Below are 57,671 nucleotides of genomic sequence, written 5' to 3'. Positions count from 1 at the left end.
ATCGCCCGCTTCCACGGGATCGCGGCGGATGCCTCGCAACTGCGGCACGGCGCCGGGCTGAAATCCGGGCGCTTCACCGAGGACGACCTGCTGCTGGCGGCCCGCGCGATCGGCCTCAAGGCACGCCGGGTGCGGGTACAGGCACAGCGGCTCGCCCGCACGCCGTTCCCGGCACTCGTCAGCGATGCCAACGGCGAGCATTTCATCCTCGCCGGCTGTGATGGCGCGAAGGCGCTCGTGCTGTTTCCGGGCGCCGCGTCGCCCACCACCTGCCCGGTGGACGAGGTCATCACGCGCTCCAGCGGCGTGATGTTCCTGTTCGCGTCGCGTGCGTCGCTGGCCGGCGAGCTCGCCCGTTTCGATTTCTCGTGGTTCATTCCCGCGATCGTGAAGTATCGGCGCCTGCTGCTCGAGGTGCTGCTCGTCTCGGCCGTCCTTCAGCTGTTCGGCCTCGTCTCCCCGCTGATGTTCCAGGTGGTGATGGACAAGGTGCTGGTCAATCGCGCGTTCAGCACGCTGAACGTGGTCTGCGTCGCGCTGCTGGCCAGCTCGCTGTTCGAAGTTCTGCTGTCCGGGCTGCGCAACCATGTGTTCGCGCACACCACGAACCGGATCGACGTCGAGTTGGGGGCGCGTCTGTTCCGCCACCTGCTGACGCTGCCGCTCGCCTACTTCGCGGCGAGGCGCGTCGGCGATTCAGTCGCGCGGGTGCGCGAGCTGGAAAACATCCGCAACTTCCTGACCGGGCAGGCGCTGACCGCCGTGCTCGATCTGTTCTTCTCGATCGTCTTCATCGCCGTCATGTGTTTCTACAGCGTCAGGCTCACACTGATCGTGGTGGTGTCGTTGCCGCTGTATGCCTTCGTGTCGGCCGTGCTCAACCCGATACTGCGCCAGCGCCTGAACGAGAAGTTCGCGCGCGGTGCGGACAATCAGGCGTTCCTCGTCGAGGCCGTCTCGGGCATGGAGACGGTCAAATCCATGGCGGTGGAGCCGCAGTTCACGAAGCGCTGGGACAATCAGCTCTCCGCCTACGTATCGGCGGGATTCCGCGTTAGCGTGCTCGGCAACGTCGGCCAGCAGTTGATCCAGCTGGTGGGAAAGCTCGTGACCGTCAGCACGCTCTATTTCGGCGCGCGCCTCGTGATCGACGGACAGTTGTCGGTGGGGCAACTGATCGCGTTCAACATGATGTCGCAGCGCGTGGCGGCGCCGGTGCTGCGGCTCGCCCAGATCTGGCAGGACTTCCAGCAGATCGGTATTTCGATGGGCCGGCTCGGCGACATCCTGAATGCGCGCACGGAGCTGCCCGCGAGCCGCCAGGCGCTGCCGGCGGTGCGCGGCGACATCAGCTTCCAGAATGTGCGCTTCCGCTACAAGCCGGACGGCCCCGTCATTCTTGACGGCGTATCGCTCGAGATCCGGGCCGGGGAGATGGTGGGCGTCGTCGGCCGTTCCGGTTCCGGCAAGAGCACGCTGACCAAGCTGCTGCAGCGCCTGTACCTCCCTGAGCACGGCCGGGTCATGATCGACGGCATCGACCTCGCGCTGGCCGACCCGGCCTGGCTGCGCCGGCAGATCGGTGTGGTCCTGCAGGAGAACATGCTCTTCAATCGGTCGATCCGCGAGAACATCGCGCTGACGGATCCGGGCCTGCCGCTCGAGGCCGTCATCAGCGCGGCGACACTCGCGGGCGCGCACGAATTCATTTCGGATCTGCCCGAGGGTTATGACTCGCTCGTCGGCGAGCATGGCTCGAACCTGTCGGGCGGCCAGCGGCAGCGGATCGCGATCGCCCGGGCGCTCGTGACCAATCCGCGCATCCTGATCTTCGACGAGGCCACGAGCGCGCTGGACTTCGAGACCGAACGCATCATCCAGAAAAACATGCGCGCGATATGCCAGGGACGCACCGTCATCGTCATCGCGCATCGGCTCACGGCGGTCAGGCAGGCGGATCACATCATCGCCATGGACCGGGGGCAGATCGTCGAGCGGGGCAAACATGATGCGCTGCTCGATTCCGGCGGCTATTACGCGCGCCTGATCGAACTGCAAAACACCTGACGGGCCCATCACCATGGCATCCACCAGATTTCTCCGCGTGCGGGCGCTCGCCGATCTGATGCTGCGCTACGCGTCGGTGCTGCGCGCCGCGTGGGCAGTCCGGCGCGAACTGGACATACCGCCCCGGGTCGCCCACGAGCTCGCGTTCCTGCCGTCGCATCTCGAACTCGTCGAGACACCCGTGCATCCCGCCCCGCACTGGGCCATGCGCATCATCGTGCTGATCGCGGCCGTGACGCTGGCAATCGTGTTGATCGGGCAGCTCGACATCGTCGCGACCGCCAAGGGCAAGCTGCAGCCCGACGTGCGCGTGAAGATCGTGCAGCCCGCGATCACCGGCGTCGTGCGCCGGATCGCGGTCCGGGACGGCGATGCCGTTCACGCGGGGCAGTTACTCGTCGAGCTCGATCCATCGCAGGCGGCGGCCGATTCGGACAAGGCGCGCTCGTCGAAGGTCAATGCCGCGCTGACCATCGCACGTTCGCGCGCGTTGCTGGCGGCGCAGGCCAGCGGCAGCGCGCCGCGCGTGGCCGTCACGGACGGCGCGAGCGCGGACGAGCAACGGCAGGCGCAGTCGTTTGCCGACGGGCAGTTCCGCGAGTACGAGGACAAGGTGTCGAGCGCGCGCTCGGAGCTCGCCAAGCGCGAGGCCGAAGGAGAGACGACGCGCCAGGAGATCGAGAAGCTGAAATCCACCGCGCCGCTGGCACGGCAGCAGGCGGACGATTTCGGCGCGCTGGTGAAGGACCGTTATGTGGCGCGGCAGGATTACCTGGCCAAGGAGCAGGCCGCGCGCGAGCAGGAGCATGAGCTTGCCGCGCAACAGAGTCATGCCCGCGAGCTGGCGGCCGGCGTGGCCGAGCAGAAGGCCGATATCGAGGCCACGATTTCCGCGTTTCGCCGCGAGCAGCTCGACGCGCTCGACAAGGCGAGCGCGCAGCTCTCGCAGAATCAGGACGACGAGACCAAGGCCGTGACGCGCCAGAAGCTGATGAGCCTCTATGCGCCGGTGTCCGGCACGGTCCAGCAGTTGTCGGTGCATACGGTGGGCGGCGTGGTTACCACTGCGCAGGCACTCATGGAGATCGTGCCGAATGACGCGCTCGAGGCCGAGGTCAGTATCGAAAACAAGGATATCGGCTTCGTGCGCGCCGGGCAGACCGCCATCGTCAAGGTGGAGGCGTTTCCGTATACGCGCTTCGGCTATCTGACCGGCACGGTCGAATCGGTGTCCAACGATGCGGCGCAGGACAAGAAGCTGGGCCTCGTGTTCGTTTCGCGCATCCGCCTGCCGTCGGACACGATGCTGATCAACGGGAGCCGAGTGCGGCTCACGCCCGGCATGGAAGTGACCGCGGAAATCCGGACCGGCAAGCGCAGCGTCGCGCGATATTTCCTCGATCCGCTCGTGCAAACCTCGCAGGAGAGCCTGCGTGAGCGGTGAGCGATGGGCTTCCGGCATTCTGTGTGCGGCAGTTCTGGCCGTATCGGCACCCGCGCGCGCATTCGATCCGTTGCGGGCGGAGACGAGCATTCCGGCTGGGCCAGCGAGTCCGGTGATCAGCAACCCGGCGCTATGCGTGTTCGAGTCCGTCGGCCAGCCGCTGCGTCTGGACGAGGCCGTGGAGCGCGCTCTCTGCACGAGCCCGAAGACGCGCCAGGCGTGGATCGACGTCAAACTCCGCGCCGCGCAGGTCGGGCAGGGGCGCGCCGCGTTCCTGCCGACCGTCTCAGCCCAATGGCAGGCCGTGCATGACGATTCGGTCACGGATATCACCGGGCACCCGGACCTGAGTTCCGCAAACCGATCGAGCATTCGTTCAGAGAACATATCGCTGAGCTGGGTGCTCTACGACTTCGGCGGCAGGTCGGCAGCGCTGCGCAATGCCAGCGAGCTGCTGAACGCCGCGCAGGCCAGCCAGGAAGCGCAGTTGCAGAAAAACCTCTCGGACGTGGCTCACGACTATTACGGCGCGCAGGCGGCGCAAGGCGCGCTCGAGGCGGCGGACGAGGTGGTCGGCACTGCGCGCGACAGCCTGGCCGCCGCGACGGCGCGCGCGGAGCGCGGCATCGTGCCGGGCAGCGACGAACTGCAAGCGCGAACGGCGTATGCGCAGGCCGTCTTCAATCGGACGAAGGCGCAAGGCGAGTGGGAGACGGCGATCGGCACACTGGCCTCCGACATGAATCTGGCGCCGGATCAGCCGATCTCCCTGCCCAGCGTGGCCGAGAATGTCGGCCCCGTAGACGAATTCCGTGATTCGGTGGCGGCACTGATGGACGAAGCGAGACGAACTCACCCGAGCGTCAGGGCGGCTCAGGCCGAGCTTGATGCGGCGCTGGCCAAGACGCGCCAAATCCGTGCGCAGGGGCTGCCCACGCTGAGCCTGACCGCGAAGTACAGCACGAATAATCAGCCCGCCACGCTGGGGCTCGGGATTCCGCAATTCCCTGCGACCGGACACGACTGGTTCATCGGCTTCCAGATCAGCATCCCCATTTTCGAAGGCTTTTCACGCGTATATCAGGTGCGCGAGGCCGAGGCGCAATCGGAAATGCAGCAGGCGGTGCTCGACGAGGCCAGACGGCAGGTGGCCATCGACGTCTGGAACGCCTACTACGCGCTCGATGCTGCCACCCGCAATGTCAACAACAGCGCGACGCTGCTCGATGCTGCCGCGCTTTCGTATACTGCGGCCGAACGCCGTTATGCCAAGAGCGTGGGCGGCATTCTCGAGCTGCTGAGCGCCCAGTCCGATCTCGCCAATGCACGCAAGCAGCGCATTCAGGCCATCACGGACTGGCGCAATGCACGGCTTCAGCTTGCTGCCAAGCTGGGGCATCTCGGTATGTGGCAGTTGAGTGAGCAATGAACGCCCAACCGGGGCAATCGCCAAGTCCACAGCATCCGTCATGAAAATCCTTTTCATCCATCAGAACGCGCCCGGACAGTATCTGCATCTCGCCAGGCATCTCGCTGCCATCGAAGGAAACGAGGTGGTGTTCATCACGCAGCGCCAGGATCTGGTCATGGCGGGCGTGCGAGTCATGGCCTATCGCCCGAAGCGCGATGTGACGCGGGAGATACACCACTACATCGGCGATGTGGAGGCGGCCATCCTCAACGGGCAGGAAGTGGCACGCCAGGCGCTCGAATTGCGTCAGGCCGGCTTCGAACCTGACCTGATGCTCGGGCACAACGGGTGGGGCGAAATCTGGTATCTAAAGGACGTTTTTCCGCACGCGCCGCTGATCGGCTACTTCGAGTTCTATTATCGTTTTCGCGGCGCGGACATCGGTTTCGATCGAAGCGAGCCAGAGGTATTCGATACGGCGCCGCGCATCCGGACGAAGAACATCGGCAACCTGCTCGGACTCGAGGCTGTCGACTGGGGGCAGACCCCCACCCAGTGGCAGCGCTCGCTCTATCCCGCGCTCTATCAGCCGATCATCAGCGTCGCGCACGAGGGCGTCGACACGCCGCGCGTGATACCCGATGCCGCGGCGCGCTTTGCGATACCGGATAGCAATTGCGTGGTTGGCGCGGGAGACGAGGTCGTCACCTATGTGGCGCGCAATCTCGAACCGCACCGCGGATTCCAGACCTTCATGCGCGCGTTGCCGCCGATCCTAGCCGAGCGGCCGCGCGCGCGCGTCATCGTGGTGGGCGGCGACGGCGTAAGCTACGGCGCGCGCCTGCCCGACGGCCAGACCCATCGGCAGGCCATGCTCGACGAGCTCGGTGCGTCGCTCGATCTGTCGCGTGTCCATTTCCTCGGACGCGTACCCTATTCGGCGTTTCTGCGGATCCTCCAGGTATCATGCGTCCACGTCTACCTGACCTACCCGTTCGTGCTCTCGTGGTCGATGCTTGAGGCGATGAGCGCAGGTTGCCTCGTCGTCGGGTCGCGGACGCCGCCGGTGCAGGAAGTCATCTCCGACGGGGAGAATGGATGGCTCGTCGATTTCTTTTCGCCCGATGCCGTGGCCGCGCGCGTGCTCGATGCGCTTCGCGATCCGAGCCGGCATACGGGGCTGCGCGCGGCGGCCCGACGCACCGTCGTCGAGAAGTACGATCTGCATCGGGTGTGCCTGCCTGCGCAGCTCGGCCTCATCGAACATGTTCTGCGCCGACGCTGATCCGTACGAGCCCTCAATATGAACCAATCTACCAGGCCGACTGATGCTGCGCACGAGATCTCGCGCGCGACGATGGCCGTGCGCGAGAACCCGGACTGGGAAACACTGCGCCGCCAGATCTATACGAGGGCCATTCATTTCACCGACGGGCTCCAGTTCGATTTCCGGGATCTGCTCAGCGACGCGCGCTATATCGAGATGGCCGGGCAACTCATGTGGCGCCTCGTCAAGCCGTTTGAGCCCACCGTGCTGATCGGCCCGGGCTTCGGTGCGGCGCCGCTGCTGTTTTCGACGGCGCTGGCGGCACTCCGCGACGGCCGCCGACTGCACACGTTGATGGTGCGCGACCAGCGCAAAGAGCATAACCGCAAGCGCTGGGTGGAGGGCGCGGCTGCGGCCCCCGGCAGCCGCGCGGTCATCATCGACGATTTCATGAAGCAGGGCTCCGCCGTCGCGCTGGTGGACGACGCGCTGGCCGCCGACGGACACGCGCTCGATATCCGTGGCGCGGCTCTCCTATTCGACATGTGGCAACCGCTCGGCTCCCGGCAACTCTCCTTGAGGCGCTTTCCCGTCGTCTCGCTGTTCAGGCGTCACGATATCGGGCTGTCGCGCGATTGCTTCGACGCTCGCCCACCACGTATGCAGGGATCGTTTCCGCCGTTCGTGACCACTCCACTCTGGCATCGTTTCGAGTTGAACGTGCAGCAGAGGCACGCTTGGAAGAGCAGCCCCGCAATCGCAGACGGCGCCGTTTTCGTGGCTGACGATTCGAGCCGAGTCTGGCGGCACAATGCGGCCGACGGCGCTATTCAGTGGTGCTACGAGAGCCTGACGCGACCTGCCAAGGGGATCGTGCAGCGCCTCCAGTTTGCCCAGCAGAGCGTCATATTCGGGTGCTACGACGGCACGATCACGCGTCTTGATGCGCGGGATGGCTCGATTATCTGGCGCTGGCGGCAGGATTCGAGTGTCCATGCCACGCCGGTGCTTGATCTCGAGCACGACCGCCTGTTCGTGAACACCGAGCAATGGAACGAGGGCAAGCCGTACGGGCACTTGCAAGCGCTCGACTGGAAGACAGGGCGGCAGATCTGGTCTTTCAGGCACAGCTACTGGCCTCCCGCAACGGTCGCCCACGATGCTGAGCTCGACCTAGTCATCGCACCGTGCAACGACGGCACCGTCCATTGCGTCGATGCCGGTGACGGGCAACTGCGCTGGACAGTGCGAAGTCGTGGACTCGTGCGCGGCCGGCCCGGCATCTGTTCGGGCCGCGTGATCTGGGCGACTGAGCGGGGTGAGCTTGAGTGCTTCGACATCCGCACGGGTGAGTCGCTCTGGACGCGGCGCTACGGACAACCACTAGCGAATCAGTTCCTACTGGTCCGCGCCGGGGTCGTGTATGTGCTCGACGGGACATGGCATCTGCTTGCCTTCGATACTGCCACCGGCGCGTTGCGCTGGCTTAGTAGGCTGCGCGCGCCTGGTTGCGGATGCCCCATCGAATATGGGAGTCATCTGGTCGTGCTGTCCTCTGAAGGACAGCTGGCGGTGTTCGATCCGGACCGTGAGATCAAGATCTGGGAAGGACAAATCGGCGGTCGCTATCGCCAGCCTCCGGCCGTCTCTGCTGGGTTGCTCGCGGCGGCCAGCAACGACGATGGTCTCAAGGTGTTTCAAATTTCACTGCATTACGAGGAGTCTCGATGAGCGCCTTTCAATCCGGCTGTGACGGCACGACTACGCCTATCTATACGATCGTGACTCAGGTCAAATCTACGCGCGTGATCTATTTCACCGATGATTCCGATTATGTTCCGTCCGCCGATGGCGACTGGTATTTCGCAAGTACCTATCGCGGGGACCTGCCACCAAGCATGACGCTGGGTAATTGCTGGTCGTGGCGATTCAATGGCAGCGACTTTGCTGAGGCACCTCCGGCCAGACATCCCAACAGGGCCGAGGCGATGATCGAGCATAATCGTCGTGCGCTGGAGCGTATCCTAAACGATAAAATCAATGAGCTACGACGCCCCTATGCGGCAAATTGCGAACTCGGTGACGAACTCCGCCAGATGAAAGCCGATGAGGCACGGGCGTTTTCAGAGGATCCGTCTTCGCGGGCGCATTTCGGTGTCCTTGAGGGAGTGGCGTTGTCGCGCGGGATCTCCATGGCGGAGGCTGCCGATCTGATATGCAAGCGGGCAGAGCAGACACGGCAGGCTTTGCTCGCAACTGAACGGATGCGCGAACGCTTCACGCTGCTGATCGCGCAGGCCAACTCCGAGGAAGCGCTACTGCGTTTGCGTGCGATCCTGATTCAGGAAATTCATCCTGAGTTGTCGCGCAAATTGAAATTCGCGCATCCCAATATCGAGCCACACCAACCCCAAAAATGCTTGACCGACCACCATCGAGTTCACGAAATCAGCCGCCTAAGGGCCCGGTTGCGGGAGCATATCAACGATGTTCGCAGCAAACTTGATGACGGCTATCTCCGACACGACGACATTTTGAGTTTGAAAATCAAGGGCGCCGCTTGGGTCTTGTCACCTGTAGGGGACGCGCCGGCAGGAGTAGGCCTGCTGAAGAACTTGGCGGACGCTCGAGGAATTACAATGGAGGCTGCAGCCAGCCGGATTTTACAAGAAATGGCAAATACAGCACAGATTCTTTCTCAGACTGAGCGATTGAAGGATCTCATAGAAGCTCAAATAGACCGGGTGCAAACGCTTGAGGACATAGAACAACTCGAAGGAAAATTGAAATCAAATATGCTCCGTGAGTTTGGTACTTTAACGGCGTAAAGTCCGTTCTCGAAAGAAACGACGGCGAAGAAATGAAGTGGCCGAGACGCTATTATCAATTTAGTTGTAGAAGTCGCGACCCGATCTGGCAGTTACCCGTTCCGACGGTGCGTGACTGTCAGATCAGATTCAGGTGGCTCACTTTCTCCTTCCACACCTCCTTGCCCGCGATGAGCGTTTGCAGAGGCGTGCGACCACAACACATCTTACCTTGATGCGTTCGCTCGCCGTTGTAGTACATCAGCCAAGTATCGAGATCGACCTGCAGCTCCGCCAGCGGCAGATAGGCGGATGACATTTTGGTTGAGACTACTCACGGGGTTACTCCTTGGCGCTTGCGCGCTGTTTTGATGAAGATTCGCACCTCTATCAAAACGGGTAATCCCACCTCTTGGCATGGCTGTAATGACCCAGCCAAACCTGCACAGGTTAAGCGGCTAAAGCAAACGCCTCGGCCGGGGTCTTCATCTTCAGCGACTGATGCGCTCGGCCGGGGTGGGTTAGTAAGCTGACCAGTCGGGCGATGGGCGCGGGCTCGCATGCTGTAGCGATTCGAAGCGCTGCCGGTGTACGCATTGCTCCTTCAGCGTCCTGATCACTCGCTCCACCATGCCGTTTTGTTGCGGGCAATGCGGCGTGATGAACTCCTGCTTCAGGCCGTAATCGCGCACCAGCTTCGTGTACTTTTGGCTCGTGAAACCAGGCCGTTGTCGCTCCTCAACAGGAATGGCGTCGATACTCGACCCAGCGTGCCGAACCGAGCAATCAACGCGTGCTCCAGCGCGCTGGCCGCGGTCGTCGCCTTTGCGCTTCGGGACAGGTGCCAGCCCAGCAACTCGCGCGTGTAGCAATCGATGACCAGGGCCAAGGTTGCCCAGCCGTCTCGCCCCGCCCAGATACGGCACATGTCGGTCGACCAGCGCGAGTTCGGTTTGAGCGCAACCGATGGCATCGATTGCACCCGTGGCCGAAAGCCAACTGGCCGCTTGCGCACTTGCCAGCCCATCAACTGGAACACGCGTTGCACCGTGTTCTTGTTGAAGCCCAGCAGGTGCGCCACTGTCCGATAGCCGAATGATGGCGACTCCTCGATCATGGCCTTGATCGGTTCCGAGAAACGCGCCTGCACGACGGGTTCTGCCTTGACTGGCCGGTAATACACGGTTCGGCGCGGCACATCGAACCACTTGCAGAGCTTGGAAATCGAAACGACAACGCCTTCTTCTTTCAGTCCCTGGTGGATCGTTTCGATCACTTCTCGTCCTCGCCCAGCAGGGACTGCAATTTTTTTCTGGCGCGCAACTCCAGCATGGCTTCGCCGTAGGCCTCCTGCAACTCCTTGATCTGCCGCTCGTACTGCTCCTTGACGTCCAGCGGATTGGCGCGAAGCGCGTTCTCCATGCCTCGCTTGCCGTCGTCCACCCAGTTCTCGACCTCGGAGGGCGACAGGTCATAGGTTCGGCTGGCTTCGGCAACCGTCGTCTTGCCCTGAATGATGTCCATCACCAGCGCGCTCTTGCGCTTGGCCGTCCATCGTTTGATGTCTTCGTCCATCTTCGTGCTCATCGTCTTTTCATCCATTATGACTTGAGCAGGTTTTCACTGGGTCGGTACAGAACGCGATGCGCGTAACGCTGAACAGCAAGCCGCTCGGCTGCATCGTGAGCCTTGATTCGGCGGAGAAGTACTGCCTGCCTGCCGGCCAGCAACCGGTCCAGTAGCTGCCGGCGTGGATTAAGGGGCAGTACGTCTTCGTCCAGGCCGATCCGGGCGTGGCAGTGCGGTTGTCCGACCGTCCAAACTTCGCGTACGACCGGGTAGCGACATTCAGCGGCACGGTCGATCACGACAAGCTGATGAAGGTGCGCGCCGACAACGGCGAGGATCTCGATTTCTCGCGACCGGTGTCGATGGAGGTGATTCAGCACTAAGGGCGTACTGAGTGTAGGGTAATAGCCGAGGCGGGATGTATTTTCGCCTCGACTATTTGCACTCGGGCGCAGTGCTTACTTCCGGCTGCTATGTGCTTGCAACTGGTACTTGGAAAACGAGCTCTCGGAGAGATTCTCGGGTGGCATAGCATCTTGTGAGTCAAGGAGGCTTACTCGATGCAAACCTCGATCATCAGCTACAACCTCAAGGAGCGCGGACGGCAGTTCCGCGGTAAAGAGCGGAGCTTCGACATCCGCTCAATCGTCGATGCGATCAACGGCCCTGCTTGTCAGGAGCGCGTGAAGAGCCGCGACATGACGGGCTACTACGGGCACTGGCCGCGCATCAAGTTCGGCATGAACCCAGCCGAAGGCGGTCTCGACGATGGGCGTCCGGCGCTTGTCGAGCCCGCCCTCGTGACCACGCTGCTGCGCGCGAGCCTGGACGGCACCATTGAGCACCAAGCCGAGTTCCTGAACAACGATCCCGGCCAAGTGGCCGCCAAGCTGTACGCCGGCCGCGTTGGTGGCTTCAGCTCGGCCATCGATCCGCTGCGGCCGGAGTTCTTCGGCTTCGACTACGTCCTCGAGCCGAACTACTCGACCAACCGCGGCTACACGCTGGATGACGTCAACGACATGACGCCCGACGACATCGAGGCGGCGATCTATGACGAGCAACTGCGCGGCGTGCTGCGCCTGCTGGATTCGGTCAACGCCGAGCGTGACCAGGCCAGCGAGGCAATCGAGCACCTGCGCGCCGAGAACGAGCAACTTCTGTCCATGCTGGCGGCAAAGGGCATCGACGGCGGTGCGGTGCTTGACGCTGCGGCCGTGAGGCCGATGGTGGTGGATGTCGAGCCGTTCGAGCGCCTGCGCCGCGACGCTGCCGAGTTCCGCGGCGCCGGCTCGCTGCCGGGGTTCGTCAAGCCGCAGGTGGCCGGGCCGGCGGATACCGTGCCGGCATACGGGCGCTTGCTCAGCAAGTTCTCGCGCTGATCGCCGCCATGCTTCAATCCGTCAAGGCCGCGTTTGGCGCGTTCATGGGGCGCTACTACGCGATTCTCGCACCGACCACGAAGCCACTTGAGCAGTATGTGACACGGGGCCTGGCCACGAGCATTCTCTGGGCGCCGTCCCGCATGATCGACATGGCCGAGGAAATGCTCGCGCTGCTGATGCGCAGCGATCTCACCGGCACCGTGACCCAACCGCCAGAACTGCCGGTGATCATCGTGGCGATGGCGAAGGACTACGCGCCGACGAACCGAGACTACACCCGCCAGGTGGCCGATCGAGAGTTGGTGACGATCCCCGGTGACGAGAAGGAGCGTGTCTTCGGCCTGCGCGCGGTAGCCGGCGACATCCGGGCCCAGATCGCGATCTTCGCGACGGACGAGCCTTCGGCGCATTCGTTGGCTGCGCAGTTCTCGCTGTTCCTCGACGCCGCACCCAATCGCCGATTCACGGCGCGCTATCACTTTGCCGGGCATGACGTCTATTGGCCGGTGCAGGTCGAACTGCCGGACGTCTCAGCCATGTCGATCCAGACCGAGGCAAAGAACCTGACGATTCTCGCGATCGACCTGAACCTCCACGCCGAGATTCCGCTGTTCGATGCGCCGGCTGCGGGCGAGCCGAACGACGGAAGGGGCGTGCCAGGAACAGACGATCCAGCCGGATACCCGTTGGTGCAGACCATTACCGTAGATAGCGCGGAGGGCAGCGCGCGGGGCGGTGAGGCTGAAATCCGCACCTACACGGAATCCACCGAAGACGAAGGCGGCCCGACGTGATCCAGATCCAAGCGACGTTCGCCGGCTACGGCGACAAGGCGTGCTCGCTGTTTTCGGCCTATGACGCAGACGCGCGGGTACTGGTCGTCGGTGCCGAAGCGGACTACCGCACCGAGCGCCGGGATCACTGCATCGTGCTGACCAACATTCCCGACCTGCCGCGCGATTCACTGTTTGTCGAGGAGGATCTGTCGGCCGCCATCGGTGCTTTCTACGCGTTGAAAGCCGGCGTTGCCGCCGACGGCAAGAGCTCACGACTGGTGTTCGCAAAGCGTGCAGCGCGCGCGAACCCGGAGCAGTCCATTGAGCAGGACGGTATCGAGGCGAGCGGGCCGCGGTATCGGATCTCGGCCGCGATCACCTGCGCCCAGGTGGCGGCACTCGCGACGTGCCAATACGCGCTGCGCTCGGAAACGGTCGAGCGCGCGGTCGAGCTCGCCGACCATTTCCGGCGGCTGGCGCTGGGCGGCATCGTCACCATCTGACGGAGGACCGATGCTCGACAAGGACACCCGGGCGGCGAAGTCTTTCTATCGCGAGGTGCGCAAGTTCGCCGAGACGGCGAAGGCTTGGGACACCGCAGCCATCTTCTATGAGACGCGACCGGACGAAGCTTTCGATCTGACGCTGGTGTCGCGGCGCGTCTACGGGCGGCGCGACGAGTTCCTGGCCGTCATGGCGGCTGCCGGACTCGACTCGGCGTTTCAGCCGCTACCGCAGAAGCGCATCGTGCTGCCGAATGAAGGGCGGCTGCTCGCCATCAAGCGGCGGACAGGCTTCGAGTCGATCGCTGACTATCGCGAGGACTATGCGCCCACGTGGGCGCAGGGATAGCCATGCCGACATCCAGGAATGGCACGCCATCTCGTTTGGTTTGACGCAGAGTGCGGCCAGGAGAACTTGATGTGAGGGCCGCGTATCCAAAGGTAGTTCGGCGGCAGTGGATAAATGGGTCTGGGCCGACAACAGCTACCCCAGACGACGCTGACGCATTGATTTTAGAGTTTGGAGCTATGAAGACGCAAATCGAGAGTGGGTCTGGCGATGGTCGGTAAGAAGCCTCCGGGCGGCTCAGGCGCGGGCGGGTGGTTACCGAAGCTGCGCGGTTCTGCCGCTGACTCCAAGGCCCGAGCCGCACGAGACGCCGCCGAGCGCCGGGCCGCCGGTCGGCATCCGAAGTCCGTCATCCTCAACGCCAAGGACGTCCAGGGCGACTACGACGCGCACCGGCTGCTGTTCACCACCATGGGTGGCGAGGTCCGGCCGCTCACGCACGATGACCTTGCGACCTTCCGGCACAACGTGCGCACGGCGCAGGCGAAGTACAAGGGCGGTATTCGCGCCCGGCAGGTGCTCGACCTGTCCTTGCCCGACGACCGATCGCGGGCGAACCAGCAAATTCGTTTCGCGGTGCCCGTGGCGGCCTATGGCGGCCGTGTGCGCTTCATGACGAACGCCGGGCCGGAATCCGATGTGCAGCACCACAACGTGACCGTTGAGTTCCTGTCCTATGCCTCGGCCGCGTCGGGGGCGCGCGGGGACGCGAAGAAGTCCGCTGCGTGGTTACGCCGCGAGCCGTTGAAGATCGAGTGCGACTGTGGAAGGTGGCGATTCTGGTTCCGTTATATCGCCACGATCGGGAAGTTCAACGCCGGCCGCGACGAGACAGGTTATCCGAAGATCCGCAACCCCAACCTGCACGGCGTGGCTTGCAAGCACATCCTGCGGGTGATGGCGGAGGTGGAGTCCGCGAGCTCGGTTCCAACCTTCCTGGCCCGTCTCATCGACAAGGCGCGCGCCCAAGACGAGAACCGCGTGCGTGTTCAGACATCCCAGAAAGAGGCCGAGCAACTGACGAGCAAGCCGGCCAGCCGCATCCGCGACGTGGAAACCACCATGCGTCAGCGACAGCGCGCTCGGGAGAAGGCGGCGCTCACGCGGGCGGCGAAGGCGAGCGGCGCGAGCCCGCCGAAGCGAGCGAGCCCGGCCACGCGGAAGATCCAGGCTGCCATGGCGGCGGGCAGAGTGAACCAACAGGATCTCGACGTCTTCCGTCGGTTCGGCATGACCGACACCGAAATCGCTCGCCGTATCGACAAAAGGGTGGAGTAACCGATGCTGACCAATGTGCCCGATGCAGTGAACCGGATGACGCGCAACGTCATCATGAACCACCCCAACACCTTCAACTGTCAGCTCTTCCGCAAGGTCATCACGCGCAAGGCGGATGAGACGGTGGGCGGCAATCCGACACTGGGCGGCTTGGGCGTGCTCGACACGATGGACGAGGAGGAGTTCGAGTACGAATTCGTTGGCAACGGTTACGCGCTGCTGGCCGAGCCGTTCACGCCGGCTCCCGTCGTGAGCCGACACGATGCCTCCCTGTCGACCGAAGACGAGTTCCGCTTCCTGATCCAGCCCGAGGGCGAGTCGGGCAGCGATGAATGGTTCGACGTTCGCAAGCACGACGTGATGTACCTGCTGCTCGGGATCGGGCCACAGCCGGCGCGGCTCGCGTTCGAGATCGTCGGCACGGAAACCACCTCCAACATCCCGCCGTACACGACCCGCTACGTCGCGAACCGCCGCGACGATCTGCACCTGCGCGAAGGCGAGTAGCGAAAGACGGAAAAACGCCCTCGGGACGCTGTCGTGCCCCTTCGAGAATACCTGTGAGTCGGCTGTTGCCGGCGCCCAGTGTTTGAACAGCCGAAAGGACACAAAACCATGACGATGCGCATCAAGCAGGATTACTTCAAGCGCGAGACGGCCGAAGTAGCCAAATTCATCGACAACCTGAAGGAGGGCGCCACCAAGGGCGGCGTCTTCGATTCCGCTGCCGCCAACGACTTCATGTCGGGTGCGCTGAACCAGAATGCCACCGCGGTTCCGGACAAGCTTCAAGCCGTTCTCGACGATTGTGCCGACGACGGTCAGCGCGAGCTCGTCACCAAGGCGATTCTCGATGGCGTACGAGTCTACGAAGAGCAGCACGGCACGTCCGTGCCCGCCGACGTGTCCGAACAGGCGCTGCACCTGGCTTATGCCACGACCGAGGCGGCCCGACGCAAGTATGGCTCGATTCTCGATTCCGCATCGTCGGTCCACCACGATCCGCTTTCGCTGCAACCGAATCGAGCCGTCGTTTCGATTCTGACGGCCTTCGCCGAAGCGGTCCCCTGGGCGCACTATTTGCCCGCCGACATCGGGTCGAACGAAGCCAAGCTGGCCATCGTGAGCCACAACGCGGGAAGCAGCTTTGGCGCTTACGCGCAGAACGACTTGCTTGATGGCACCCATTCAGGCGACTCCTATGTGTCGTCGGCGCGCATCCACACCACCACGCCTGGCGCAGACGGCACCGTCTCCGGAAAACTGAGCGTAGGCCAAACTACCAGCGACACATGCGACCAGAAAGCAGATGGTGTCCCGCTGCTGCGTGGCCGCACGCTGGTGTACGTCAACGGCATCCTCGCGGCAAAGGAGCCCATCGATAGCGCGGGCTCGGGTAATTCGCCAGTCAATGGCTCGATCACCCTGGCGGGTACCACTTTCGTGATCGGCGGCACCGTCAATACCGACACCGGTGTGTACGCCTTGACGACCACGCCCAAGATGCCCGATAGCATCCCCGTGTCGGTCGAAGGCTTCATCGATTTCGAGCGCAGCCCGAATCTGACGCCGACCATCATCACGTCGGTCAACATGTTCAGCCTGTATGCGAACCCGTGGCGTGTGCTGACCCGTCAATCGATCGACGGCCGCACCCAGATGGCAAACGAACTGAATCTCGACCCGTACAGCGAATCGGTCATCGCGATCCAGAACCAGTTTGCCAACGAGCGGCACTACAACGTGCTGGCTAAGGCCCGCCGTCTGGCAGGCAACAACCAGTCGGACTACAACTTCGACTGGAAGAACCGTTCGGCACAGCTCAAGCGCAACGACATCTGGCATGACTTCGGGCCTGCCCTGGCGAAGGCGTCGCAGCAAATGGCCGTCGACACGATGAACCACGGCATCACTCACCTGTACGTCGGGAAGGACATCGCATCGCAGTGGCTGACGCTGGCCAACGACATTTTCGAGCCGTCGGGCATCGCCGTGCGGCCCGGCATCTTTCGCGTGGGGCGGCTGTTCGGCCAGTACGAGGTGTATTACAGCCCGAAACAGGTGAAGGAAAGCCCCCAGGGCGGCGAAATCCTGTGCGTGGGACGCGCGACCGACGTGGCACGCAATCCGGTCGTGCTCGGTGATGCGGTGCCGCCGACCGTCAAGCCGCTGCTGGCCGGCGACGACCTCCGTGAGGGAGCTGGTTTCTATGCCCGCAACTTCACCTCCACCAACCCGCACGAGCCGTCTGCGCGTGGGTGCGCCATCATCAACGTCACCGATATGCGGTAATCCCAAGCCAGGAAAGGAGCCTTCATCATGACGCGCAGTATCGAAATCGGCGCTCCGTCCCTGACCGGGAAGGACGCCAACGACGCGGTGACCGAAGTGTTCGGTGATGCCGCATTCCCACTGAAAGTGCTCGCGCAGAACCTCATGCCGCGCGACGTCGTGTTTCCCGAAGTGCCGGGCCTGTTCTTGAAGCATGTGGCGAACACGGCGGAGAGCCGGGCCGTGGTGGAGATCGTCAACCTCGATCTGTTCCACCGTGTCACTTCGAGCATCGAGCAAATCGCCGAGCTCAACGGTTACCCGCATGCGCTGACCTTCACGGAGGTCGAAGGCGCAGCCTCGACTGATGCGAATACCGCGGCCAAGGGCAAGAAGGGCAAGGCGCCGACGGCGGACGCCGGCACGGACGACGCGCGGCCGGCGGCCGGTGAGAGCAAGTCCGGCGCCACTGCCAAGGAGTGACGACATGACCACCGCTTTCACGCGACAGCTCGGTGCGGAGTCAGGCGTGCAGCTCAACCCGCTGCGCGACGACTCCGAGATCCCGAGCACGGACAATTCGGACCAGATCTTCGGCATCGTGATGCGCGCCACGCGCGGGCGCATCGACAAGCCGTTCGTCGTGGACAAGGGCAACGTCTTCAAGCGACTGGGCAGCGGGGAGCAGGTGCGGCTGAACGCGCTGAACGAGGCCTGGGTGTGTGTCGTGGAGGCCCTGAACAAGGGCGCCTATCAGGCCGTCGTGCAACGCCTGGTGCCATCCACGGCGCGCATCAGCTACGCGATCGTGACGGTCGAGCGCACACCTGACGCCAAGTCGATGCCCACGGGAAAGTTCACCTACTCGGTCGACGAGGTCCTGCCGTCCGCGCGGTTCCTGTTCGCCGTCCGGCATCTCGAATGCTTCAACGACGGCATCGTGCTCGAGTTCCATGCCGAGGAGAAAACGATCGGCAGCAGTTTCCTGGCACCCAACGATCGCATCACGCTTCGTCTGCGCGATACGGCAGGCGGCCTACTGTACGAGTTCTCGGGATCGTTGAATCAGGATGCCAAGGACGACTATGGCAATTCTGCATATTTGCCGGACGTCGTGGCGTCGCAAACTGATGCCGTGGACGTGGCAGTCGGTGCTCAAGGTATCGATGCCCGGATCGCCGTGGATTCCGAGGCCTACGGCTACGGCCCGACCGGACAGCAGCAATGGGCTAGGTCGGGCGTGCTGCGGTGCTTCGACGAAGGCGGCACGTCGTACACCACGCAGGACTACATGGCGGCGCGCGAGAAGCTGCAATACACGCAGTTCGACTACGCCTACCTCTCGTCTGGCGCGACCGAAGCCCCGGCACTGCTCGCGCAGTTGGCGCAGCTGTCATTCGATACGAACCGTCAGCTGAAATTCGACGTGCCCGGCGATCTGTCGGTGGATGCCGCCCGGGCATTCGTTGATCAACTGAACATGGGCGCGAGCGAAACCGCGCACTTGCTGCACGCGTTCTGGGCGCCGCTGAAATCGGACGATCCGACCGGCGTGAACCCGAAAGGCTTTTTCGGCACCGCCACGCTGAATATCGCCTACGCCTGTCTGCGCAACGCCGCAAAGAACGCCAAGGGATTCGCGCGCAAGAACTACCCGATCGCCGGCCGGGAGTGGCCGATCCAGCGCACGGGCGTGGCGCAGATGGTGAAGCTGCGCGACCAGGACAAGAACGCGCTTGCGCGGGCGAAGATCAACCCGGTCGTGTACGAAACCTACACTGGCGGCGGCCGTTACGTATTCCTCGACTCGCTGACCTGTGCCCAGGTCGACTCGAGCCTGAAGAAGCTGATTTCGGTGGCCGACATGTCGACCAGCATCGACGACGCGGTGACGCGCACCGCGAAGGACTACCTGCAGTTGCCGATCGCCGTCTCGGTGAAGAAGACGCAGGACTTTCTCACCACGCTGTTCGAGGCGGCCGACGCATCGAAGTGGTTGGTGCCGTCGAGCGAGCCATCGATGAACGGCCGGTCCTGGGTCTTCGATGTTCGTCCGAACGCGCAGCGCCCCTATGACGCGATGGACGTGTCGTACTGGCTCCGCTACGACGGGACGAACCGCGCCACGTTCGTGACCCAGACGCTGACGCGCTAACCGCTACTCTTCAGACAAGGAATTCAAGATGAGCATGACCGAACTGTTGCGCAGCGCGATGGCGCGCCGCGAGTCTGCGCCCAAGCCGGTGCTGGATAGCACCAACGATGCCGACGATTCTACGATGGCTGGCGCGGGCGACTATACCGTGTCCGATATCAGCATGTCGGCGGTGGCGGTGGTCCAGCAATGGGCCGAAACCGAGGACCTCGGCGACGGCGAGACCAACGCGGACCGCCTGATGGCACTGTTCATCGGGATCGCCGACGCGAACAAGGACGGCGAGATCACCGACGACGAGCAGGGCGTGCTGGAGGTCGCGCTCAACGCCGCGTGGGACTATCTCGTTGGGCTCGGCGTGACGGAGGCGGATGCCGGCTCGCTCCTGAACGACTGGGACAGCGATACGGCCGATCGCGTCCGTGATCTGGTGGCGTCCGCGCTGCCGGAAGGCGACGACGCGGCGAGCGCCGGCATCGACGATTTCGTGTTCGCGGATGACGATCAGGCGCCGGCTCTGGATGCCGTGTATCGCAAGACGCTGGTGGTGCGCGGTGGCAAGAAAACGCGCATCAACAAGCGGATCTCCGGGAAGGTGCGTTTGTCCGCGGCCCAGAAGGTGGCGATTCGCAAGGCGCGGATGAAGAGTCATTCGGCGTCGGCGATGATGCGCCGGATGAAGTCGATGCGCCTGCGCCGCAAGTCGGGCCTGTGACAATTCGCTGTCGTTGCGGCTCATCTCTCGACCATGCCAACCATTCCCGCCATTGGCGTCTCGCCCAGTCTGGACGGTAGCGCGCTCACCTCGATCTGGGACGGCCTCTCGCCGCACCTGATCGCGAGCTTCTACGAGGTGGCGAAGACGGGGGAGGACAGTTGGGGCCGCATTCCCGAGAAGACCGACCCGGTGACGGTGCTGGCCCCGCTCGGCGACGCGAGTCTCGAGATGGTGTTGAATTGGCAGAGTCCGTTCGAGCAGGCCGGCCCGGAATCCCGGGCACCGACCTTGATGGCGATGCTGCAATCCGGTGCGCTGCAGCCAATCATCGAGGCGGTGGTCGGGAAGAAGCATGACGCAGCCGACCAAGGCGCGCAGCAGCAGTCCAGCGATTTCCTGCGGCAGTTCGAAGGGCGCACCGGCATCACGAAGCTGAACTCCACGCAGGTGTTCAACGGCATGCCGCCGGTCAAGATCACGGTGACGGCGCTTTTCAGGGCGTGGCGAGACACGGCCAGCGAGGTAGAGGCGCCGTTCAACAAGCTGATGGAATGGGCGCTCCCCATCGAGCTATCGAAGGACGGATCGGTGCTGGCGCGTGCAGCTGAAACGCTCAAGGGAGGAATGGGCGCCGTCGAGGCGCTGATGCCGTCGAGGTCGCCGACGCGCATCGCCATGCGCTACAAGGGGCGCACGTTCTCCCCGCTGGTGATCGAGTCCATCGGCATGCCGCTGAATTCCCCGGTGGACGTCAATGGCCGGTACGTCGAACTGGCCGTCCCGCTGACCCTCTGCACGCTGACCGCGATAGACCGCAAGGATTGGAGCAACGCGGCCGTGACGTCTCTCTAGAAGGAACAACGTGATCCATTTTCCCCCGCTGCGCACGCGGCGCCTGACGGTGCAGCTGCGCGAACTGTCGTTCAGTGACTCGATCGCCGTGGCGTCGATGCCGCCGCATCTGGCGGAGGCTGAATGCACGGCGTTCCTGCGCGCGGCTGTCCAGTCGGCCAAGGGCCTCGACGATCCGGCCCGGTGGACGGTCCAGGAGCGCATGCTGGTGGTGTGCCATTACCTTGCCGCGACGGCGGAAGATGGTCCGGATTTCGCCGTCGGCGAGGGGCATTACTCGGACTACCTGGACGGCGGCACGGATATTCAGACGGCGGCGCCGATGCTCGAACTGGGCGAAGTTGGCGGCGATGTCTGGCACATCCGCCACCTGACTGGGGCGATGGCCGAGTCCATCGAGCGCATGGTCGGCGAGGTCGCTGGCATTGGCGCGCGACTTCACTGGCTGCTCGGCGCAATGGCCGCGCAGATGGTCCGTGCCGGCGAGAGCGTGCCCGACGCCTCGGACGGGGAAGGCGCGTTCGACGAGTTTCTGGTCGGGCGGATGCGGATCCTGAGCGGCTTCCCCGAGACCGATTTCGCGGTCCTCATGGGCTTGTTTTTCTCGGGGCGCGAGAAACTGCACCATCTATTCAGGATCGAGTTGACGGGCGACGGTATCGTGGCGATGCCGAAAGGAGGGGCGGCAGCCGATCTGCCGCCCGCCCGATTTCCGGCACGTACCTGTCTCTCCGGAATCGCGCGCGAACTGGTCGGATAATCTGATGGCGTTGGCGTCCAGCCTCACGCTGTATTCCGCCACGTCCTTGAACGACGCCATGGCCATGCCACCGAGCGTTGTGCGAGCGTTCTTCGGTGGAAAGCCGTTCGAGATCTGGAAGCAGGCAAGGGAAGCCGAGCAAAAGACGCAGGCGGCGATCGTGAGCCGGCTCAATGACGTGATCCGCGCCACCGGGGTTGTGGCGAAGCTCATGGCCAAGACGCGATAGGATTAATCTTGCCAGCTACCTTCTTGGTAGGCTCGCTCCAGTTCTCATCCCAAGAAGATGCGACAAAGACGGTATCTTGTGCCGTGTATCGTGTAGCGATACACTATACGGATGATCAAGACCTTCCGACATAAAGGGCTGGAGCAGTTCTTTTTGAAAGGCACCAAGAAGGGGATCGTGGCTGCGCACGCCACGAAACTCCAGCTTCGCTTGACCGCTCTTCACGCTGCCACCGGCCCCGAGGACATGAACGCTGCCTCGTGGAAACTGCACCCGCTTTCCGGGAAAAATCCGAAAGGGCAGGACGTCGACGGTCATTGGTCTATTTGGATAACCGGGAACTGGCGTCTGACGTTCTTCTTTGAGGGAACGGATGCTGTTCTTGTGGATTATCAGGACTATCACTAAGGAGTCGACGATGACATCAATGCATAACCCGGCGCACCCCGGACTGGTGTTGCGCGAGTACCTGGGTGATCTCAGCGTCACGATGGTAGCCGAGCGACTCGGTATTACGCGTGCAGCGCTGTCGCGCGTTCTCAATGGCCGCGCGGGTATCTCGCCTGACATGGCGGTATTGCTTGGTGCTGCTCTAGGCACGTCACCGGATATGTGGGTCATCATGCAGGCGCGCTACGACCTATGGCAGGCTCAGCAGAAGCCACATCGAAAAATCAAGGTGTTTCCGGAGCTGGCTCAGGCGGCATAAACGCCCTGAGCTACAAGGCTGAGCTCATCAGTGTCCTGCTGCGCGGACGGCCACAAACAGCAAGACGATGCCCTCGGAGCACTAGATGAGCGCTCATGCCGTATAGCTGGCTGAGGCCCATCCGCCACTGAGCTTCGCGTCCGGATACAACGAACCGGCGAGGGCATTCCATTCGATCAATGTCGTGCGGATCGAGCACGATCCGGGGCAGGTTCCTGGTTCGATTGACGCAGTTGTTGATCGGGGCAGTCTGTCGCCTCGGCAGCAGCGAGCGCGTGACGAACCTGCCATGAAGCCTCGACGGCTCGTTTGCCGTACAACACGGCGATTTCGTGGCCTGCGCCGCACAACGAGATCAAATTGCTCGGATCTGGCGTGCCCGCCGTCAAATGATGCGAAATCGCGTCGAAGATCGCACTGACGTAGCGAAAGGCGCGGATGTCCGCATCCAGCTCATCCGCAGCTCGGAGGGTGACGCTGGTGTTCTCGCTCATGTGGACACCTTTTCGTTTGTCAACTCAGCAAGCCTGCGGAGTGCCTCGCCGACAACATCGAGAGCGCCGCGATCGGTGGGGGCGAGCACTACGGCTCTCAGGGCGTCGCGAGCAATCGAGGCGAGATGCCCAGTGGATGGGATCAAGCGGTCAGCAGATGCGCTTACTCGTCGGTAATCTCGATCGACGCACCGACTTTGCGGCACTTCTCGAGAACCTGTTCCACCGTGGCAGCACGGTCCTGGAGCGCCAAGGCGAGAAACAGCATTGGGAGTGCCATCGGCCGCGGATCGGCGCCTCCCGTGTACTTCCGCCACTGATTGTTGCCGGCCAACCCGAACATTTGGGCCATCTGCTCGCCGGTGAAGCCGAGCTCCGTCTTCAGCGCGCGCAGATCCTCCGGCGTCGGAGGAAAATATTTGAGAACCATAGGTATGGTCGCGCCGATTCCGCGCGAATACGAACATATTCGTCATGTCGTTCCTTTTCGGAGGTAGCGGGCTACGCGACGCGTTACCCAATGCGATTTAATCTAGCCCCTAAAGGGCTTTTCGTCAATGCATGGGCAGCGTGCCAAGGGAGCTACTTCGTCGCAGGGGAGCCCTCGACTTGCCGTGGCTGTCAGGATTTTTGCCTCTAGGTCGGCGGCATCAAATTCGAACATCGGAGGCGGCGATGGATCGTTCGAGATCGGAAAACCGGCCCTGGTCGCCCGCGGGCGTTGTCTTACTGTGCAGTCAGTTCAGCCGCACATCGACAGGACACGCCATGACCGTCTCGACCGCCTCCCTCCTGAAGGGGCACTACGACACGACCCGCGCGCTCGGCGCGAAGGTCATCTCTTCCGACTTCGCCTTCGAGATCGAGGGCTTCGAGGCCAACTGGCTTCTGGCGAAGCAATGCCCGTGGCCCGAGATCTCGCCGACCGGGGAAGTTGAAGTCCCCATGCCGCTCGGCGCCAACATGTGGCAACCCCAGCAGATCAAGATCGCCCAGCAAGGCCAGATTTCCATGCAGGAGACGGTGGCCGGGAGCGTCGACAACATGCTCATCGACATCATCGCCCGCGGCGGTCTCTTCAACGCCAAGGTGTACGAGGGTACGCCGCAGAAGTACCTGCGCGCCAAGCGGATCGTCGACTGCTTCATGCAGATGGACAATCCGGATCGTGACTGGGAAAACCGCTCGCAGGTGCTGGTGTTCTCCGGCACGCTGTTTTTCCACTATTTCGGCGAAACGCTGCCGGGGAACTCGGGCGATTACCGCTGATGGCGACGCTGGTCGAACTGGCGGAGCGCTTCGCGTCGCAGGAGCGGCCGGCCGGTAATCTGCTGGACGAGGGCACCTTGCTGGCGCAGTTGCTGGCCGCGACCCGGTTCTATGCCGGATTCGCGGCGATCCGCTCATTCGAGACCGCAACGCCGGTACCCGAGCTCGGCAAGGACACGGAACTCAACGATTCCGAATGGGCGTTGATCCGTCCGTTGTTCATGCTTTACGTCGAGCGCGAGACGGCGCTGCAGCTGGAGGCCTCCAGAGGCTTGGGCATCGATCCGTTCGGCCGCTCAGCCAGCGAGGTCGCTGCGGAAATCGCGCAGATCGAGGCGGACATGCCGCGCAAGGCGTTTTGCCAGCCGATCGTGACCGTCTAGACGCGCCATGATCCTGCTCCTGTCCGATGGCAATCAGATTCGCGGCGACTTGATCAAGTCCGCGACGCTGCGCTCTGATCTCGCGCCCATTCCGGTCACGCTGGAGGCGGAGATCCGGGCCGGCGACGACAGCCTGGAGAAACTGCTGAAGGAAGGGCAGACGCTCTCGACGGGCGGCGGTGACGTGCTGCGCATCGTCAAGTCGGTGCGTGTGGGCAGCCGGGTTGCTCAGGGCATACGCGAGATGGTGGCGTTCCGAGTTATCGCGCTGCTCGATGCGTGCCAGGGTGCCGCGTACGTGCGCAGCCGCGCCATTCTCAAGGAGAGCGCAGCGCTATCGGCGATCTACCGAGCCGCCGGGGCGACGATCAAAGCCGTCGATGCGGATTTCCCAGTGCCGCGGTTCTACTGCCCAGTGGGAGAGACGCCGACGTTTCAGATCGCGCGAGTCCTGCAGGAAGAGGGCGGCGTGGTTCGGTGGCGCAGGGGCAGGCTTCAGTTCGTCCGCTTGCCGGATTTGCTGAAGCAGACGCCCGTGATGACGTTGCCTGACGTGGCGGCGGATGACATCGACAGCGGTTTCATGGAGCGGCATGAGGTGCCCTGGTTCTTCTCGCTGGACGCCGCCGGCGCGGCCATCTTCGGCAACCGCAGCAAGCCCCGCGTCGTGCGCTTCTCACCATTCAAGGATGTCCAGCGCCTGCGCAACATGACGCGCTGTCTCGTGCATCGCAAGACGCCGCGGATGGCCTACAACGGCAGCATCGGTGCCGGTGATCTCGTCGCCCTTGCCAGCGGTGCCAAGCTGGTCGTCATCACGGCGGCGCATGCCTTCGTCTCGGGCACCGATGACGGCGGCGCGAGCGACACCTACAGCCGGTTGTGGCTGGGCAGCGTGGAGGAATGATGGAGTATGGCCTGATGCCTGGCCGCTATCCGGCCATCGTGCGCGGCTATCACGCAGGCCGCAGGACGTGCCGCGTCGAAATCCCCGGGCTGACCGATGGCGGTGACGTACTGCCCGAGGCGGAAATCGAATACCCCATCGGAGATAAATCCCGCGACGGCGCGCATTCAACCGAGCTCGAGATCACGCTGGGCGATGCAGTGTGGATCGCGTTCATTGGAGGTGATCCGCGGTATCCGATTATCACCGGATACCGCAACCCGCAGGCCGGCAATGCGGTGGACTGGCGCCGCTGGCATCACGCGAACCTGGAGTTGCTGGCCGACACGCTGATGAACCTGATTGCAGGCGGCGACGTGCTGGTCAAGTCGGGCTCGCACGTGACCGTGAAGGCGCCCAGTGTGACCGTCGATGCGGCCGAGACGACCTGCACGGGCAACCTGACAGTGGATGGCGGTCTGAACGTCAAGGGCGGTGGTAGCGGCGGCACGTCGAGGATTCACGGCAACTTCCAGATCACCGGGGGCGAACTGACGCACAACGGCAAGAACGTCGGCAGCGAGCACAAGCATCCTGGCGTGAAGCGTGGTGGCGGCACGACCGATGGCCCAACGTAAAGGATCAACCATGAAGAATCTGCTATTCAGTTTTCGCGATCTCTCGGCAAAGTCGACCGCGGCGAAACAGGTCGTACGCTACTTCACGCGAGCGGGCGCCACCGTCGTTCAGCAGGACATCGTGTCCGGCCTGAAGCGCACCTCGGGCGTGACCTACCGTGAGATGGATCTGACGTTCGCCGACTCGCAGCGCGTGACGTTTCGCATCAAGCAGACGGGCGACATCTTCCAGGTGCTGCTCAACGGCAGAGTCCTGCCGATCAAGAACCAGGACGATCACGTCCGGGCGATCGCGGAGATCGCACAGATGATGGATGCGGGACGCTCACGCTTCCAGAAACTGTTGGCCGCGGCGAAGGTGCGGCCGCCGGTCGGCATTCGTACGGCGGTGCCGAAGATGGAGCAGATCCTGGTCGAGAAGCGCGACGCGCTGAAAGCGGCCATCGCTGAGGTGCGCATGCAGATTGCCGCGCTGGATCTGACGTAGCAGGGTGGGCCCACGCTGCGTGAAGTCGTAGGGCGGAAAACACCGCACATTCCTCGTACCTCCGAGCCATACCATTTCCTTGGCAGGCCGCATCAGCAGTGAGTGCGGCCGGAAAGGCTCGATCGCATGGTTTTCGCTTCGTTGCAGCGGATAGGCTAGTGCCACGCGTTCAGCCGATACCCTACCCAGGAAGGACTGAAGCCGTGAGCCAGAAAGTGCAGTGGGGCAGCGACGCGCTGCCCGTCGACAGAACCCTTGATCGAGTGCTTTACGAGATCCGATGCTCGGACGCGCTTGACGGCTTGCTGTTGGACTCGGTGAGCGAGCAGGAAGTCATCGAGGATGCAGAGGGGCTGCTGACGCTCGATGCGCTCGCGTCGCCCTACGCACGCTTGCCGCGCAAGATGGAGCTATTGCGCGTCGTGATGGAGCGGACCGGCCATGACGTCAAGCCGCTCGCGGTACAGATCACGCAGCCATTCAAGCAGCGCGGGGTTGCCAATGTCGCGGCGATCTTCGAGTTGTCCGACGGCCAGACCGTGAGCATCTATTTCCACAACCCGGACGTGACGCCGAACAAGATGGCGCCCGCCGACGAGGTGATCTCGTGGAAGTGGTTGCTGAACAAGCGCGACATCACGATCGTCGTCGCACCCGAGCGCGGTATCGACCTGAACCTGCGCGATGTGGCGCGCCGGATCATGCGGCTGGCCGAGAGGAATAGTGCGGCGTTCCAACGCGTCAACGCCAAGCGCGCCGAGCGCATGGAGAGCATCCGGTCGCTGAAAGGCGAAATCGCCGAGCTTGAGAACGAGCTGGACACGGCGCAGCACGATCTTGAGGTGGCGCATGTGGCGGCCGAGGACGCGGCGCGTGCGCGGGCACTCGCAGCAGCCCAGGCAGAACGCGATGAGCAGGAAGTGCGGCACGCGCCCGCTACGGACATCGAGGCGTCGCCCGGAGAGAGTGGGATCGACACTGACGAGCCCCATGAGCCCGAACAGCCCGAGCTCGATGTGCCAAACCAGCCGCACGAGCCGGGTGGTGATGGAGATGCGGCGGCCGACGTCTCACATCCGAACACAGAGCTCACTGCTTCTGCTGAGCCGATCACCTTGCGGGGCAATGAACTCGGCGATTTTCCCGACACGGACGAGGGGCGAACGGCTTTGCGAGCTGCAGCGAAGGACTTCTTGATGGCGATGCGCGGCGAGTGGATCGAATGCGCTGTCCTGAAGCAGTCGGTCGAAATTCGCAAGCGCGGCATCAATGAGACGATCCCCTTCAGCGCCAATCCGAAAAAGCTGAAGCTGATCCCGGCGATCAGGAGGTTGATCGAGACGGCGCAGGAGAGTGTCGAAGAGCCCAATCACAAAAGGGGCAGCAAGCCGGACGTGCGCCGGTACTTCCTCCTGAAAAATACGGTAGCGCTCGACGGAGAGACCGTGCGGGTCGCGGTGCTGATCGAAGAAGACAGTAACGGGCTCCTTCACTACGACCTGCTTGTGGACCGTGCAGAAACAAAAACGACGCTCGATTCCTCGAGCGCCGTCCTTGTGCCCGAACGTTCCCAAGACAACGATTCTTGGCATCCGGACGCTTCCAATATAGATAGCCAAGGTATCGATGTCAACGAGGCGGCTCTGGATTCCGTCGTCGAGGGTGCGCTGGTTCTCAACCTGTTCATCGATGAGGAAGAGAACGCGATTGCAAGCCGCGACGAAGCGTCAGCCGTCTCGGCAAAATCCCAAGTCGTTCAACCGGACACCGAGGACGCAAGCTCGGTCGACGCGAAGATTCCGTTCCACAAGATGACGCCCGACCAGCAGCGCGCCGCGATGGCCGCCGAGAAGTCGGTGGTGTCGGACGAGCAGGTAGACCAGTTCCTGGCGGCCTGGGGTGGCCTCACGACGGACTACATGACGGCCGGCTACCGCGTGGTGGGCCGCATCGTGGCCGGGGCGCCCGATGCGTTCCGCGTCGAGACGGGCAAGGTGGAAGCGGTTTCGCCCGATGGCATGACCACCACCGAGGCCACGGCCGACCAAGTGGACGAGCTGCGCGACGCGATGCGGGGCGGCCAGGTGCAGGTGGAGCTGTATCGCCGCTGGGGCGGCAGCGTCGATGCGGCGAAGCCGATCAAGGTGCTGCACCAGGCCACGGACAAGTTCAAGCCGTTTGAGGGCAAATTCGAGCTGCCGAGCGCGCCAGCCGCCTCCGACGACTTTGACCCGACGACGCCCGAGCAGCACGCGGGCGAGGTGGACGGAGAGGCAATGGTCGAGGCCGCACGCCGCGCGCAGGCGCCTGACGTGAGTCCCGAGGCGGACGTGCCTGTCGTGGTCGCCGGCAATGAGCTGGGAGATTTCCCCGATACCGAGGAAGGCAAGGTTGAGTTGCGCGCCGCTGCGCGTGAATATCTCCGCTCCTTGCGTGGCAAGCTCGTTCCTTGCCCGGCGCTGGGCAAGCCGGTGGAGATTCGCCAGCGTGGCATCAAGGAAACGTTGGCCTTCAGTGCCGATCCGCGTAAATTGAAGCTGATCGCGGCGATCGAGAAGATCATTGGTGCGGGCAAGAACCCGGTGCGCGAGGTAAACCACAAGCTCGGCGCAAAGCCCACCGTGGATGCGTACTACCACCTCGAATCGGCGGCTGTCCTGAATGGAAATCCGCTGGCGCTGCAACTGGTCATCGAGGAAGACAAGGGCGGGACGCTGTACTACGACTTTCTGATTGACCGGGGCGAGGCCAAAACAAAAACGGCACTGGATAGCTCCAGCGCCGCTTTTGTGCCGCAATCGATCCCCGATCACAATTCGGGGGATGGCGACGAAAATACGTTAGCCGATGTTGATAGCAGCGTCAAGACTCTGGATTCCGCCGACGATGAGGGTGGGGACATGGTGCTCAACCTGTTCATCGTCGGCGATGAGGCTGTCGATGTCCTCCCTGCTTCTGCTGCCGCGCAGGCCGACGCGGAGAATGCGCTGGGGGCGTCGGATGATACTGCGACCGACGATGACGGCCTGTCCGACGACCCAAACAGCCCGAACTACCGTTACCGCGACACCGGCTACATCGCCGACAGCCGCAAGGAGAAGGCGGCCAACCTGATCTTCAGCGCGCGCAAGACCGGACAGCGGCTGCGTGCGAGCGACATCGACTTCGACACCATCGAGCACAACCCGCGCCAAGCGAAGGAAATGTTGGTCAAGGCCAACCTATTCGGCAAGACTGACTGGCAAGCGCTGCAGGATGCCGGCATGGAGCCGGCTGCCGGGTTCCTGATCGACAAGATCTACGCCAGCATCGCGCCGGCGCCGGCCGAAGACAGTCCCGGCGCACGCCGGGATTACGCCATCGGTCTGGAGTCGATTCGCGACCGCTTGCAATCGGTCAAGACCGTGGCCCAGGTGCTGGAAGTCGTGGCGGAGATCCGTGACGAACTGAACGGGACGATGCTTCGCCCGGACGAGGCCGAGCAGTACGAACTGCTGACCGAGCAGATGCGGGAGATGTCGACCCAGGTCCGGGCGCTGGACGGCTCCAGTAACGCCGTCCATCAAGAGGCCCAGGAAGCACGGAGCGCCCTGTACACCGCCGAGCGGGCCTTGGAGCAGCGCAAGCGGCGCGGCTGGTCCATCAGCGACGAGCAGCAGCGCACGGTGGACGAGGCGAAGACGCTTGCCGATGGGCTCTGGTCTCAGTTCGGTACGATTCGCGCGGACGTGAATCCGAAGATCGAGGCGCTGCGCGAGCAGATCACCGGTATGAGCCGCGAGCGTGAAGCTCTCGTGAAGGCGGCGCGGACGCGCAATCTCGTCGAGAACCAGACGACGCGTTCCTGGCTGACCTTCGGCGAGCGCTTCGTGAAGCTCGTCCACTACCGGAGCTTCCGGGGCTCTGGTTCCTTCGCCGGACACGTCACCAATGCCAAGGTTGGCAAGATCCCGGATTGGTCTTGGGCCGACAAGGAGCGGCCGACCGCGCCGAGGGACGCCACCAGGCAGGAAGTGAACTTCCAACTGCGGGTGGCCGACCAGTTCGAGCGGCGCGGCGGCGCGCCCGTGTCGGTCAATTCGACGCAGGCGCTGAAAGACATGCTGGGCTTGCGCGACGTGCAGTCAGGCAATTGGGTGCTGAAAGACCCGAACAGCGCCAAGTTCCATGTGGAGCAGACCGCCGCCGCGATGTCCGATCTGGCCGACATGCTCGGTATCGAGGTTTCCGCGCTAAGCCTCGGCGGCCGGCTCGGCATGGCCTTCGGCGCACGCGGAACGGGTGGCAAGAACGCGGCGCGGGCGCACTACGAGCCTGTCCATCGCGTTGTCAACCTGACTAAGATGGGCGGCGGGGGATGTCTTGGCCATGAACTGTTCCACGCCATCGATAATATCCTGCACGAACTGGTGAAGGAGGAGGCCAGCGGAGGAAAGAACGATTTCGTGACAATGAATCCGGATTTGCTGCCACCTGGCCCGATTCGAGACGCGGTGGTCGAGCTGCGCGAGGCCATGCTGACCGGTGACAACCGCCTGACCGAGCGCATCGACTTTTCCGAGCAGGACGTCCGGGTAGCCCACGTCAATGTCGACTCGCCACGCAATGCACTGGCGCGTGCCATCAAGGACGCTGGCGGGGCCGAAGCGGCGGTGCTGGCCGTGGACGCCTACTTCGGCAGTCGAAGCGATCCGCGCAGCCTGAAGAACCGCAAGAGCTGGCGCAAGCTCGCCGCGGCCTTCTATGCGACGCCTGGTGAGACATCAGCACATCTGAAGACGGGACAGGCAGTGTCGAGCTTCGCCAAGGAAGCGGCTATCCTGGACAACGGAAGTTACGGCAAATACTGGTCAAGTCACGAGGAAATGGCCGCGCGCGGCTTCCAATCCTGGCTGGAGGACAAGCTTGCCAGCCTGGATCGCCGCAACGACTACCTGAGCGTCTACGCGGACAACCAGTATCACGTCGATCCACTGTTCGGCACCGAATGGAAGCCGTATCCCGAAGGCGACGAGCGTACCCGCATCAATGCGGCCTTCGATCGACTGTTCGGCGCGATCGCCGAGGGGCAGGTGTTCGAGAAGGCGGCGAGCAATCCTGCGCTGCTGGACGCGATCTTCGGCGACGCCGAGATGGCAGGGAGCGCGACAGCCTTGGCCGAATAGCCTTTGGGCATGTCGGTTCGGAGCGTTAGCGGAAAATCGATCGAAGTCGGCTGCTGTCGGGGGCCTACCCTGCCAGCATGGCCGATACACAACACCCTTCCAACCCGAGCAAGCCGGGTTTCCTGGCGCGCTTCGGCTTGTCCCGAAAGCGATGGACTTCCACGAACGTCGAGCCGGTCAAGGAAATCGACCAGTCCGACACGTTTCTCTACGGTGCCGGTACCACCACGGTCGCGTCGCTGCTCGGCTCGGGCAGTCGCGGCGCGCGGGCACGGCAGATCATCTACGAAAAGTGGTCCTTGATGGAGGGCAGCCCCATCGTCTCCACCGCGGTGGGGCTGCTCGTGACCGCCGCGCTCGGTGGCCACGAAACCAGCGGCGACCTCGTGTTCATCGAGCAGACCGCCGCAGCCAAGAAGAACCGGAGCCTGTCGGCGATCAGCCAGGAAATCGCGGCCGACCTGACGCCACTCTTCAACCGGGTGGCGCATCAGATGGCCTATACCGGGTCGACGTTTGGAGACGCCTATGCGCGGATCTACGCGAATTCTCGGGGGGTGAGCGATCTGTACGTCGACGAGATGGTGCGGCCACCGTTGGTGCAGCCCTACGAGCGCGGCAGTCGCACGGTGGGATTCGCCGTCTATACGGGCGAACGCAATTTCGAGCGCCTGGACGTCTCGCAGATGGCGCGCTTGAAGATGCCGCGCACGCAATGGGTGCCGCAGTATGGCGTGGTTGAAAAGGCGCTTCGTCTGGCGATCACCGAGGACAACCTCGACAACCTGCCGATCATGCCCAGCATGGCGGGCGGATCGCTGCTCTACAACGCCGAGGAGGCATACGACAACCTGACCGCATCGCTCTTGGGCTTGGTGGGGCAGCGCTGGATGGATTCCATCGACGAGCAGATGGTGGCCGTCAACCTCGAGTCCATGACGCTGGAGCAGCAGAAGCGGTTCGTCGATTCGCTCACGGACATGCTCAAGGCCTCGAAAAGCTACGCCGAGCAAGCCGTGAAGCGGGGTCGGCCTGTGATGGAGCGGATCCGCCACCTCATCCCGGTGTTCGGCGAGAAGCAATTGACGACCGTGGGGCCGGCCAACGGCGGCCAGCCCGGCCGGGCCGGCAGCATCAGCATCGAGGATGTGTTGCTGCATGCCCGGTTGCTGTCGGGGACCATCGGCGTCGATCTGTCCATGATCGGATTCGCCGATCAAATGGCGGGCGGCCTCGGCGAGGGCGGATTCTTTCGCACCTCGGCGCAGGCCGCGGAGCGTGCCAGGATCATCCGGGTGGCGCTCGCCGAGTTCTTCAACCACGTCATCGACATTCACACCATGCGCCGCTACGGCATGGTGTTCAATCCGTCCGATCGCCCCTGGGCCATCAACTTCTTCGGCTCGATCTCGGCGCTGGAGGCCGAGAAGCAGCGCACCCGCACCGATTCGATGAATGCCGGCATGCTGCTCGCGCAGGGCATGCAGATGATGCGCGAGATGGGCGCGAGCAAGGAGGTGATGATCGAGTTCCTGACCAAGGCCATGATGCTCGACGAGGACCAGGCGAAGCTGTACGCGACGATCGTCGATGCGAAACCGCCAGACGGCGGCCGAGATCCCAGTAGCGGCAGGTTCGGCGCGATGGAGGATCGTGAAGGGGAGCCGCTATGAGCCTCTACAACAACATCGCCGACACGCTGTCGAGCCGCGGCTTGATCGACTCGGTTCGCTTCGGCCTGACCACCGGCATCAGCGGCGTGACCGACGCGGCGGCCGGCGTCCTGGGCGGGGGCAAGCTCGCGCAGGCCGTGACGGGCATGGGCCAGAGCATGGGCGTCAACGCCGGCATGAATCTGGTGAACAAGTACGTGCCGATTCAGGCACAGCGCGCCGCGAATGTGGGGGCCGGCGCCTTGGGCGATCTGCTGAACGGTGACTGGAACGCCGCCGGCATGCGTCTGCTCGACTCCGGGCTGCTGAATGATCTGCTGCCCGGCATGAGCGGCGTTGCCGCGCAGACGATGTTCTGGGGCTCGCCGACGCCGCTGTTCGGCGGGATCAGTCCCACCGAAGCCCGTCAGATCTATGACCAGATGCGCGGTGAGCGCTTGGCCAAGCGGAATCTGTGGCTGATCGAGGTTTCGAGCCGGCTGGCCGGCGACATGTCGCAGCGATTCAACCTCTTTGCCACGGAGGTCGAGTATTCCCCTTTCATCGTGACCAGCGACAAGCGCCGCGTCGGCGGCGCGGTGATCGACGTCGTTCAGGGCGCCGAGCCCGTGGAGCTGCGCATCACGACGCTCGACGATCAGCACGGTTCCTTGAAGCGGTGGTTCGCGGCCCATCACGGCGCAGCTGCCGCGCGCGACGGCACGGTCGGCGTTCCCGACTCGTTCGCGATCACGTTCAAGGTCGTGCATGCGTTCATCACGCGAGGTAGCAACCGCGGGGGCTACGAGGACATCGGCCTGTTCCGTCCGGCCAATCTCGACCTGAGCCTGTCGCGCCGGGAGGATGGACTATCAGAGGTGCACATGACGTTCTCGCAACTCGATACCTTCATGAGGCCGTGATGGCGACGCTCAAACACGATGCCCCGGGGATTTCTGGTGGGTGATGCCATCGAACTGGAAAGAAGCAAGTCGTTGGTCGCGATGCGTAACGATGTGCGGGCGATCCATGCCGGTGTCGCGGGTATCGCGTCGTTGCTGGCCCATGCGCAGACCGTGCCTCGAGTCAGGCCGCGAGCGCCGGTCGTGCCGCAACTCGTCCCAGACGCAGATCTAGGGCGGACGCCTGCGAGCGTGCAACCCGAACTGCGTCGTCCGGCGGTGCCGACCAAGCCTGAGGCGGATGCCGCCCGCACGACGACGCATCGCGCGGTGGCTCAGCCACGAAATCGTGACAGTCGCGGACGTTTTATCGGCAATGCAGGCCGTCCGAAGGCGCAACCGCCACAGCGCTCACGAACGGCGCCCGGTGCTGGTGCGGGAGATGGGCAAGACGAGGACGACGGCCGCTTGCACGATTTCGCGGAGCGGCTGGTCGGCGCGATCAAGGAGTCGAGCGTCGGTATGGAGCAGGCGGACCCGGCCATCAAAGCCTTTCGGGAGGTCGCGCAGCCGATGGCGCGTGGCTACGAACTGCTGAGCGGTGGCGACAAGCAGAAGCGGCAGGAGGGGTGGCTACGACGTATCTACGCGTCGCTGACGGGTTTCCGCAAAGACGAGAGCGCCTTCAGCAAGGCGGCCGCCAAGCGCCTCAAATCCCTCGACGAGAAGCCGGCCGCCAAAGCAGGCGGCGATTCAGGTTGGCTTGGCACTCTGGGGGCCATGCTCAAACGGATTCCCGGCGTAGGCACATTGACGGCCGGTGCCGGGAAATTCCTGTCCGGTGGCGGTGGTCTCCTGGCAGGCGTGGCGCGAGGCGTGCTTGGATTCGGCAAGGGAATGCTGCGCCGTCTGCCGTTCATCGGATCGCTGCTCAGTGGGATCGGCGCCGCGTCCGAGATTTACGATACCGAGACCGACGATGCGATGTCGCGTCGCGAGAAAGACAAGCACGATGGCGCCGCCGTTGGGGGATTCGCCGGCACGGTAGGCGGGATGTTCGCTGGTGCGAAGGTTGGGGCGCTGCTCGGTAGTTTCGCCGGCCCGATCGGCACCGCTATCGGTGGTGCTGTGGGTGGGGCGGCCGGCATGTTCTTTGGCGACCAGGCAGGCCAGATCATTGGCGACAAAGTCGGCGAGTGGGTGACGGAGCTACGTGAGGCCGACATCCCCGGCAAGATTACCGCCGCTTGGGATGCAACAACTGAGACGTTGAGAAAAGCGTGGGACAGCGCACTCGCCCGGTTGTCCGAGGGATGGCAGAGCGTCAAGAAAGCCGGGCAGAAAGCTGGCAACTGGGTCGCGACGCAGGGAGACGCCGCCAACGATTTCGTCAAGGACAAGACCGGCGTCGACATCAAGGGCGCTGCGTCGCGTGTTTGGTCGTCGGTGTCGAAGACAGTCAAGGATTTCGGCACCGTCGTTGAGCGCAAGGCGGTGAACGGGATCAGGCATGGCGCGCAATGGGCCGCGACGCATTCAACGGCCGGGCGTGGTGTCTCGACGCTCTTGCATGGCGCGCAGTCAATAGGCGGCGGCATTGCGGCTCGATGGCGCGACGCCAAACGCTATCTGCTCGGCGCTTCCGAAAAGGCGGGAGTGGACGCTGGTACGGTCGCGAAGATCGCCAACTTCGAGAGCGGGTTTAATGCGGAGGCGGCGCCGATCCGAGAGGACGGCACCCGCATTTCGTCGGCGCACGGCTACGGCCAGTTCCTCGACGGCACGTGGACGGACATGCTCAACAAGTACGGCGCGAAGTATGGCGTGGCGGGAGCAGGCCGGTTGACGCGGGATCAGGCGGCGAAGTACCGGAGCGACAAGACGGTCCAGGCTGGCATGCTGGCCGAATTCATGAGAGAGAACATCGAGAAGGGGCGCAAATATGGTGGCGCCGACGATGATGCGAACGTCTACGCCTTCCACAATCTCGGCGACAGGGACGCCAAGAACCTGTTGAAGGGGATGCAACGCGATCCCAGTATGACCGTCCGCGATGCGCTGTTGCAGGGTGCGAGGAACGACAAGCAACGCGCTCGCGTTGAGGCGGTCATATCGGGCAACAAGAGTTTGTATGGCGACGGCAGTGTGACTGCCGCCGAGGCATACGCCCGTATGGGGAAGATGATGCGACGAGGCGATGCCTTCGCTTCGGATGTCCGGCAGGCACAGGACAAGATCTCGGTTGCGGACGTCGGGGCGAGTCGCAGTCCGAAGCCGGCCGCGCCGGCCGTCGTCGCCGCGGCGCCGATGCCCGTTGCGCCGGTGGGCATCGCGGCACCAGGGATGCCAATCGTGGCGTCGGCTCGTGTGCCGGCGGTACCGAGTGTGCCAGCTGTGCCGGCCGTGGCCGAAGCGCCAAGGATCGATGTGCCGCTTGCGTCCGGCGACCGCCACAAGCCCGTGGTCGTTACGCCAGCGCCGTCGGACGTCAATCAAGACCTGCGCGAGCGTGGCATCGCGCATATCGTGACTGGCGGATTGGGGGCGTAGGCGATGCTGCAACTACATGAATATAGGGCCATTCTTCATCCGGTACTCCTGGATGCGGTACCGACTGGACCGGCAAATATCAAGCGTGGTTTGGCTGCGATCGATAAGGCCCTGAAGGAAAGAACCACGGTTCACCGTGCCATGTACCGAGAGGGCTTGGGCTGGGTGGATTTCGTGTGGGGCACCGAGGGGAGATGGCCGCCGGATGCGCGTGGCAGGCGCAAGGGAGAGAAAGGTATCTCGCACGTGCTGGAGGCAAGGCCGCGCAAGGATGGCATGACAGCCGGACAGGCCCTGGCGACGCTTCATCGCATGGTGCGGACCATAGCCGAGGGTGCGGAGACCGGGCGGTTCTCGGTGAAGAGCGTGGAGCGCATCATCGTCGGCCGGGATGGCACTGAAGTCCATCTCATCAAGCGGCCGGGCTCGAATGCTTGGGCGCTGACGGTCTTCATCGAACAGGATTAAGGGTGATGGCGGTGCGCCGGGGGCGGGGGCTGACGCACCCCGGCCTACGCTTGCGGAGCCTACACAACGTCGTCTCGGCAAGGGTGCGCCATCGTGGCCGCCGGTGACATCCGCCATCGCTGGCGGGGCTACGCACGGGACTCTACGAGAGAGGCAGCCCGTGGGCGCGGCTGACACCCTGAATTTAGCAAAGCGAGCGGCTCGCGTCCATCCTGACCCGGAAAATGCCGCGCTTCCCATCGTCGCCCAACCTTTACCGTTGGGGCATGGCTACGATCACTGGCAACGACATTCAGGACATGGTGCGGCACTGGCTTGACACGCCGGTGAGCGGCTACCTGGGATCCGATTACGGGCAGGATGCCAAGTCCCTGTTGCAACTTCCTCAGGCAGACGGGGCGCCCGAGGCGTTCCTGCAGAAGCTTCGGGCCGACGTCCCGGTGCTCCAGAGCTTGCCGGCGGGCGCGCTGAACCTTTACGGCGTGCCGTCCCTACCGGACCGCCTCGAGCTCATCGTTGAGGTGGGCGGCCGTGCAATCCAGGTTCCGGGGACATGACGTGCTGACCAAAGCCGATTTCCAGAAACTGATCCGCGACACGATCGCCGATTACCCAACGATCGCGCCGCTGTACCACGCAGGCGATCCGAGAATCACGCAGCATCTCGACGCCATGGCGACAATGCTGGGCGCGCTGTCGGCTCAGATCGAAGTCGCGCAGATTGAGCCGTTCGAGAAAACGCGCGACAGCACGGTGATGGCCGATGCGGCAATGCGCGGCATCGTGCGCAAGGCGACGCCCGCACGCGTGCGTGTTCGTGCGAGGAATGCTGGGTCGAGCCCATTCCTGATCGAGTCAGGGACTGCCGTGCTCGATTCCTCAGGCCTGCCGTATCGCGTTGAGACGGCCGCCACCGTGCCTCCTGGCGATGAGGCGACATTCGAGGCCAGTCAACGTCGAGCGGTCACGTTCACGCATATCGTGAACGGAAGTGAGCCGTTCTACTCGATCCCGATCCCACCGGCCGACGATGAGGCTGTGCTGTGCGCGGTCGCCGTGAGCGACGGTGACGGCATCTACGAATACCGCGACCGCTACGTGAACACCATGCCGGAAGAACGCGTGTATCACGTCGAGGCCGACGACCAGCAGCAAGTCTATGTGCGCTTCGGCTTCGACGGCGTGGTCGGCGTCCAGCCGAAGGATGGCGCAGCGATCACATTGACGGTGTTCTACACCGCGGGCGACGTGAGCCCTGATTTCGGCAGCCCGTTTGCGTTCGCGTATCTGAGCTCACCGTCCGAGGCTGCTGTCGACATGAAGATGGATGCATTACTGGCCGCCGGCCAGAACCCGATGCCGATGTCGGTGCTGCGGGATCTCGCGCGCTACCCGTCGATCTACAACGGGAACGCGGTGTTCCTCGGTGAATTTGATTTCCTGGTGCGCCGGACATTCCCGACGTTGCAGTTCCTTTCCGTGTGGAATGAGGCAACAGAGGAGGCGGCTCGCGGGGCCAGCCTGGACAACATCAACGCGCTGTTTATCGCCTGCCTGTCGAGCGACGGAGGCGAGGCGATTCGGGGCGAGGGCGACTCGCGCCACCCAGCGCCTGCCGTCGAGATCGAGGATGCCGACCTGACGGCCACGCAGATCGCAATCAAGGCGGCCGTGCGCGCTGCCGACGACAGCTATCGTGTGCGGTTCTTCACACCGGTCATCTCGCGGATCCGGATGACCATCAATGCCACGGTATCGACGTCGTATATCGCTTCGGACGTGCGACGGAAGATCAGCGAAGCCTTGTTGCGTGAGTACGGTCGGGAAGCGAGTGCGTCGCGGCGTGGTCGAACCCGCCCGCGCTACAAGCGCGTCTATGCGTTGCTGCGCGAGAAGGTGCCGGCGCTGGCCGATGCCGGTTCCGACTTGACGGTCAGTATTGACGAGCCGTCTGGCATCCAGATCCGCCCGGAGATGTGGCGCTACCTGGATGCGGAAAGCCTGACCGTCAACGTCGCGACGGCCAACATCGTGATCCCTTCCTGGGGCGCATAGCGCATGGCCTTCGATTTCTCGAATGCCCAGCTTCCGCGGCTCCTGCCGCTGGAGAACAGCTACGTCGAGAACGAGGTCGAGGCTGATCTCAAACGGCTGTTCTTGCATCTGTTCACTTCAGCTCTGGCACCTGTGCTGTTCGACGTGAACGTGCTTGGCATGGCGCACCTCGGTTCATTTGAACTGGTGCGGCGGGCCGTCAATTCGGACGGCCTGGTGCTACTCCAGGGAGACGGTGAGGAGGCTTCCACGCGTTACCTGTATCGCGCCTGGAAAGCCGGCGATACGCAGGGGCGCGGTTTGCACTTCTTGCGCACCTACCTGCAGTTGCTCTTTCCGAACATCGGCACGGCCGTTCAGCTTTGGCACGGAAAGACGTCGCCGTACCCCAGTGACGTGCGGGAAGAGAGCGGCGTCGACGCTTTTCTGACCAGCCGGGTGCGTATCACGATCAACAGCTTTCCGGATCCGGAGAAGGACGATCTCGTTCGCGGATGCCTGCCCAGTGTCATGCCCGCGCGCCTCGTACCTAGCCTGCGGCATCAAGTGACCAGCAACATCGGAAAAATGCGGCTGATCGCGGTAGGTAGCGGTGCGCAAAATTGGCATGTGTCGGGTGCCCTCGATCTGCTTGTGCCGATGGAGGGAACAGCCCAGTGGATTGCTGCGGGTAACGGCAATCCCGCCCAACTTTTGAATGCCAGAGGAACGATAGCGTGAGCGAACCGCTGAACCTGAAACTGACGACTGTAGGTCAGACCGCCATCTTCAATGCCCAGAACAACGGGCTCGACGTGACGCTGACTCACATCCAGTTCGGAACCGGGAATCGTGTTCCGGACAGAAAGGAGACGGCGCTCGTCTCACCGAAGCAACTTGCCACGATCGGGGCTGGCCAGAAGATATCGGACTCGCAGATCCGCATGTCGGCCGTGTTCATCGGGGCGTCGAACTACGAGGTGTGTGAGATCGGAATCTGGGCCGGTGAGCCGGGATCGCCCGATTCCGTTCTCTTCGCGTACTGCTCGCAGGAGGCCGGCCGCTACGCCGTCATGTCCGCCGGCGTGGATTTCGTTTTCTCGTACGACATGAGCATCGACGAGGCGGTTGGCAACGTGGTGAAGATCATCGTTGATCCGAACGGTAGCGCGATGATTGCGCTGATGGCGTCGCACGAAGCCGCTGCCAATCCTCACCCCCAATACGCGACCCACGCCGAGGTGAAGACGAAGGTCGCTGATGTCGTCGGTGGCGCGCCTGGCCCGCTCGACACGCTCGGGAAGCTGGCGGGCGCGGTGGGCGGCGATCCAGGGTTTGGAAGAAAGGTTGTGCTCAAGGCCGGTGACACGATGACAGGCCCGCTCAACGTCCCCATCGTGCGCCTTACCGAAGGTTTGCCCGATGACGGGGCTGCGCCCCAGATATATAACGACCCCAGCAAGCGCAATATCGTGTTCCGAACCGGCTCGGCCGGCGCCTATAGATACAGCCACATCAATGACGAGGGCATGTTGACGTTGCCCTTGAGGCCGACTTGGGGAGCGACGCCTTGGGATACGGACAACCTTGATCCTGGTGCGCTTGTGGCCAAAGCTGGCGGCACGATGACTGGGGCACTGTATCTGCCGAACGTGGCCCTCAATCAAGGTATGCGCGACGGTGATGCTGGCTCGGTCGTCTATAACGACCCTGGCAAGTGCAATCTCGTGTTCCGGACTGGGCCGACCGGTGCCTACAACTACGGTGTCATCGATGAGCAAGGTACGTTGAGGTTGCCAACTCGTCCGATGTGGAATGCTACGCCGTGGGACACCGGCAACTTCGATCCAAACAGAAAAGCGGCGATCGAATCTCCCGCCTTTGTCGGCAGTCCTAGCGCGCCCACGCCTAGCTTTGAAGACAACTCGAAAAGGATCGCGACCACTGAATTTGTCGTGCGCGCTATAAGCACTGCGGATATCGGGGCGATTTACTTTGAAGCACGTTCACGACCTCGTGCAGGTCATCTCGTGTTGGACGGCGCGCTGCTTCTCCGAAAAGATTATCCGGCGTTGTGGTCATACGCACAGGAGAGTGGGGCGCTTGTATCTGACGCCAATTGGCACGACGATAACTGGGGTAATTTTTCTGACGGAGATGGTGCGACAACGTTTCGCGTACCGGAGCTTCGTGGCGAACATATTCGATGTTGGGACAACGGTCGGGGCGTTGATAGCGGCCGCGTATGCGGTTCATGGCAAGACAGCATGAACCGCTCACATAGTCACGGCGCCACGGCGTCTGCGGCGCCAGACCACGTTCATACGGCATGGACTGACACACAGGGGTCGCATTACCACGTCGCGAAAGATCCTGGGCACTCGCACACGGTTGAAATGGGTCGTGTTGGCGTTGTCGCTGTCGACTATGGCCAAGGATGGGGGCCGTATAACTGGGATCGACAAGACATTCGATACACGTCGCATACGGATACCGGAATCTGGATCGACTGGGCGGGAAATCACGGTCACAACGTTGGTATCGGCGGCGGTGGCACGCACAGCCATGCCGTTACCGTCAGCGCAGATGGAGGAAGCGAATCGCGTCCGCGCAACATCGCGCTGCTGGCAACGATGCGTGCTTATTGAGGAAGGAAGCGAAATCATGATGATCCATCACTTCAACAGCGAGACCGGCGAGTACGTGAGCAGTTCTCTGGCTCTGCCTGATCCGAGAAACGAGAAGCGCTGGCTTATGCCCGCTTTTTCTACCGACACCCCGTTGCCGGATCGATCTCGACACACGTGGCCGTTCTGGCGTGACGGGGCGTGGACCTTGTTGCCTGACTATCGCGGGCGCGTGTTGTATCGCACGAGCAATGGCGAACCGGCGGAGATCTCGCGCGCGGGCGTGACGCCCGAAGAAACTGGCTTGACTGAGAAGGCTCGGCCGTCGGACGAGTATGTCTGGAACGATGGTGATTGGGCGGTCGATCCTCAGATTGTGGCGGCAGCGAAACGCAAGCTCGCGATGGAGGATTTCGAGAAGCGCTACGCCGAGGCGCAGCGGCAGACGCTCGGCAAGGAAAGCGCGGTCGCGGCGGGATTGCTGGACGATCTCGCGACGGCCACGTTCCGCGCATGGAGCGCATATCAGATGCAGCTCGTCGACGTGATCAACGGTTCCGCATTCCCGGATCGTTGTGACTGGCCTGACAAGCCGACTGCTGACTCGATCGAGCAGATTCGCGGCGAGATCGAAGCGGAGAAGGCCCGTATCGCCGAGGGGCAAGCGCGAATCGATGCGTCGAAAGAGAAAGCCGAATCGAAGCCAACGGCAGGCGATTCGAGTAAGGACGACGCTCGACAGACGGATGACGCCAGTGAACCTTCCGTGAAATCAACGGAGAAGGAGCCCGCCCAGTGATGGACAGACAGACATTGATCGCCGAACTCAGCCGGGATGAAGGACGGCGGCTGATGCCCTACACCGACACCGTGGGCAAGATCACCATCGGTGTCGGTCGTAACCTCACCGACGTCGGCATCAGCGAGAGCGAATGCGACATGCTGCTCGCAGACGATATCGACCGCACCATCACGTGGCTTGACGCCAAGCTACCGTGGTGGCGGGAGCTTGACACGGTCAGACAGCGCGCGATGGTCAACATGGCATTCAATATGGGCGGCGGCCTGCTGACGTTCGTGAACACCCTCGATGCGATAAAGCGAGGCGACTACGCTGCGGCATCAAAAGGCATGTTGGATTCGAAATGGGCAAGGCAGGTCGGTGCGCGCGCGACGCGGCTCGCAGAGATGATGACCACCGGCAAATCTTGATGGAGGGGGCAGTGGACTACGTGCGTTACCTGACCGGCCCGCTATCCGTTTTCGCGGCAGGCGCGGCCGGCTCGCTCGTGAGGGTCGTCGTAGTGCCCCCTGCGAATCGTCGATTGATGTTCGCGCACATCATCATTGGCGCTCTGATGGCGCTGTTCGTCGCACCCGCGGTGGTCGAATACTGGTTGCGTGGCGACAGTATTGCTTTGCAGCGAGGCGTCGCGCTGGTGATCGGGACGGCTGGTCCGATCGTCGCTGAGATCGCAATACGTGTGATTCAGCGACGTGGCGACAGAGTCGCAGAGGAACTGCTGGATCGCGTTGCGGGATCGGAGGAAAAGGAATGAGCGCTTTGATTTTGGTGTACGTGTTGCTTCACCTCGTGCTGTGCGCCGCGGTGGGATGGCTCCTGATTCTGCCGCAGTCGTTCGCGTGGCGCATCGTCCTGGGCATGACGCAGTTCGGTGGCCTCTGGAATCTCGCCGGGCTGATCTGGCTAGGCTACGACGAAGTGTGGCCGGGAGAGCCCGTGATCACGGGCGGGTTCTGCCTGGCCGTGCTCGGAATGATGTTCTTCAAACAGCCGTTGGTGACACGGAAGAGGCCGCAGCAGTCATGATAGGGCGAGCAGGAGGATACATGCTTGCAGTTGCACTCTCGATATCCGCGGGGGCGTATGGCATGCATGTGTTCGATGCGCGTGCTCTGGCTGCCGAGAAGGCCGAGCGCGCCACCGATGGGCAGAAGCATGCGGCTGATCTACTGGCGATCTCGCGCACTGCGCTCGATGCCCAGCAGCGCGCGATTGCCGCTCACGATACGGCGGCTGCGCGCGTGGCCGCCGTGGACTCAAAATTCACGAAGGAGCGGATGGATCATGAGAACGACAATCGCCGTTATCGCGATGCTCTGGCTGCCGGCACTGACCAGCTGCGCGTCACGGTCCGAAACTGTTCTCCAGCCGGTGCCGACAGCTTGTCCGGAGGTGCCGGCGCCGCCAGCGTGGGCGATGGTGCCACCGCCGTCGCAGACCTCGACCGAGCGACTGCGGAGCGCGCTTTCGCTGTCGCCGGTGACGATCAACGGGAAATCGATAAATTGAGGGCACTTCAAGAGTACGTATGCACAGTTCGCCCGGCAAGCCCCGGCTGCGTGCGTTAGTCATCGCAGGCTCCGGCAGATTTCACGGTGGAGCAGCCCCCTGAAAGACCGGACACGGCCACTCACTTAAACTAAGCGATCGTACCGCTTACGAGCTTACATCCCCACAATGAATGACAGTCCGATGAACAGGGTCGTGCTGGTTCCCTCCGAAGAAAGCGCAGCTGAAACGCAGGAGCTCTTCGCGCAATATGAGGCGGCTCTGCGCGATCACATCGATCTGGCGTTCGGTTGGGATGATGAGTTTCAACGACGTCGATTTGCAGAGTCCTACCCCCACTCCGACATACGATTGATCCAAGTTGGCGCCGATACAGCAGGTTACGTGGTCATTAGGATGTTAGACGACGCCATTCACCTGTCGCTTCTGATACTGAAGTCAAGCTTCCAGCGAAGAGGGATCGGGAAAAACATTCTGACATCGCTGATGTCAGAGTCCTCGCGGACAGGAAAGGTCATCACACTGTCTTGCTTCCGCTCGAACTCTGAGGCTATTGCGTTCTACGAATCGATGAAATTTCAAGTCACGTCTACTGAGGAACACTTCGTAAACTATCGATTCCCAGCGTCTACCAAGTAGTCTCATCCGACGAAGTTGACGTCGATCGTGCGCACGTGCGGCGTCATTAGATGACCGCTTACGAACGACAATCATCCTTATCGCAATGCTCTGGTTGCCGACGCTGACCAGTTGCGTGTCACGGTCCGAAACTGTTCTCCAGCCGGTGCCGACAGCTTGTCCGGGCTGCCGACGCCGCAGGCGTGGACGACGGTGCCACCGCCGTCGCAGACCTCGACTAAGCGACTGCGCAACACTCCTTCGCCTCGCAGCTCCAAGTATGTTGCATCGACGGGTTGAATCCGCAACCCTGAGCTGCCCTTCGCAACGACCGTAAGCGGTCATCCATCGACCGATCGCTAGCGCCGGGTGCTGCGATACGTGACGACCGCGTGGAACCCGACCTCCGCAAGGTCAATCACCAGTTGCTTGGCCGACGCTACGTCCTTTGTCTCGATCGCGGTCTCACGCGCTGCAAGACATCGATCGACTGAATGCTTTGCCTCCACGAGACTCATGTGTGAATTCTGGCGAATCAACCGCGTCGCTTGAACCTTATTCGCCCCGGCCGACCATCGCGTTAGACGAACCTGAGACTCTTCATATCCGTTAGGATCTCCGCACGCACGGTAGGCTTGGATCGACTCGGTGATTGGCCTGTGATAGCTGACGGAAATGGCCCGGCCATCGTCCCGGCTGACAAACAATGGTGCATTTCCCGCCAGGCTATCCCGAACGTCACCTGTCTCAAGGAAACGCGATGATTGATAGTAGAAGACCCAGCCGACATCGAACTCACGGGTTGCCGCATCGATGATGGTAATGCCGGCCGCCCCGGCCAAAGAGGCGAGGGTGCGGCGGGCCTGTTGCATTGCTTGTTCAAGCGTCCAACTCATGCCGATGCCATTGAGATCAGTTGGGAGTTTGCAAGTGAGCAGTGGCTATTTTCGCCTTAATTGTCGGCGATTCAGAACATTGTGCCGAGTGGCTCCTCATGGCCGAAACCCAGCGCATGTCGTCTGTGGCCGCGTTCAGAATACCTCGAACGAGCACCATTCGGGTACAAACCCCTCGAAGATAAAAAAGTCTTCGATATACGTGAGACCAAGCTTTTCCAAAGATCTCATGCATTCGTCGGCTGCATCGCCTCCAAAAAAAGGACCAAGCGATAACAGATTGTCAGATTCGTCAAAGTATCTCGCAAGATTGAATTCGGTCAAAACCGTTGACAGTTCGACGTTCTTGGCCGCAAGCGCGGCCCGTCGGACAACAATTCCGAAATCCCGGGATACTTTCATCGATGTGGAGCTTGAGTGAATGAGTCGCCACGATTGTCGGCGATCTATGTGTCGAGGTCGAGTGTCCGAAACTGGCCGAACTCGGCCCGACGACGACCGTCGCGGCGCCTCGTTGGAGGCTGCGGACGCCGACGGCAGATGGCGACCCATAGCGGACCGACCGCCCACCCGATAGCGGCCATTCGGCCAGTGTTTTACCGATTGTGGGCGGTAGCAACCGGCCCGAGCTTCAGGCTACGCTCGGCAACGCAGTCGATCATCGGTACGTAAGCCAACTCCAGTCCACGCCATGTGAGATGGTCAGACGACGATGGCGTCTCCTTGGACGCTTGTGATCGCAATGGTCCCAGCGCCAACGACCAGCCTACCCGGCAGGCGCAAAAGGTGTCTTTGCCAGGCATTCGCTGATGAAAGCTGCAAAGGCGCGTGCTTTCGCAGTCGCCTGGCGTCCTGCTGGATAAACAGCCCAAAGATCAAGTGAGGGGAGTGTCCAATCGCGCAGAACTGTCTCAACGCGACGGAGATCAATCTCCGGCTGGAACATCCACTCCGTAGAGACAGCCAACCCCATGCCTGCAAAAACAGCCTCACGCACCCCCTCGGCTGCGGTAGTGCTGATCATGTTCTTGAGCGTCACAACTTCCGACTTCGCGCCCTTTCTAAAAGTCCATGTTTCTCCTCCACCGCCTTGCGTATAGATAACGGCAGGAAATTTGGGTAGATCACCTGGCCGTTCAGGCGTGCCATGTCGATCGAGATAGTTGGAAGTCGCGACGACCATGCGCCGGGACGTGGCAATCCGCTTTCCCGTTACGGTCATCGACTTTGGGTCTCCCATCCGCAGCGCAATGTCGATGTTCTCCCCGATCAGATCGACGCTACGGTCGTCGAGAATTGCTTCGACTGTGAGTGCAGGATGCGCCTCAAGAAAAGCGGGTAGCAGCGGCATGACGTGTAGCCGGGCAAACGTCACCGTTGCACTGAAGCGCAAGCGTCCTGTCAGTCCAGTCCCGGCTCCAGTTGCAGCGAGGTCCGCTTCGTTTGCTTCGTCAAGCGCGCGCTTCGCCCGCTCGTAAAAACCCTGACCTGCTTCAGTCGGCGTTAGCCCCCGTGTCGAGCGCGAGAGAAGTCGTGTTCCCAGTCGTTCTTCAAGCTGTGCAACAGCTTTTGATATTGACGGCTGACCGACCCTGAGTTGCCGAGCAGCTGCCGAAAAGGAACCCGTTTCAATGATGCGCACGAATGCTTCCATGGTCGCGAATCTGTCCATAGATCATTCTCCATTGGAATGAGTGTTATCAAAAATAGCAGTCTACTGCTTTCTCGGGGAATAAATTAACTTACTGACTCAGCATATCAACTCGGTGAGTTTTCATGAGCAAGCTTTTCAGCCCAACCGCAATCGGTCCGTACGAGATTGCCCATCGCGTGGTTCTGGCGCCCCTGACAAGAATGCGCTCCGAGGCGGGCGACGTACCCGGAGACTTGATGGTTCATTACTACCGGCAGCGTGCGAGCAAAGGCGGCTTCATGATCGCCGAAGCATCGCCGGTCTCGAAGCGTGGGATTGCCTACGCCGGCGCACCAGGAATCTATGGCGATCATCAGATCGCGGGATGGCGCAGGGTCACAGATGCCGTCCACGCGGCTGGCGCGACCATCTTTCTGCAGCTTTGGCACAGTGGCCGGCAGTCTCACCCCGATATCATCGACGGCGAAACACCGATCGGCCCATCCGCATTACGCGCCGAAGGCGTTGGTTTCTCGAGGAATGGAGAAATCGAATTCGCGATGCCACGTGCGCTCGAACTTGACGAGATACCGGACCTCATTGGTCAATTTCGTCGGGCATCGGAGCGTGCGATGGAAGCAGGGTTCGACGGCGTTGAGCTGCACTCGGCGAACGGCTATCTTGCCGATCAATTCCTGCAGGACGGCAGCAACATCCGAACCGACGCTTACGGTGGGACAAAAGAGAATCGTGCGCGATTTCTGCTGGAAGTCGTGGAAGCAATGACATCCGTCTGGGGCGGAGACAGAACCGCCGTCCGGCTTTCTCCAAGCGGCAAATTCGGTGGAATGTTCGACAGCGATCCGAAAGCGACCTTCTCCTACGTGACGGAAGCGATGAACCGCTTCGGTCTCGCCTATCTTCACGTCATCGAGCCGCGCATCAAGGGCACCGAGGAAATCGAGGACGACGCTCAACCGATCGCCGCAGCCATGCTGCGGGAAATCTTCAGGGGTTCCGTCATGGCAGCCGGTGGTTTCGACCGCGACAGCGCCGAAGCCATCATTGAGTCCGGTGTTGCTGACACAGTCGCCTTCGGACGCTCCTTCCTCGCGAACCCCGATCTTCCGGAACGATTCCGGAGAGACCTTCCGCTCAATGCCTACGACCGCTCGACGTTCTATGGCGGAGATCACCGCGGCTATCTCGACTATCCCTTTTACGCTGATCTGCTGTCCGCGTAATTTTTTATCACTTGAAAGAGGTCTTATCATGTCACTGCAAGACAAGCTCGACGCATTCCGTGCCAACTTCGAAGCCGGCGGCCCTCCTTACAATGCACCGTCACATATTCACGAGCCGATGCATCGCGCCACACGCGAACTCACCGAGTCCGGCGCAGCTGAAAAGGCGCTGAAGGTTGGAGACAGGGCCCCCACCTTCACCCTGAAGGATGCTGAAGGAACATCGCACTCGTCCACTGATCTCCTCGCACGTGGCCCGCTGATCGTGACGTTCTACCGAGGCGTATGGTGCCCGTACTGCAACTTCGATCTGCAAGCGATTCAGGCCTCGCTCCCGGATCTCGAAAGCCGGGGCGCCCAACTCGTAGCGATTTCACCGCAGACCGCTCCGAACAGTCGCCGTAGCCAGCGGGAGAACCACGTAACGTTCCCCATTCTGTCTGATCCGGGTAATGAAGTAGCAGCGGCATTCGGCATCCGATTCAAGTTGCCAGACTATCTGGCGGACCTCTACAAGACCGTTTTCAAAAACGATCTAGCCGTTGCGAACGGCGAGCCGAGTTGGACGCTGCCGATGCCCGCACGATTCGTCATCGGTCAAGATGGAGTCATCCTGTACGCAGAGGTCAACCCGGACTATACGCGCCGGCCAGATCCCGAAGAGCTTTTGCCCGTGCTTGATCGGGTCAAAGAAAGCACTGCGTGAGTGGCGCTTGAGGGGAGTACAAGACCGTGTCCCTGTACTCCCAAAAGACGTCGCGCTAGACGCCAAGTATCCACGTAAGTGTGTTCCTAGCAGCAATATCACCATCCGGGACGCCGAAATCGTGCAGGGCGGTCAGTGCGATGTTGCTTGTGCCTCGGTGGGCTCTTCCAAATGAATTAACGGCGCCTCGGGCTAGATTGCCTCTCGATAGGGGTGCCATTTTCCACAATTCCGGAGACAAGGTCGTCCGACCGCTTGTGGCCGATCGCAGCCAGTCGACCCGTTCTAGATTCTAGGGCGCTATCGCTCATCCTGGCACCTTACGCTCACCAAAACCGCGTGCTAAATCGCGGCGTTCATATACGTCGCGGAGGACGATCACGGTGTGTGCTACTGGCTGATCCGTGAGCGCGTGTCCGCGCGCGACGAGCGCGACGAGCCGCGCTGGTTCCTGCACGGCGCCTCACGCGCCGAGGAATTGGTCGAGCGCGCGGCGCGGCGCGGCTACAGCGCGATCGCAATCACCGACGAGTGCTCGCTCGCCGGCGTCGTGCGCGCGCACGTCGAGGCGAAGGCGGTTGGCCTGCCGCTCATCATTGGCTCGCACTTCCAGCTGACGTCGGCCGACGGCTCGCCGGCGCTGAGTTCACGGCGCTCGCGATGAACCGCGGTAAGCATCTGATTTGTACCGTTCCCTGTCTTGCGTAGAAGATGCAATCATCGGCTGCGACGGACACGAGTGACCGACTCTGTCCACAAACAGCGAGATGCCGAAGTGAAGCGCAGCGAATTCGGGGAAGTTTGACCGGGGAAAGCGCCTCATTTCCTGCATTTTTCATATACGTGACGGACTACTCCCGTGAACCGACCGAAACCGGTTTTGCGCAATCACCAAGTTCGCCAAGGCGAACAGACTGAACAGTTGCGCCGTGTTCTTCGCCAGTCCCTTGTAGCGCACCCTGCGATGGCGCAACAGGTTCTTGACAACATGGAACGGATGCTCGACCCGCGCGCGGATTTGCGCCTTGGTTCGCTCAAGCGCGATCATCAGATCCTTCAGCGCACCATCCTGCATCGCCTCGATCCTTCTTCGCTTGGCCGCCACGCGCCACTTCACCGACCGGCCCTTCATTTCATTGCGCTTGTCTACGCCGATATAGCCCGCGTCGCCGAACGCTTCTTGTTCATGACCATGCAACAGCGCGTGCGCTTGCGAAACATCCGACACGTTGGCGCAAGTGCCGACCACGCTGTGAACCAGCCCCGAATCGGCATCGACGCCGATGTAGGCCTTCATGCCGAAGTGCCACGCGTTGCCTTTCTTCGTTTGATGCATGTCCGGATCGCGACGCTTCTCGGCGTTCTTGGTCGACGGCGGCGCTTCGATGATCGTCGCATCGACCAGCGTGCCTTCCTTCATCATCACCCGTTTCTGCGCCGTTTCCACCGTCGCGTTGAACAGCTCCGTCACCGCGTCGAATTCCAGTAGCCGATCCCGGTTCTTGCTGAACACCGAGTGGTTCCAAACCGCATCCTCGATCGACAGGCCTACGAACCACCGGAACAGCAGGTTGTACGAGATCTGCTCGACCAGTTGCCGCTCGCTGCGGATGCTGTACAGCACCTGCAACAGCATCGCCCGCATCAGTTTCTCAGGCGCGATGCTCGGTCGGCCTCCCTTCACATCGACTTCGTACATCGCCGAGAACTTCGCATCCATCTTCGACAGTGCTTCGTTCAGCCACGTCCGAATCTGGCGCAGCGGATGCGCCTGCGGAACAAATTCCTCTAGCCTCACCGTGCTGAACAACGATTCGTTGTAACCGTCCGCGCCTCGCATCTGCCTTCTCTTCCTTTATCTCGGGAGCCTACATCGTGCAGGACGGACCGACGTATTTCAACGGTCTGCTAGATGGCGGTCTCGCTACGCCGCCGACTAAAATCCATGAAGGATTGATCTATTTGCATTGGTGGCAATGTAATGCACCCGTATCAAACGGTTGCAGAGCGTCGTTCACGAGGCCGATCGAGCGCGAGAACATGCCAATCAGCAGCCCGACCGTCTGCGCATCCGGCCGACATCTCTGAATCCCGCAAGCGAAGAGGGGGGGGCTCTATTTCGGCCCCTCTGTCGTAGAAAAGGACGTCCGATTGACAGCGACCTGCTAACAGTGACAGATTTGATAACCAATTGCATAGTATATTGTGCTCTCCCCCTCTCTTTACTAAGGTGATCCATGAACGACAACGTATATGATCCAGGTGGCCAGAACCTGTGGAATATTGCGGATAAAATCAATCACATAATTGATATCAAAATAAACGCTGAGCTTGACGGAAAGCCGACGACGTTGCTTGGTGGAAAAGCCACGACGGTTATACTTTCAATAAATGGCGCGTTGGAAAGTGAAGACGAATTGAGTGATTTTTATATAGTCCGGCAGGATTTCATGTTCAGCCCGTTGGATATGGTAATCAACAACTGGCACGAACGGGGCCTATATGTCACCGAATACACAGTAACTGTCGAAACACAGGACGAACTCAGCGACAGTGTTGACCTGGTTAAGGGGTCACCACAGGGTGCTGTCGGGCAAACGTCTGTCTCATCCGGCACTTCGCTGTCATTCGGTGGATCTGTAGGATGGTTTGGCTCGACCCCAACGGGAGGCGTAAATGCCGGATATTCAGTCAGCAACAGCACCAGTTTCGTAGTTTCCGATGTAGAGATCAAGGATCGTTGCCATAAAAGACCTAACGTTGCCCAGTGGGCATTCTCAATGCCATTTGTCAATCTTGTAAAAGATTTAACTAACTATCATCTATCAGATCCAAAAAATTTATCGATTAATACATTTCAGCCAACGGTCTACAGCATATGGCGATCTAAAAAGCGAGTTGGTGAAAGATTCGAAATCAAAACTACCGTCGATGTAGCGTTGGCGCATTCTGCTCTTGATCGTGGTGATTCTGGTGTGATTAAAGCTATTGGCGAGCTCGCGGCTCCCATTGGTATAGGGAGTGTTCTGCTTGCTGGAAATCAATTGGCCTATTCAATAAATGCCAGGGTGTCACATACACCTATACACGCTTCTCAAAGCTTCGTCACTCAGGCAAAATTTCCAAAAATCGTATTGAAGCGTTGATGCTGCGGCCAATCCATTCGAGAGGTGATCATGCGCCTGACCTACATTGTACTTAGTCATTCAGATGATTTTACGAATAAAGCAATTTCAATGCAGCTGATGAATATGTCGGAGGGGGCTGCGAAAATTTATATCCTTAAATATAATTCTAATAACGCGTTGGATTTTTATATTTCAGAAATAGCGGCCATGAAATCCATTGCGAAAGGTGATGGTCGTTTTTTTACGGTATTGATGGAGGGTAATCTGGGTCATCCTGGGCAAGAGCCCGGTAATGAAAATATCGAAATATTTAGATCTTTGAGAGATGTTAAGTTTGTGCTCTTTTCTGGATCTCATGAATATTTCAAAAACTATATGGATTTTCTTGGTAAAAATGAAATAAACAATGTATATGCGATCATTGAAAAGGGAAAAATTCCGGTGGATGTCATGCAAAACACAATAAATGGCGAAAAATCGGGATACGTCGAGCGTCAGCAGGCGGGTATTGAGGCTATGCGACCGGTGCAGCAGGACAACGATGACGAAGAAGAACTGACACAATTGAACAGGGGGCGTCAGGAAGCGGCGCGTCAGGAAGCAGCGCGTCAGGAGGAAGCGGCGCGTCAGGCGGAAGCAGCGCGTCAGGAAGCAGCGCGTCAGGAGGAAGCAGCGCGTCAGGAAGCGGCGCGTCAGGAAGAGGCGCGTCGCCGGGCTAAATGAAACCCACCGAGTTTGGCGGAGGCTCCACTCCCGCCAAGTCGCCGCTGCCCTTCATCCGGCGTCACCTTCCCGCGACCGTGGCCTTGCCCCCTGGCTCGCGCATGTAGACTTGGAAGCTCTCACGCCACCCAATCTCTGCGGGGACCCCATGGAAAACAATGCCTTCAATTTGCAAGCAGACTCAATGGCTAACCGGTTGGTGCTTTCAGGTCTGCTCGACTACCTCGAGCTGCACCTTCCGAATGTGCGGCGTCACCTGACTCGTGCGCTTAAGGTGGTTCAAGACGCACTGCCTGACGAATCTCCCGAACTCGCCCTGAATCGAGACGCGCTAAAAATCGCAATCGGAATCACGAGCGAGGTTAAATCTGCCCCCGACATACTTGGCGGCCTGCGAGAGTGATTCGTCTCTGAAGCTCGGCTCCGCTGCTCGTCGGAAGCATACGACGACTGACTGCCGGGCTCTCCAGGAGTGAATTGATTACCTGCACCTCAGTTCCAAAAAACGAACAATCGTTCGTTAATTTGTATGTATGTCAAATTGGTTGTGGGTGCAATGATCGGCCAAGCCCCCATTCACTTGAGCTTGGCGGCGCCAGCGTCGGCCGCCGTAGCCCAATGCTTGCCAGCGACACGTTGCCTGATTGTTGGCCAAAGGCGCCTCGGCTCGGCGCGGCAGCCTCAAGTAGGCTGCATCAATTCGATGGTGATGCCATCTGGGCCGGAGACGTATGCAACCACGGTCCCCGCGCGAGGGCCCGCAGGGATCGGTTGGGGCGAACCATTTACCTGCCAGCCTGCCGTCTCTACCCGTACGATAGCCGCTCGGATGTCTGAGACCGTGACAGCGAGGTGCGCTGCGCCAATTGCGCCCGCGTTTCGGGGCGCACGGCCGAGCTTCAGACGGGTCGAATACTCAAGGAGTTCAATAGGGTAACCGTTCGGGGCCGTCACTATTGCCATTCGACATTTCGGATCATCAATACCCGTCGCCTCACGCAGAAACGCTCCTCCGATTTCACCCTGACGGGAAAGATCGAAGCCCATCGCTTCGGTCCAGAAACGGATTGCCTCTTCAAGTGAAGAAACCGAAAAACCCGTATGGTCGACTGCCATTACGCCCGCGCTATCTGTCATCTTTAGCTCTATTTTCAGAACTGGTTCGAAGAATTGTGGCACGAATTTCGACTGACCGCGTTTGGCCGAACGCGGTCGGCCGCCGCCCTACAACGAGCGACCGTCGCAGATCGACCCGGAGCAGTCATAGAATTCCCTCCAAAGCGGTCGTTCAAACCTCTGGTTCGCTGAGGTGTTCGTGGGCCCGTGGCCAGCACACGTCTTGCGACCGATCATGCCGCCCGGTCGCAAGACGTTGCTCAGAGCGTCACTTCGACGCAGAGCGACTTCGAGGCAATCGTCATCAGCTCGCCAATATGTCCGGCGTTACGCAGATCGTCTGACACTTCCCGCAGTGCTGCGAGACGCGTTGCCGTATCGCTGACTCGCACAATTGAAACCCCTGCTTTCATCGACACTTTTGCTTCTGATTTCGCCCGGCGGACTTCACGCAGCACATCCGAAACGATGATGCAAAGCTCGCTGTTCGCGCACTTCCCCGCCAGCGCTTGGAGCGAGACGGCGTCGGGCCATGCTGCACGATGTATCGATCCCAAATGCCACCATGACCAGCACTCTTCTGCGGCAAACGGAAGGAACGGTGCGAGCAGCCGCTGCAACACCGACAGAGCGGAGGCCAGCGCGTGATGTGCGGACTGAGCCTGCGGATTGTCTTCGTGTGCGCGACTCTTGACCAACTCGACGTAATCATCGCAAAACCACCAAAAAAATGCCTCGATGTATTCGAGCGCTTTGCTGTGGTCGAACGTCTGCAACGCCTCGGTCGCCTGTGTCACGACCTCGGCCAGACGCGCAATCATTGCCTGATCGAGCGCCTCCATGACCAGCAAATCGGGGGACTCGTCGAAGCCGAGCACGAATCTGGAGACGTGCAGCAGTTTCAGTGCGAGGCGGCGCCCGTTTCGCATCTGTCTTTCGTCAAAGGCTGCGTCCATGCCTGGGCGTCCCAGCGCAGCCCAGTAACGAACACCATCTGAGCCGTGTGTGTCGAGCAACGCAGCTGGCGTGACCACGTTGCCCTTCGATTTCGACATCTTCTTTCGGTCCGGATCGAGAATCCAGCCGGAAAGCGTTGCGTGCGTCCATGGCAAACGTGCATTCTCCAGATGCGAGCGCACGACGGTCGAGAACAGCCAGGTCCGGATGATGTCGTGTGCCTGCGGACGCAGGTCCATGGGATAAACAAGTTCGAAGCATCCATCCGGTTCGCCCCAGCCGGTGGCAATCTGCGGCGTAAGCGAACTTGTCGCCCATGTATCCATGATGTCGCTCTCGCCAATGAAGCCACAGGGTTGGCCGCGCTGATCCGCCCGATAGCCGGGCGGAACTTCCGATTGCGGGTCGACGGGTAGCGTCGATTCATCGGGTTGAATCGGTGCACCGTAATCGGGCTCGCACTCTGCATCCAGCGGATACCACAGTGGAATCGGCACGCCGAACACTCGCTGACGGCTGATCAGCCAGTCGCCATTGAGACCGCTCACCCAGTTGGCGTAGCGGCTACCCATGAACGACGGATGCCAACGAAGTTCGGCTCCGCGCGCGAGCAATGCATCACGCAGCAACGGGTCGCGGCCGCCGTTCCCCAAATACCATTGGCGCGTCGCGACGATCTCCAAAGGTCTGTCGCCCTTTTCGAAGAATTTGACGGCATGACGGACGGGGCGCACCGCACCGATCAAGCTGCCAGCCAAAGCAAGCTGACTTGCCATTTCTCGGCGCGCTTCATGCACCGGCCTGCCCGCAATTTGCGCATAGGCCCGGGTGGCTTCGCCGGAAGCAATCCATTCGGGCGTATCAGCGCGCAGACAGCCATCCTCGCGGATGATGCTACGCGTCGGCAGTGCCAGTTCGCGCCACCAAATCACGTCGGTCAGGTCGCCGAACGTACACACCATCGCGATTCCCGAACCCTTTTCGGGGGTTGCCAGTCCGTGGGTCATCACTGGAACATCGAACCCGAATAACGGACAGTGCACGCGGGTCCCGATGATCGAGTCATACCGCTCGTCATTAGGATGCGCGACAAGCGCGACGCATGCGGCCAGCAGTTCGGGCCTTGTAGTGGACACGATCACGTCCTTGCCCGCCGCATCAATGAAACGCAGGTCGTGCCATGCGCCATCGACCTCGCGGTCTTCGAGTTCCGCCTGAGCCACAGCAGTCTGGAACGTGATGTCCCATAAGCAAGGCGCTTCCTGCTGATAGAGCTCCCCGCGGCGCAAATTGCGCAGAAGCGCGCGCTGACTGATGCGCTGCGCCCGCGTACCGATTGTCGCGTAGCTGAGATCCCAGTCGACTGAGAGACCAAGCCGCATGAACAAGTCACGAAACGCGGCTTCGTCGACGGCGGTCAGCTGGTGACATAGTTCAATGAAGTTGCGGCGACTGATCCTTCTGAATAATGCGCGCTGCGCCGGCACCTTATCCGGTGCATGAAAGTCGGGCTGATAGGCAAGCCGAGAGTCACAGACGACACCATAAAAATTCTCAACACGGCGTTCGGTCGGTAGACCATTGTCGTCCCATCCCATCGGATAGAACACCGTCTTGCCGGTCATGCGCTGGAAGCGCGCGATGATGTCCGTATGCGTGTAGCTGAACACATGGCCGACGTGCAACGAGCCGGACACCGTCGGCGGTGGCGTGTCAATCGAAAACACCGCTTCGCGGGTGGCAGTGCGGTCGAAAGCGTAAGTGCGCTTTGCTTCCCAGTATGACGACCACTTCGCTTCTAGTCTTTCCAGTCCCGGTTTCTCCGGGATGGCGCGATCCATGCGCCGATTTTTTTGAATCATGGTGAGCACTTCCCTTTGATGGGCATGGTATGCGACCAGATCGAGCGATATAGGCACAAACGTGCCTCGCCGCGATCCATGCGGTCACACAAAAAGCACAGCTGTATTCAATGTCGTAGTCAAACGCGCAGCGAAGCGCCGATACACACGGCCCTGATCCGACTACTACGTGATATGAACGAGCTTTCCAGCGCACAGCGAGTGCCTTGCGGCGCTGGCACGCGCAAGTTCGGCGGTCTGACTACGGCACAACGGGAAGTGCTTGGAGGTGGAGCGCGAAGAAGTTGCGCGCAGCGGCGCAGGCGCTCTGGAACAGATGGGTAGATTGGAGACGTGGCGGCGGTGATCAGCGCAGCATTACGTTTAACG

At 61.7% G+C, this 57,671-nt stretch carries 57 protein-coding genes and 2 pseudogenes (1 of these 59 only partly in view); 48 read left to right on the top strand and 11 right to left on the bottom strand.

The features are described from left to right. From bpln_RS10470 to bpln_RS35315, 6 genes are all read left to right on the top strand, one after another. Positions 1-2,067: the 3' portion of a type I secretion system permease/ATPase gene (locus tag bpln_RS10470; protein WP_055138777.1), read on the top strand. 87 nt of this gene lie to the left of the window's left edge; the window shows 2,067 of its 2,154 coding nt (coding positions 88-2,154); its start codon lies off the left edge, out of view; the stop codon is at positions 2,065-2,067. Positions 2,068-2,080: 13 nt separating this feature from the next. Then, positions 2,081-3,511 (top strand): HlyD family type I secretion periplasmic adaptor subunit, encoded by a 1,431-nt coding sequence (locus bpln_RS10465; RefSeq protein ID WP_055138776.1) that lies wholly within the window; start codon positions 2,081-2,083, stop codon positions 3,509-3,511. Between the two features lie 112 nt (positions 3,512-3,623). Continuing rightward, entirely contained in the window at positions 3,624-4,940 is a 1,317-nt protein-coding gene (locus bpln_RS10460; protein WP_244486961.1) for a TolC family protein, read from the top strand. Between the two features lie 40 nt (positions 4,941-4,980). Continuing rightward, entirely contained in the window at positions 4,981-6,207 is a 1,227-nt protein-coding gene (locus bpln_RS10455) for a glycosyltransferase family 4 protein (RefSeq protein ID WP_055138775.1), read from the top strand. An 18-nt stretch (positions 6,208-6,225) separates the two neighbouring features. Next, a complete protein-coding gene (locus tag bpln_RS10450; RefSeq protein WP_055138774.1) occupies positions 6,226-7,920 on the top strand; it encodes an outer membrane protein assembly factor BamB family protein in 1,695 nt (564 codons plus the stop codon). Then, positions 7,917-9,017, top strand: coding sequence for a hypothetical protein (locus bpln_RS35315; RefSeq protein WP_148653989.1), 1,101 nt, complete (start codon positions 7,917-7,919; stop codon positions 9,015-9,017). Before bpln_RS10450 ends, bpln_RS35315 begins: the two co-directional genes overlap by 4 nt. Before the next feature lie 118 nt (positions 9,018-9,135). Here the strand turns inward: bpln_RS35315 and bpln_RS10445 are convergent. The 4 genes and pseudogenes from bpln_RS10445 to bpln_RS10435 all read right to left on the bottom strand — a co-directional run. Further along, positions 9,136-9,303: pseudogene (locus bpln_RS10445) on the bottom strand (IS481 family transposase); the annotation flags it as partial. A 214-nt stretch (positions 9,304-9,517) separates the two neighbouring features. Then, positions 9,518-9,628, bottom strand: coding sequence for a hypothetical protein (locus bpln_RS37680; RefSeq protein WP_244486971.1), 111 nt, complete (start codon positions 9,626-9,628; stop codon positions 9,518-9,520). A 41-nt stretch (positions 9,629-9,669) separates the two neighbouring features. Then, positions 9,670-10,272, bottom strand: coding sequence for a DDE-type integrase/transposase/recombinase (locus bpln_RS10440; protein WP_244486960.1), 603 nt, complete (start codon positions 10,270-10,272; stop codon positions 9,670-9,672). Continuing rightward, a complete protein-coding gene (locus bpln_RS10435; protein ID WP_047837792.1) occupies positions 10,269-10,583 on the bottom strand; it encodes a DUF1153 domain-containing protein in 315 nt (104 codons plus the stop codon). Before bpln_RS10435 ends, bpln_RS10440 begins: the two co-directional genes overlap by 4 nt. 206 nt (positions 10,584-10,789) lie before the next feature. Between bpln_RS10435 and bpln_RS37675 the strand changes: the two genes are divergently transcribed. The 16 genes from bpln_RS37675 to bpln_RS10360 all read left to right on the top strand — a co-directional run bounded on the left by bpln_RS37675 (position 10,790) and on the right by bpln_RS10360 (position 22,550). Continuing rightward, positions 10,790-10,948, top strand: coding sequence for a hypothetical protein (locus tag bpln_RS37675; protein WP_338025948.1), 159 nt, complete (start codon positions 10,790-10,792; stop codon positions 10,946-10,948). 177 nt (positions 10,949-11,125) lie between these two features. Next, the gene (locus bpln_RS10430; RefSeq protein WP_055138772.1) at positions 11,126-11,947 is read left to right on the top strand and encodes a hypothetical protein; all 822 of its coding nucleotides are present in this window, start codon (positions 11,126-11,128) and stop codon (positions 11,945-11,947) included. An 8-nt stretch (positions 11,948-11,955) separates the two neighbouring features. Next, a complete protein-coding gene (locus bpln_RS10425) occupies positions 11,956-12,744 on the top strand; it encodes a hypothetical protein (RefSeq protein ID WP_063891217.1) in 789 nt (262 codons plus the stop codon). Continuing rightward, positions 12,741-13,229: a hypothetical protein gene (locus bpln_RS10420; protein WP_055138771.1), complete on the top strand. Its 489-nt coding sequence runs from the start codon at positions 12,741-12,743 to the stop codon at positions 13,227-13,229. The genes bpln_RS10425 and bpln_RS10420 overlap by 4 nt, the downstream gene beginning before the upstream one ends. Positions 13,230-13,239: 10 nt before the next feature. Beyond that, the gene (locus bpln_RS10415; RefSeq protein ID WP_055138770.1) at positions 13,240-13,578 is read left to right on the top strand and encodes a hypothetical protein; all 339 of its coding nucleotides are present in this window, start codon (positions 13,240-13,242) and stop codon (positions 13,576-13,578) included. Between the two features lie 198 nt (positions 13,579-13,776). Continuing rightward, positions 13,777-14,856, top strand: coding sequence for a hypothetical protein (locus bpln_RS10410; protein ID WP_158512021.1), 1,080 nt, complete (start codon positions 13,777-13,779; stop codon positions 14,854-14,856). A gap of 3 nt (positions 14,857-14,859) precedes the next feature. Beyond that, the gene (locus tag bpln_RS10405; RefSeq protein WP_055138768.1) at positions 14,860-15,363 is read left to right on the top strand and encodes a hypothetical protein; all 504 of its coding nucleotides are present in this window, start codon (positions 14,860-14,862) and stop codon (positions 15,361-15,363) included. Between the two features lie 108 nt (positions 15,364-15,471). Beyond that, positions 15,472-17,148: a hypothetical protein gene (locus bpln_RS10400; protein WP_055138767.1), complete on the top strand. Its 1,677-nt coding sequence runs from the start codon at positions 15,472-15,474 to the stop codon at positions 17,146-17,148. A gap of 27 nt (positions 17,149-17,175) precedes the next feature. Continuing rightward, complete coding sequence (locus bpln_RS10395; protein WP_055138766.1) at positions 17,176-17,610, top strand: hypothetical protein; 435 nt, start codon at positions 17,176-17,178, stop codon at positions 17,608-17,610. A 4-nt stretch (positions 17,611-17,614) separates the two neighbouring features. Beyond that, positions 17,615-19,282 carry a hypothetical protein gene (locus bpln_RS10390; protein ID WP_148653988.1) on the top strand — a complete coding sequence of 556 codons (1,668 nt, stop codon included), beginning with the start codon at positions 17,615-17,617 and terminating at the stop codon, positions 19,280-19,282. Between the two features lie 28 nt (positions 19,283-19,310). Then, positions 19,311-19,997, top strand: a complete 687-nt coding sequence (locus bpln_RS10385) for a hypothetical protein (protein WP_055138764.1) — start codon at positions 19,311-19,313, stop codon at positions 19,995-19,997. A 33-nt stretch (positions 19,998-20,030) separates the two neighbouring features. After that, on the top strand, positions 20,031-20,852 hold the full coding sequence (locus tag bpln_RS10380; protein ID WP_055138763.1) for a hypothetical protein: 822 nt from the start codon (positions 20,031-20,033) through the stop codon (positions 20,850-20,852). Between the two features lie 10 nt (positions 20,853-20,862). Further along, positions 20,863-21,612, top strand: coding sequence for a hypothetical protein (locus tag bpln_RS10375; protein WP_148653987.1), 750 nt, complete (start codon positions 20,863-20,865; stop codon positions 21,610-21,612). A gap of 4 nt (positions 21,613-21,616) precedes the next feature. Further along, positions 21,617-21,841, top strand: coding sequence for a hypothetical protein (locus bpln_RS10370; protein WP_055138761.1), 225 nt, complete (start codon positions 21,617-21,619; stop codon positions 21,839-21,841). Positions 21,842-21,952: 111 nt separating this feature from the next. Beyond that, the gene (locus bpln_RS10365; RefSeq protein ID WP_055138760.1) at positions 21,953-22,249 is read left to right on the top strand and encodes a type II toxin-antitoxin system RelE/ParE family toxin; all 297 of its coding nucleotides are present in this window, start codon (positions 21,953-21,955) and stop codon (positions 22,247-22,249) included. Positions 22,250-22,259: 10 nt separating this feature from the next. Further along, positions 22,260-22,550 carry a HigA family addiction module antitoxin gene (locus bpln_RS10360; protein WP_055138759.1) on the top strand — a complete coding sequence of 97 codons (291 nt, stop codon included), beginning with the start codon at positions 22,260-22,262 and terminating at the stop codon, positions 22,548-22,550. Positions 22,551-22,726: 176 nt separating this feature from the next. Here bpln_RS10360 and bpln_RS35310 read toward each other — a convergent pair whose 3' ends face one another. Both bpln_RS35310 and bpln_RS10355 read right to left on the bottom strand, forming a co-directional pair. Next, entirely contained in the window at positions 22,727-23,044 is a 318-nt protein-coding gene (locus tag bpln_RS35310; RefSeq protein ID WP_148653986.1) for a hypothetical protein, read from the bottom strand. A gap of 163 nt (positions 23,045-23,207) precedes the next feature. Then, entirely contained in the window at positions 23,208-23,474 is a 267-nt protein-coding gene (locus bpln_RS10355) for a hypothetical protein (RefSeq protein WP_063891214.1), read from the bottom strand. Positions 23,475-23,812: 338 nt separating this feature from the next. On the opposite strand from bpln_RS10355, the gene bpln_RS10350 reads away from it, so the two are divergent. The 20 genes from bpln_RS10350 to bpln_RS33865 all read left to right on the top strand — a co-directional run bounded on the left by bpln_RS10350 (position 23,813) and on the right by bpln_RS33865 (position 45,058). Beyond that, a complete protein-coding gene (locus bpln_RS10350; protein ID WP_042624801.1) occupies positions 23,813-24,313 on the top strand; it encodes a hypothetical protein in 501 nt (166 codons plus the stop codon). Next, on the top strand, positions 24,313-24,696 hold the full coding sequence (locus tag bpln_RS10345; protein WP_055138757.1) for a hypothetical protein: 384 nt from the start codon (positions 24,313-24,315) through the stop codon (positions 24,694-24,696). Before bpln_RS10350 ends, bpln_RS10345 begins: the two co-directional genes overlap by 1 nt. A gap of 7 nt (positions 24,697-24,703) precedes the next feature. Continuing rightward, on the top strand, positions 24,704-25,603 hold the full coding sequence (locus bpln_RS10340; protein ID WP_055138756.1) for a hypothetical protein: 900 nt from the start codon (positions 24,704-24,706) through the stop codon (positions 25,601-25,603). Between the two features lie 14 nt (positions 25,604-25,617). Then, entirely contained in the window at positions 25,618-26,220 is a 603-nt protein-coding gene (locus bpln_RS10335) for a hypothetical protein (protein WP_148561237.1), read from the top strand. Between the two features lie 10 nt (positions 26,221-26,230). Beyond that, positions 26,231-26,707 carry a defense against restriction DarA-related protein gene (locus tag bpln_RS10330; protein ID WP_055138755.1) on the top strand — a complete coding sequence of 159 codons (477 nt, stop codon included), beginning with the start codon at positions 26,231-26,233 and terminating at the stop codon, positions 26,705-26,707. Between the two features lie 203 nt (positions 26,708-26,910). Then, positions 26,911-31,872, top strand: a complete 4,962-nt coding sequence (locus tag bpln_RS10325; RefSeq protein WP_055138754.1) for a defense against restriction DarA-related protein — start codon at positions 26,911-26,913, stop codon at positions 31,870-31,872. A 77-nt stretch (positions 31,873-31,949) separates the two neighbouring features. Beyond that, the gene (locus bpln_RS10320) at positions 31,950-33,545 is read left to right on the top strand and encodes a hypothetical protein (RefSeq protein ID WP_055138753.1); all 1,596 of its coding nucleotides are present in this window, start codon (positions 31,950-31,952) and stop codon (positions 33,543-33,545) included. Then, positions 33,542-34,447 carry a hypothetical protein gene (locus tag bpln_RS10315; RefSeq protein WP_055138752.1) on the top strand — a complete coding sequence of 302 codons (906 nt, stop codon included), beginning with the start codon at positions 33,542-33,544 and terminating at the stop codon, positions 34,445-34,447. The genes bpln_RS10320 and bpln_RS10315 overlap by 4 nt, the downstream gene beginning before the upstream one ends. 36 nt (positions 34,448-34,483) lie before the next feature. Then, positions 34,484-36,976: a phage tail family protein gene (locus bpln_RS35305; protein ID WP_148653985.1), complete on the top strand. Its 2,493-nt coding sequence runs from the start codon at positions 34,484-34,486 to the stop codon at positions 36,974-36,976. Between the two features lie 3 nt (positions 36,977-36,979). Then, on the top strand, positions 36,980-37,444 hold the full coding sequence (locus bpln_RS10305; protein WP_123863481.1) for a putative barnase/colicin E5 family endoribonuclease: 465 nt from the start codon (positions 36,980-36,982) through the stop codon (positions 37,442-37,444). Positions 37,445-37,710: 266 nt separating this feature from the next. After that, a complete protein-coding gene (locus bpln_RS10300; RefSeq protein WP_042624807.1) occupies positions 37,711-38,001 on the top strand; it encodes a hypothetical protein in 291 nt (96 codons plus the stop codon). Position 38,002: 1 nt separating this feature from the next. After that, positions 38,003-39,499 carry a baseplate J/gp47 family protein gene (locus bpln_RS10295; RefSeq protein ID WP_055138750.1) on the top strand — a complete coding sequence of 499 codons (1,497 nt, stop codon included), beginning with the start codon at positions 38,003-38,005 and terminating at the stop codon, positions 39,497-39,499. Positions 39,500-39,502: 3 nt separating this feature from the next. Then, positions 39,503-40,219 carry a hypothetical protein gene (locus bpln_RS10290; RefSeq protein ID WP_055138749.1) on the top strand — a complete coding sequence of 239 codons (717 nt, stop codon included), beginning with the start codon at positions 39,503-39,505 and terminating at the stop codon, positions 40,217-40,219. Further along, entirely contained in the window at positions 40,216-42,126 is a 1,911-nt protein-coding gene (locus bpln_RS35300) for a phage tail protein (RefSeq protein ID WP_148653984.1), read from the top strand. The genes bpln_RS10290 and bpln_RS35300 overlap by 4 nt, the downstream gene beginning before the upstream one ends. Before the next feature lie 16 nt (positions 42,127-42,142). Further along, entirely contained in the window at positions 42,143-42,904 is a 762-nt protein-coding gene (locus bpln_RS10285; protein WP_042624809.1) for a tail fiber assembly protein, read from the top strand. Then, a complete protein-coding gene (locus tag bpln_RS10280) occupies positions 42,904-43,317 on the top strand; it encodes a glycoside hydrolase family protein (protein ID WP_055138748.1) in 414 nt (137 codons plus the stop codon). The genes bpln_RS10285 and bpln_RS10280 overlap by 1 nt, the downstream gene beginning before the upstream one ends. Before the next feature lie 11 nt (positions 43,318-43,328). After that, a complete protein-coding gene (locus bpln_RS10275; RefSeq protein WP_123863483.1) occupies positions 43,329-43,664 on the top strand; it encodes a hypothetical protein in 336 nt (111 codons plus the stop codon). Beyond that, positions 43,661-43,936, top strand: coding sequence for a hypothetical protein (locus bpln_RS10270; RefSeq protein ID WP_042624812.1), 276 nt, complete (start codon positions 43,661-43,663; stop codon positions 43,934-43,936). The genes bpln_RS10275 and bpln_RS10270 overlap by 4 nt, the downstream gene beginning before the upstream one ends. 20 nt (positions 43,937-43,956) lie before the next feature. Then, positions 43,957-44,478, top strand: coding sequence for a lysis system i-spanin subunit Rz (locus bpln_RS33870; RefSeq protein ID WP_244132058.1), 522 nt, complete (start codon positions 43,957-43,959; stop codon positions 44,476-44,478). Positions 44,479-44,602: 124 nt separating this feature from the next. Further along, positions 44,603-45,058, top strand: a complete 456-nt coding sequence (locus bpln_RS33865) for a GNAT family N-acetyltransferase (protein ID WP_244132057.1) — start codon at positions 44,603-44,605, stop codon at positions 45,056-45,058. Positions 45,059-45,396: 338 nt separating this feature from the next. Here the strand turns inward: bpln_RS33865 and bpln_RS33860 are convergent, their stop codons facing one another. After that, positions 45,397-45,933 carry a YrhB domain-containing protein gene (locus bpln_RS33860; protein ID WP_080937159.1) on the bottom strand — a complete coding sequence of 179 codons (537 nt, stop codon included), beginning with the start codon at positions 45,931-45,933 and terminating at the stop codon, positions 45,397-45,399. A 766-nt stretch (positions 45,934-46,699) separates the two neighbouring features. Continuing rightward, positions 46,700-47,605 carry a LysR family transcriptional regulator gene (locus tag bpln_RS33855; RefSeq protein ID WP_080937165.1) on the bottom strand — a complete coding sequence of 302 codons (906 nt, stop codon included), beginning with the start codon at positions 47,603-47,605 and terminating at the stop codon, positions 46,700-46,702. Positions 47,606-47,709: 104 nt separating this feature from the next. On the opposite strand from bpln_RS33855, the gene bpln_RS10260 reads away from it, so the two are divergent. The 3 genes and pseudogenes from bpln_RS10260 to bpln_RS10255 all read left to right on the top strand — a co-directional run. Next, entirely contained in the window at positions 47,710-48,810 is a 1,101-nt protein-coding gene (locus bpln_RS10260) for an alkene reductase (RefSeq protein ID WP_042624817.1), read from the top strand. A 28-nt stretch (positions 48,811-48,838) separates the two neighbouring features. Next, the gene (locus bpln_RS33850; protein WP_080937166.1) at positions 48,839-49,516 is read left to right on the top strand and encodes a peroxiredoxin-like family protein; all 678 of its coding nucleotides are present in this window, start codon (positions 48,839-48,841) and stop codon (positions 49,514-49,516) included. Positions 49,517-49,964: 448 nt separating this feature from the next. Beyond that, a pseudogene (locus bpln_RS10255) lies at positions 49,965-50,185 on the top strand (PHP domain-containing protein); the annotation flags it as partial. Positions 50,186-50,351: 166 nt separating this feature from the next. Here bpln_RS10255 and bpln_RS10250 read toward each other — a convergent pair. Beyond that, complete coding sequence (locus tag bpln_RS10250; RefSeq protein ID WP_080937162.1) at positions 50,352-51,356, bottom strand: IS5 family transposase; 1,005 nt, start codon at positions 51,354-51,356, stop codon at positions 50,352-50,354. A gap of 397 nt (positions 51,357-51,753) precedes the next feature. On the opposite strand from bpln_RS10250, the gene bpln_RS35295 reads away from it, so the two are divergent. From bpln_RS35295 to bpln_RS35285, 3 genes are all read left to right on the top strand, one after another. Next, positions 51,754-52,662: a hypothetical protein gene (locus bpln_RS35295; RefSeq protein WP_148653983.1), complete on the top strand. Its 909-nt coding sequence runs from the start codon at positions 51,754-51,756 to the stop codon at positions 52,660-52,662. A 30-nt stretch (positions 52,663-52,692) separates the two neighbouring features. After that, on the top strand, positions 52,693-53,367 hold the full coding sequence (locus bpln_RS37320) for a hypothetical protein (protein WP_148653982.1): 675 nt from the start codon (positions 52,693-52,695) through the stop codon (positions 53,365-53,367). Positions 53,368-53,515: 148 nt separating this feature from the next. Next, positions 53,516-53,770, top strand: coding sequence for a hypothetical protein (locus bpln_RS35285; protein ID WP_123863488.1), 255 nt, complete (start codon positions 53,516-53,518; stop codon positions 53,768-53,770). Positions 53,771-54,048: 278 nt separating this feature from the next. On the opposite strand, the gene bpln_RS33845 is transcribed toward bpln_RS35285, so the two are convergent. Next, entirely contained in the window at positions 54,049-54,546 is a 498-nt protein-coding gene (locus tag bpln_RS33845; RefSeq protein ID WP_244103079.1) for a VOC family protein, read from the bottom strand. A 197-nt stretch (positions 54,547-54,743) separates the two neighbouring features. After that, on the bottom strand, positions 54,744-57,302 hold the full coding sequence (gene valS / locus bpln_RS10245) for a valine--tRNA ligase (protein WP_055139503.1): 2,559 nt from the start codon (positions 57,300-57,302) through the stop codon (positions 54,744-54,746). Positions 57,303-57,671: the final 369 nt, after the last annotated feature.

Origin of the sequence: Burkholderia plantarii (assembly GCF_001411805.1) — a bacterium.
Classification (GTDB): Bacteria; Pseudomonadota; Gammaproteobacteria; order Burkholderiales; family Burkholderiaceae; genus Burkholderia; species Burkholderia plantarii.
This window is presented reverse-complemented; position numbering and strand designations above follow the sequence as displayed.

Bases quoted from the DNA above. Each gene is read 5' to 3' on its own strand.
- bpln_RS10465 (WP_055138776.1), top strand. From the start codon at position 2,081: ATGGCATCCACCAGATTTCTCCGCGTGCGGGCGCTCGCCGATCTGATG.
- bpln_RS10455 (WP_055138775.1), top strand. From the start codon at position 4,981: ATGAAAATCCTTTTCATCCATCAGAACGCGCCCGGACAGTATCTGCAT.
- bpln_RS10450 (WP_055138774.1), top strand. From the start codon at position 6,226: ATGAACCAATCTACCAGGCCGACTGATGCTGCGCACGAGATCTCGCGC.
- bpln_RS35315 (WP_148653989.1), top strand. From the start codon at position 7,917: ATGAGCGCCTTTCAATCCGGCTGTGACGGCACGACTACGCCTATCTAT.
- bpln_RS37680 (WP_244486971.1), bottom strand. From the start codon at position 9,628: ATGGTGGAGCGAGTGATCAGGACGCTGAAGGAGCAATGCGTACACCGG.
- bpln_RS10435 (WP_047837792.1), bottom strand. From the start codon at position 10,583: ATGAGCACGAAGATGGACGAAGACATCAAACGATGGACGGCCAAGCGC.
- bpln_RS10430 (WP_055138772.1), top strand. From the start codon at position 11,126: ATGCAAACCTCGATCATCAGCTACAACCTCAAGGAGCGCGGACGGCAG.
- bpln_RS10425 (WP_063891217.1), top strand. From the start codon at position 11,956: ATGCTTCAATCCGTCAAGGCCGCGTTTGGCGCGTTCATGGGGCGCTAC.
- bpln_RS10415 (WP_055138770.1), top strand. From the start codon at position 13,240: ATGCTCGACAAGGACACCCGGGCGGCGAAGTCTTTCTATCGCGAGGTG.
- bpln_RS10405 (WP_055138768.1), top strand. From the start codon at position 14,860: ATGCTGACCAATGTGCCCGATGCAGTGAACCGGATGACGCGCAACGTC.
- bpln_RS10400 (WP_055138767.1), top strand. From the start codon at position 15,472: ATGACGATGCGCATCAAGCAGGATTACTTCAAGCGCGAGACGGCCGAA.
- bpln_RS10395 (WP_055138766.1), top strand. From the start codon at position 17,176: ATGACGCGCAGTATCGAAATCGGCGCTCCGTCCCTGACCGGGAAGGAC.
- bpln_RS10390 (WP_148653988.1), top strand. From the start codon at position 17,615: ATGACCACCGCTTTCACGCGACAGCTCGGTGCGGAGTCAGGCGTGCAG.
- bpln_RS10385 (WP_055138764.1), top strand. From the start codon at position 19,311: ATGAGCATGACCGAACTGTTGCGCAGCGCGATGGCGCGCCGCGAGTCT.
- bpln_RS10380 (WP_055138763.1), top strand. From the start codon at position 20,031: ATGCCAACCATTCCCGCCATTGGCGTCTCGCCCAGTCTGGACGGTAGC.
- bpln_RS10370 (WP_055138761.1), top strand. From the start codon at position 21,617: ATGGCGTTGGCGTCCAGCCTCACGCTGTATTCCGCCACGTCCTTGAAC.
- bpln_RS10365 (WP_055138760.1), top strand. From the start codon at position 21,953: ATGATCAAGACCTTCCGACATAAAGGGCTGGAGCAGTTCTTTTTGAAA.
- bpln_RS10360 (WP_055138759.1), top strand. From the start codon at position 22,260: ATGACATCAATGCATAACCCGGCGCACCCCGGACTGGTGTTGCGCGAG.
- bpln_RS35310 (WP_148653986.1), bottom strand. From the start codon at position 23,044: ATGAGCGAGAACACCAGCGTCACCCTCCGAGCTGCGGATGAGCTGGAT.
- bpln_RS10355 (WP_063891214.1), bottom strand. From the start codon at position 23,474: ATGGTTCTCAAATATTTTCCTCCGACGCCGGAGGATCTGCGCGCGCTG.
- bpln_RS10350 (WP_042624801.1), top strand. From the start codon at position 23,813: ATGACCGTCTCGACCGCCTCCCTCCTGAAGGGGCACTACGACACGACC.
- bpln_RS10345 (WP_055138757.1), top strand. From the start codon at position 24,313: ATGGCGACGCTGGTCGAACTGGCGGAGCGCTTCGCGTCGCAGGAGCGG.
- bpln_RS10340 (WP_055138756.1), top strand. From the start codon at position 24,704: ATGATCCTGCTCCTGTCCGATGGCAATCAGATTCGCGGCGACTTGATC.
- bpln_RS10335 (WP_148561237.1), top strand. From the start codon at position 25,618: ATGCCTGGCCGCTATCCGGCCATCGTGCGCGGCTATCACGCAGGCCGC.
- bpln_RS10330 (WP_055138755.1), top strand. From the start codon at position 26,231: ATGAAGAATCTGCTATTCAGTTTTCGCGATCTCTCGGCAAAGTCGACC.
- bpln_RS10320 (WP_055138753.1), top strand. From the start codon at position 31,950: ATGGCCGATACACAACACCCTTCCAACCCGAGCAAGCCGGGTTTCCTG.
- bpln_RS10315 (WP_055138752.1), top strand. From the start codon at position 33,542: ATGAGCCTCTACAACAACATCGCCGACACGCTGTCGAGCCGCGGCTTG.
- bpln_RS10305 (WP_123863481.1), top strand. From the start codon at position 36,980: ATGCTGCAACTACATGAATATAGGGCCATTCTTCATCCGGTACTCCTG.
- bpln_RS10300 (WP_042624807.1), top strand. From the start codon at position 37,711: ATGGCTACGATCACTGGCAACGACATTCAGGACATGGTGCGGCACTGG.
- bpln_RS10290 (WP_055138749.1), top strand. From the start codon at position 39,503: ATGGCCTTCGATTTCTCGAATGCCCAGCTTCCGCGGCTCCTGCCGCTG.
- bpln_RS10285 (WP_042624809.1), top strand. From the start codon at position 42,143: ATGATGATCCATCACTTCAACAGCGAGACCGGCGAGTACGTGAGCAGT.
- bpln_RS10280 (WP_055138748.1), top strand. From the start codon at position 42,904: ATGGACAGACAGACATTGATCGCCGAACTCAGCCGGGATGAAGGACGG.
- bpln_RS10270 (WP_042624812.1), top strand. From the start codon at position 43,661: ATGAGCGCTTTGATTTTGGTGTACGTGTTGCTTCACCTCGTGCTGTGC.
- bpln_RS33870 (WP_244132058.1), top strand. From the start codon at position 43,957: ATGCTTGCAGTTGCACTCTCGATATCCGCGGGGGCGTATGGCATGCAT.
- bpln_RS33865 (WP_244132057.1), top strand. From the start codon at position 44,603: ATGAACAGGGTCGTGCTGGTTCCCTCCGAAGAAAGCGCAGCTGAAACG.
- bpln_RS33860 (WP_080937159.1), bottom strand. From the start codon at position 45,933: ATGAGTTGGACGCTTGAACAAGCAATGCAACAGGCCCGCCGCACCCTC.
- bpln_RS33855 (WP_080937165.1), bottom strand. From the start codon at position 47,605: ATGGACAGATTCGCGACCATGGAAGCATTCGTGCGCATCATTGAAACG.
- bpln_RS10260 (WP_042624817.1), top strand. From the start codon at position 47,710: ATGAGCAAGCTTTTCAGCCCAACCGCAATCGGTCCGTACGAGATTGCC.
- bpln_RS33850 (WP_080937166.1), top strand. From the start codon at position 48,839: ATGTCACTGCAAGACAAGCTCGACGCATTCCGTGCCAACTTCGAAGCC.
- bpln_RS10250 (WP_080937162.1), bottom strand. From the start codon at position 51,356: ATGCGAGGCGCGGACGGTTACAACGAATCGTTGTTCAGCACGGTGAGG.
- bpln_RS35295 (WP_148653983.1), top strand. From the start codon at position 51,754: ATGAACGACAACGTATATGATCCAGGTGGCCAGAACCTGTGGAATATT.
- bpln_RS37320 (WP_148653982.1), top strand. From the start codon at position 52,693: ATGCGCCTGACCTACATTGTACTTAGTCATTCAGATGATTTTACGAAT.
- bpln_RS35285 (WP_123863488.1), top strand. From the start codon at position 53,516: ATGGAAAACAATGCCTTCAATTTGCAAGCAGACTCAATGGCTAACCGG.
- valS (WP_055139503.1), bottom strand. From the start codon at position 57,302: ATGATTCAAAAAAATCGGCGCATGGATCGCGCCATCCCGGAGAAACCG.